At 33.6% G+C, this 48,100-nt stretch carries 55 protein-coding genes, 2 tRNA genes and 1 pseudogene; 16 read left to right on the plus strand and 42 right to left on the minus strand.

The features are described 5' to 3' along the window. Positions 1-124: 124 nt before the first annotated feature. The 11 genes from FYJ55_RS03170 to FYJ55_RS03220 form a co-directional block, all read right to left on the minus strand. Positions 125-1,414, minus strand: a complete 1,290-nt coding sequence (locus FYJ55_RS03170) for an EVE domain-containing protein (protein WP_154555602.1) — start codon at positions 1,412-1,414, stop codon at positions 125-127. A 69-nt stretch (positions 1,415-1,483) separates the two neighbouring features. Continuing rightward, on the minus strand, positions 1,484-2,233 hold the full coding sequence (locus FYJ55_RS03175) for a class B sortase (protein WP_154555603.1): 750 nt from the start codon (positions 2,231-2,233) through the stop codon (positions 1,484-1,486). A 5-nt stretch (positions 2,234-2,238) separates the two neighbouring features. Continuing rightward, positions 2,239-5,256, minus strand: coding sequence for a SpaA isopeptide-forming pilin-related protein (locus FYJ55_RS03180; protein ID WP_154555604.1), 3,018 nt, complete (start codon positions 5,254-5,256; stop codon positions 2,239-2,241). 89 nt (positions 5,257-5,345) lie between these two features. Then, positions 5,346-6,029, minus strand: a complete 684-nt coding sequence (locus tag FYJ55_RS03185; protein ID WP_154555605.1) for a hypothetical protein — start codon at positions 6,027-6,029, stop codon at positions 5,346-5,348. A gap of 260 nt (positions 6,030-6,289) precedes the next feature. Then, positions 6,290-7,279 (minus strand): ParB/RepB/Spo0J family partition protein, encoded by a 990-nt coding sequence (locus tag FYJ55_RS03190; RefSeq protein ID WP_326831834.1) that lies wholly within the window; start codon positions 7,277-7,279, stop codon positions 6,290-6,292. Between the two features lie 6 nt (positions 7,280-7,285). Next, positions 7,286-7,495, minus strand: a complete 210-nt coding sequence (locus tag FYJ55_RS03195) for a Lar family restriction alleviation protein (RefSeq protein WP_154555607.1) — start codon at positions 7,493-7,495, stop codon at positions 7,286-7,288. After that, positions 7,488-7,793 (minus strand): single-stranded DNA-binding protein, encoded by a 306-nt coding sequence (locus FYJ55_RS03200; protein WP_118325444.1) that lies wholly within the window; start codon positions 7,791-7,793, stop codon positions 7,488-7,490. Before FYJ55_RS03200 ends, FYJ55_RS03195 begins: the two co-directional genes overlap by 8 nt. 12 nt (positions 7,794-7,805) lie before the next feature. Then, positions 7,806-8,624 (minus strand): ParA family protein, encoded by an 819-nt coding sequence (locus FYJ55_RS03205; protein WP_154555608.1) that lies wholly within the window; start codon positions 8,622-8,624, stop codon positions 7,806-7,808. Positions 8,625-8,940: 316 nt separating this feature from the next. After that, a tRNA-Arg gene (locus FYJ55_RS03210) sits at positions 8,941-9,017 on the minus strand. 268 nt (positions 9,018-9,285) lie between these two features. Next, a complete protein-coding gene (locus FYJ55_RS03215; protein ID WP_154555609.1) occupies positions 9,286-9,912 on the minus strand; it encodes an HAD family hydrolase in 627 nt (208 codons plus the stop codon). A 12-nt stretch (positions 9,913-9,924) separates the two neighbouring features. Next, a tRNA-Arg gene (locus tag FYJ55_RS03220) sits at positions 9,925-10,001 on the minus strand. Between the two features lie 91 nt (positions 10,002-10,092). Here FYJ55_RS03220 and uraA point away from each other — a divergent pair. Beyond that, on the plus strand, positions 10,093-11,346 hold the full coding sequence (gene uraA / locus FYJ55_RS03225; RefSeq protein WP_154555610.1) for a uracil permease: 1,254 nt from the start codon (positions 10,093-10,095) through the stop codon (positions 11,344-11,346). A gap of 35 nt (positions 11,347-11,381) precedes the next feature. Here uraA and FYJ55_RS03230 read toward each other — a convergent pair whose 3' ends face one another. Beyond that, a complete protein-coding gene (locus FYJ55_RS03230) occupies positions 11,382-11,933 on the minus strand; it encodes a DJ-1/PfpI family protein (RefSeq protein WP_154555611.1) in 552 nt (183 codons plus the stop codon). 56 nt (positions 11,934-11,989) lie between these two features. Here FYJ55_RS03230 and FYJ55_RS03235 point away from each other — a divergent pair, with 56 nt between their 5' ends. Continuing rightward, on the plus strand, positions 11,990-12,511 hold the full coding sequence (locus FYJ55_RS03235) for an HdeD family acid-resistance protein (RefSeq protein WP_154555612.1): 522 nt from the start codon (positions 11,990-11,992) through the stop codon (positions 12,509-12,511). Here the strand turns inward: FYJ55_RS03235 and FYJ55_RS03240 are convergent. Further along, positions 12,489-13,277 (minus strand): HAD family hydrolase, encoded by a 789-nt coding sequence (locus FYJ55_RS03240; RefSeq protein WP_154555613.1) that lies wholly within the window; start codon positions 13,275-13,277, stop codon positions 12,489-12,491. The genes FYJ55_RS03235 and FYJ55_RS03240 overlap by 23 nt on opposite strands. Before the next feature lie 68 nt (positions 13,278-13,345). On the opposite strand from FYJ55_RS03240, the gene FYJ55_RS03245 reads away from it, so the two are divergent. The 3 genes from FYJ55_RS03245 (at position 13,346) to FYJ55_RS03255 (ending at position 16,177) form a co-directional block, all read left to right on the plus strand. Next, positions 13,346-13,774, plus strand: coding sequence for an RrF2 family transcriptional regulator (locus FYJ55_RS03245; RefSeq protein WP_118114638.1), 429 nt, complete (start codon positions 13,346-13,348; stop codon positions 13,772-13,774). Positions 13,775-13,839: 65 nt separating this feature from the next. After that, positions 13,840-15,117: an O-acetylhomoserine aminocarboxypropyltransferase/cysteine synthase family protein gene (locus tag FYJ55_RS03250; RefSeq protein ID WP_154555614.1), complete on the plus strand. Its 1,278-nt coding sequence runs from the start codon at positions 13,840-13,842 to the stop codon at positions 15,115-15,117. A 79-nt stretch (positions 15,118-15,196) separates the two neighbouring features. Beyond that, positions 15,197-16,177 (plus strand): homoserine O-succinyltransferase, encoded by a 981-nt coding sequence (locus FYJ55_RS03255; RefSeq protein ID WP_154555615.1) that lies wholly within the window; start codon positions 15,197-15,199, stop codon positions 16,175-16,177. A gap of 20 nt (positions 16,178-16,197) precedes the next feature. Here FYJ55_RS03255 and cysK read toward each other — a convergent pair whose 3' ends face one another. The 11 genes from cysK to ulaG form a co-directional block, all read right to left on the minus strand. Beyond that, positions 16,198-17,127 (minus strand): cysteine synthase A, encoded by a 930-nt coding sequence (gene cysK / locus FYJ55_RS03260; RefSeq protein ID WP_154555616.1) that lies wholly within the window; start codon positions 17,125-17,127, stop codon positions 16,198-16,200. Positions 17,128-17,287: 160 nt separating this feature from the next. Beyond that, positions 17,288-18,067, minus strand: coding sequence for an HAD family hydrolase (locus tag FYJ55_RS03265; RefSeq protein ID WP_154555617.1), 780 nt, complete (start codon positions 18,065-18,067; stop codon positions 17,288-17,290). Next, positions 18,058-18,984, minus strand: a complete 927-nt coding sequence (locus FYJ55_RS03270; protein ID WP_154555618.1) for a transketolase family protein — start codon at positions 18,982-18,984, stop codon at positions 18,058-18,060. Before FYJ55_RS03270 ends, FYJ55_RS03265 begins: the two co-directional genes overlap by 10 nt. Further along, on the minus strand, positions 18,984-19,802 hold the full coding sequence (locus tag FYJ55_RS03275) for a transketolase (RefSeq protein WP_154555619.1): 819 nt from the start codon (positions 19,800-19,802) through the stop codon (positions 18,984-18,986). Before FYJ55_RS03275 ends, FYJ55_RS03270 begins: the two co-directional genes overlap by 1 nt. 1 nt (position 19,803) lies before the next feature. Continuing rightward, positions 19,804-20,652: an L-ribulose-5-phosphate 3-epimerase gene (locus FYJ55_RS03280; RefSeq protein ID WP_154555620.1), complete on the minus strand. Its 849-nt coding sequence runs from the start codon at positions 20,650-20,652 to the stop codon at positions 19,804-19,806. Then, complete coding sequence (locus FYJ55_RS03285; RefSeq protein ID WP_154555621.1) at positions 20,636-21,337, minus strand: L-ribulose-5-phosphate 4-epimerase; 702 nt, start codon at positions 21,335-21,337, stop codon at positions 20,636-20,638. Before FYJ55_RS03285 ends, FYJ55_RS03280 begins: the two co-directional genes overlap by 17 nt. A 3-nt stretch (positions 21,338-21,340) precedes the next feature. Further along, on the minus strand, positions 21,341-22,375 hold the full coding sequence (locus FYJ55_RS03290; protein ID WP_154555622.1) for a hypothetical protein: 1,035 nt from the start codon (positions 22,373-22,375) through the stop codon (positions 21,341-21,343). Positions 22,376-22,443: 68 nt separating this feature from the next. Then, positions 22,444-22,740: a PTS sugar transporter subunit IIB gene (locus FYJ55_RS03295; protein ID WP_154555623.1), complete on the minus strand. Its 297-nt coding sequence runs from the start codon at positions 22,738-22,740 to the stop codon at positions 22,444-22,446. A gap of 14 nt (positions 22,741-22,754) precedes the next feature. Then, positions 22,755-24,221: a PTS ascorbate transporter subunit IIC gene (locus tag FYJ55_RS03300; protein ID WP_154555624.1), complete on the minus strand. Its 1,467-nt coding sequence runs from the start codon at positions 24,219-24,221 to the stop codon at positions 22,755-22,757. 17 nt (positions 24,222-24,238) lie between these two features. Then, a complete protein-coding gene (locus FYJ55_RS03305; protein WP_154555625.1) occupies positions 24,239-24,691 on the minus strand; it encodes a PTS sugar transporter subunit IIA in 453 nt (150 codons plus the stop codon). Positions 24,692-24,706: 15 nt separating this feature from the next. Continuing rightward, the gene (gene ulaG / locus FYJ55_RS03310) at positions 24,707-25,810 is read right to left on the minus strand and encodes an L-ascorbate 6-phosphate lactonase (protein WP_154555626.1); all 1,104 of its coding nucleotides are present in this window, start codon (positions 25,808-25,810) and stop codon (positions 24,707-24,709) included. Between the two features lie 213 nt (positions 25,811-26,023). Here ulaG and FYJ55_RS03315 point away from each other — a divergent pair, with 213 nt between their 5' ends. Both FYJ55_RS03315 and FYJ55_RS03320 read left to right on the plus strand, forming a co-directional pair. After that, positions 26,024-26,806 carry a hypothetical protein gene (locus FYJ55_RS03315; RefSeq protein WP_154555627.1) on the plus strand — a complete coding sequence of 261 codons (783 nt, stop codon included), beginning with the start codon at positions 26,024-26,026 and terminating at the stop codon, positions 26,804-26,806. Further along, positions 26,803-27,585, plus strand: a complete 783-nt coding sequence (locus FYJ55_RS03320; RefSeq protein ID WP_154555628.1) for a DeoR/GlpR family DNA-binding transcription regulator — start codon at positions 26,803-26,805, stop codon at positions 27,583-27,585. Before FYJ55_RS03315 ends, FYJ55_RS03320 begins: the two co-directional genes overlap by 4 nt. 16 nt (positions 27,586-27,601) lie before the next feature. On the opposite strand, the gene FYJ55_RS03325 is transcribed toward FYJ55_RS03320, so the two are convergent. Continuing rightward, entirely contained in the window at positions 27,602-28,015 is a 414-nt protein-coding gene (locus tag FYJ55_RS03325) for a hypothetical protein (RefSeq protein WP_154555629.1), read from the minus strand. 33 nt (positions 28,016-28,048) lie between these two features. Here FYJ55_RS03325 and FYJ55_RS03330 point away from each other — a divergent pair, with 33 nt between their 5' ends. The 3 genes from FYJ55_RS03330 to FYJ55_RS03340 all read left to right on the plus strand — a co-directional run bounded on the left by FYJ55_RS03330 (position 28,049) and on the right by FYJ55_RS03340 (position 30,225). Continuing rightward, complete coding sequence (locus FYJ55_RS03330) at positions 28,049-29,017, plus strand: serine/threonine-protein kinase (RefSeq protein ID WP_154555630.1); 969 nt, start codon at positions 28,049-28,051, stop codon at positions 29,015-29,017. A gap of 71 nt (positions 29,018-29,088) precedes the next feature. Continuing rightward, entirely contained in the window at positions 29,089-29,682 is a 594-nt protein-coding gene (locus FYJ55_RS03335; RefSeq protein WP_154555631.1) for an Ltp family lipoprotein, read from the plus strand. A gap of 15 nt (positions 29,683-29,697) precedes the next feature. Further along, positions 29,698-30,225: a hypothetical protein gene (locus tag FYJ55_RS03340; protein WP_154555632.1), complete on the plus strand. Its 528-nt coding sequence runs from the start codon at positions 29,698-29,700 to the stop codon at positions 30,223-30,225. 26 nt (positions 30,226-30,251) lie between these two features. On the opposite strand, the gene FYJ55_RS03345 is transcribed toward FYJ55_RS03340, so the two are convergent. Then, entirely contained in the window at positions 30,252-30,371 is a 120-nt protein-coding gene (locus FYJ55_RS03345; protein ID WP_154555633.1) for an HD domain-containing protein, read from the minus strand. Positions 30,372-30,513: 142 nt separating this feature from the next. On the opposite strand from FYJ55_RS03345, the gene aroB reads away from it, so the two are divergent. From aroB to FYJ55_RS03370, 5 genes are read left to right on the plus strand one after another with little or no spacing between them, the layout of a single operon-like run. Beyond that, on the plus strand, positions 30,514-31,527 hold the full coding sequence (gene aroB / locus FYJ55_RS03350; RefSeq protein ID WP_154555634.1) for a 3-dehydroquinate synthase: 1,014 nt from the start codon (positions 30,514-30,516) through the stop codon (positions 31,525-31,527). Beyond that, a complete protein-coding gene (gene aroC, locus FYJ55_RS03355; protein ID WP_154555635.1) occupies positions 31,517-32,626 on the plus strand; it encodes a chorismate synthase in 1,110 nt (369 codons plus the stop codon). The genes aroB and aroC overlap by 11 nt, the downstream gene beginning before the upstream one ends. After that, positions 32,623-33,885, plus strand: coding sequence for a 3-phosphoshikimate 1-carboxyvinyltransferase (aroA, locus tag FYJ55_RS03360; RefSeq protein WP_154555636.1), 1,263 nt, complete (start codon positions 32,623-32,625; stop codon positions 33,883-33,885). Before aroC ends, aroA begins: the two co-directional genes overlap by 4 nt. After that, positions 33,882-34,736, plus strand: a complete 855-nt coding sequence (locus FYJ55_RS03365; protein WP_154555637.1) for a prephenate dehydrogenase — start codon at positions 33,882-33,884, stop codon at positions 34,734-34,736. Before aroA ends, FYJ55_RS03365 begins: the two co-directional genes overlap by 4 nt. A 54-nt stretch (positions 34,737-34,790) precedes the next feature. Continuing rightward, complete coding sequence (locus tag FYJ55_RS03370; protein ID WP_195836647.1) at positions 34,791-35,645, plus strand: YitT family protein; 855 nt, start codon at positions 34,791-34,793, stop codon at positions 35,643-35,645. A gap of 123 nt (positions 35,646-35,768) precedes the next feature. On the opposite strand, the gene FYJ55_RS03375 is transcribed toward FYJ55_RS03370, so the two are convergent. The 4 genes from FYJ55_RS03375 to FYJ55_RS03390 form a co-directional block, all read right to left on the minus strand. After that, a complete protein-coding gene (locus FYJ55_RS03375) occupies positions 35,769-36,236 on the minus strand; it encodes a PTS sugar transporter subunit IIA (RefSeq protein WP_154555639.1) in 468 nt (155 codons plus the stop codon). Further along, positions 36,236-36,466 (minus strand): hypothetical protein, encoded by a 231-nt coding sequence (locus FYJ55_RS03380; protein ID WP_154555640.1) that lies wholly within the window; start codon positions 36,464-36,466, stop codon positions 36,236-36,238. Before FYJ55_RS03380 ends, FYJ55_RS03375 begins: the two co-directional genes overlap by 1 nt. After that, the gene (locus tag FYJ55_RS03385; RefSeq protein WP_279142996.1) at positions 36,456-37,850 is read right to left on the minus strand and encodes a 6-phospho-beta-glucosidase; all 1,395 of its coding nucleotides are present in this window, start codon (positions 37,848-37,850) and stop codon (positions 36,456-36,458) included. The genes FYJ55_RS03380 and FYJ55_RS03385 overlap by 11 nt, the downstream gene beginning before the upstream one ends. Positions 37,851-37,986: 136 nt before the next feature. Further along, entirely contained in the window at positions 37,987-38,844 is an 858-nt protein-coding gene (locus FYJ55_RS03390; RefSeq protein ID WP_154555642.1) for a MurR/RpiR family transcriptional regulator, read from the minus strand. 214 nt (positions 38,845-39,058) lie between these two features. On the opposite strand from FYJ55_RS03390, the gene FYJ55_RS03395 reads away from it, so the two are divergent. Further along, positions 39,059-40,267 carry an ATP-binding protein gene (locus FYJ55_RS03395; protein WP_154555643.1) on the plus strand — a complete coding sequence of 403 codons (1,209 nt, stop codon included), beginning with the start codon at positions 39,059-39,061 and terminating at the stop codon, positions 40,265-40,267. Between the two features lie 260 nt (positions 40,268-40,527). On the opposite strand, the gene rpsI is transcribed toward FYJ55_RS03395, so the two are convergent. The 12 genes and pseudogenes from rpsI to rpsK form a co-directional block, all read right to left on the minus strand. Beyond that, positions 40,528-40,929, minus strand: a complete 402-nt coding sequence (gene rpsI / locus FYJ55_RS03400) for a 30S ribosomal protein S9 (protein WP_117573786.1) — start codon at positions 40,927-40,929, stop codon at positions 40,528-40,530. Between the two features lie 13 nt (positions 40,930-40,942). Beyond that, positions 40,943-41,380 carry a 50S ribosomal protein L13 gene (rplM, locus tag FYJ55_RS03405; protein WP_003864733.1) on the minus strand — a complete coding sequence of 146 codons (438 nt, stop codon included), beginning with the start codon at positions 41,378-41,380 and terminating at the stop codon, positions 40,943-40,945. A gap of 126 nt (positions 41,381-41,506) precedes the next feature. Further along, the gene (locus FYJ55_RS03410; protein WP_154555644.1) at positions 41,507-42,322 is read right to left on the minus strand and encodes a histidinol-phosphatase; all 816 of its coding nucleotides are present in this window, start codon (positions 42,320-42,322) and stop codon (positions 41,507-41,509) included. Then, entirely contained in the window at positions 42,309-43,052 is a 744-nt protein-coding gene (gene truA / locus FYJ55_RS03415) for a tRNA pseudouridine(38-40) synthase TruA (RefSeq protein ID WP_154555645.1), read from the minus strand. Before truA ends, FYJ55_RS03410 begins: the two co-directional genes overlap by 14 nt. Further along, positions 43,049-43,846, minus strand: a complete 798-nt coding sequence (locus FYJ55_RS03420) for an energy-coupling factor transporter transmembrane component T family protein (RefSeq protein ID WP_154555646.1) — start codon at positions 43,844-43,846, stop codon at positions 43,049-43,051. Before FYJ55_RS03420 ends, truA begins: the two co-directional genes overlap by 4 nt. Continuing rightward, the gene (locus tag FYJ55_RS03425) at positions 43,839-44,699 is read right to left on the minus strand and encodes an energy-coupling factor transporter ATPase (protein WP_154555647.1); all 861 of its coding nucleotides are present in this window, start codon (positions 44,697-44,699) and stop codon (positions 43,839-43,841) included. Before FYJ55_RS03425 ends, FYJ55_RS03420 begins: the two co-directional genes overlap by 8 nt. Continuing rightward, positions 44,684-45,502: an energy-coupling factor transporter ATPase gene (locus FYJ55_RS03430; RefSeq protein WP_154555648.1), complete on the minus strand. Its 819-nt coding sequence runs from the start codon at positions 45,500-45,502 to the stop codon at positions 44,684-44,686. The genes FYJ55_RS03425 and FYJ55_RS03430 overlap by 16 nt, the downstream gene beginning before the upstream one ends. 66 nt (positions 45,503-45,568) lie before the next feature. Then, on the minus strand, positions 45,569-46,021 hold the full coding sequence (locus FYJ55_RS03435) for a hypothetical protein (protein WP_154555650.1): 453 nt from the start codon (positions 46,019-46,021) through the stop codon (positions 45,569-45,571). A gap of 2 nt (positions 46,022-46,023) precedes the next feature. Continuing rightward, positions 46,024-46,602: pseudogene (locus FYJ55_RS03440) on the minus strand (O-methyltransferase); the annotation flags it as partial. 28 nt (positions 46,603-46,630) lie between these two features. Then, complete coding sequence (gene rplQ / locus FYJ55_RS03445) at positions 46,631-46,993, minus strand: 50S ribosomal protein L17 (RefSeq protein WP_117571636.1); 363 nt, start codon at positions 46,991-46,993, stop codon at positions 46,631-46,633. A gap of 14 nt (positions 46,994-47,007) precedes the next feature. Beyond that, entirely contained in the window at positions 47,008-47,958 is a 951-nt protein-coding gene (locus FYJ55_RS03450; RefSeq protein WP_154555652.1) for a DNA-directed RNA polymerase subunit alpha, read from the minus strand. A 16-nt stretch (positions 47,959-47,974) separates the two neighbouring features. Continuing rightward, positions 47,975-48,100, minus strand: a 126-nt coding sequence (gene rpsK / locus FYJ55_RS03455) for a 30S ribosomal protein S11 (RefSeq protein WP_154555653.1), incomplete at its 5' end; no start/stop codon positions are given.

The following is a 48,100-nucleotide window of genomic DNA, read 5'->3' on the forward strand; positions in this document are numbered from 1 at the left end:
ATATGCACAAGAATCTACAATATCCAGGACAGTCATGTTCAATATCTCATTCTATTTTTAATGTGATTGGTTCCTTATCAAATCAAATTCGAGATGTTTTACCTGTCCTATAAATATACTAGCATCAAACTTTAATTTTTGTATCTTCTTCTTCGTTTCTTTGAACTATAAATCTATTTCTCTTTTTTAGCATCAAAACAATATTTTCTTTCAACTGCAATGCTTCTTGAATAATCCAAGTTATATATAGATCATCACTGTAGTTTTCTGAATCATATGACAAAACAAATTTTTTATGTTTAGTTTCGTTTTCTATTGTTTTAGTTGGAATAGTCCAAATTCCATTTGTACCCTTTTTTAATTTTTCAAAATTTTCATTGAAAAAATGGTACAATTCAACACTCTCTTGTATATATACTTCTAAGCATTTAGTTGAACTATTTCGGATTGCTAAATGCATTTCATTATCTTCCCATCTCAAATCATAATACGACCTATTAATCATATTAGACTTTTTAAAATTATTTGAAAAGATTTTATTTGAATATGCAATTGATATAAATCTATTCCAAAAATTGCTATACTTATTATTTTTAATCAAATCGTGTAAATATAAATATTTTGCTCCTTGAGGATTAGGTGATAACACAAAGGAAGAATCTAGTTTACTTAATAGTTTGATTAAATAAAATCGATATACTGTATTCTTCTTAGAAAATTTAAATGTATTCTTTCTTTCTTGAATATATTTATACACATTATCATTTCCGATATATTTATCCGGTATGACTTCTATGACGTCTTCTACTTGATAAACAGCATTAATTACACCGCCAGTTTCTCTAAAAGCAATATATTTAGGTGCTTTTTGAGGATAACCTTGTGTTAAAGGATGAGCATGAACATTGTATTTTTCTATTAATTCCAGGGTCCCATTAATAGGAACTGTTAAAACTTCATCATTTTCTTCTCTTGTATTTTGATAATAATTAAATGTATTTGTAGTTTCTAGAATATACTTTGCCCATGAAGTTAGAGAATTATCAGTACTAAGCATTTTCCGTGGCCCTTGAATATTGCCTGCCATTCCTCTTCTTTGTATATCAAAAACTGATAAGTTATCAAAATTGAATTGTTTAATCAATTTAAATCGAACATAATCTTTTCTTGTTATCTCATCATAATTATCAGGATTTCTCCAGTATTTCTTATCATTAATTAAACTGTTCTTATCAACATAGGTTTCTATCACTTCACAAAGATACTCAATTGTCTGTATAGGTCTACTTACGTAAATATAAACATAATCCCCCACAGAATAATTTGCATTTTTTCGCCAATCAATAAATTCTAAATCATTAAATGCAGATTCAATATCATAAATATTAGGATTAGCCGGTATAAGCCATAACATTGTTTCACACCCTTTACATGAAATTCTTATAGCTCCACCATATCACAAATACATAAACATTTCATGAATTTATAAAATATTTGGATTAATCAATTTAGCTAGAATCACAATTCTCTTATTGTTACCTCTTGTATCACAAGTAACCAAAGTCATTAATCGATCATCTTTATTTACTGAAACACCAGTTTTATACAATCCCCTATTAATAGAATCTGATATAAAGGCATTAAATGAATTTGTTGAATCCCATTCAGTTTGTGTAAATTCTAAAGAATCATTCAAGTTATTTAAATCAACATTCATTACTCCAAATATTTGATATGTTCTAGTTTCATCTTCAGTAATAAATTTAAATGTATCATGCTTTTTATAATAGTTCTTATCTGTATAACTCATTAAAGGAGTAAAAATAATGTTATCCCATTTACTAGAATGACCATAAATTACAACATTTTTTGAATCTATATTTCCATCTGCCGATACAAATGGTATCCCAGCATTGGCATATTCTTTGTTGATATTTTTACGAACATAATAATCATTATTTGGAGCTTGTACAATCGGCTCATAAATAATTCGATCATCAAATTCTAAAATACCCACAACATCTTTATTTGTTTGTTTCAACAAAGATAAAGAAAGCTCCTTTTCAGAAGCTTCCTCATTCTCTTTTTTTGATTCTTTTTTAGTCGTTTTTGTTTCTACATAATAATCCGAATAATCATAAGATTTCTTTGCAGTAACCTGATTGTAGATAACTCCACCAATCAATCCCACTACAACTAGCGCAGCCGCTATTTTTATTCTTTTATATTTCATACTATTTATACCCCTGTATTTGGAACAACGATACGTGCGTTTTCAAAATAATAAATAATTGTATCGGTTTCCTCATCTGCCTCTACTTTATAAGCTTTAGACTTATCAGCTAACTGATAAGAAGTAGGTGCTTTAATTTCTTTGAATTCATATTCATGTCCATAAATAGTATCCGCTAATACTGCTTTTCCATCTTTTACAATATGCTTTGTTGCCTTGTCATCTCCAACTTTTCTAGAATAATATGTTCCATCATCAATATCTAAAACAATCTGTTTGTTTTCATCTGTTTTTACTGTCTTGATAATTTTAGAGAAATCTTCTTTTTTAGAGATTTCATACTCTTCATCTTTTTCTTCTCCAGTAATCATCAATTGACCACTTGCTAAAGTAGTAACATAAGCATCTGCTGTCTTATCATATACTTCAAAAATCGCTCCATTCAAGAAATGATCATGATGATCCTTATCCACTTTATTGACATCCAATTCTAAACGGCGCTTTTCATTATAAAGATCCATTGAAACTGTTACAGTAGGCTTAGTGGTATCTTTATCATAATTGAAAGTAAAGTCATGCTTTTCTTCATCCAATTTGAAGCCTACATTTGTTTCCAATTCTTTAACATAGTATTCGCCTGTTGGAAGATCCAATTGTTCAATGTTCTTACCATCTTCATCAATTGTTAATGTTCCAACCAATCCATCTGCAGGAATAATTACTTTATCATTTAAAGTAATATCATTTTTAGAATATACACCAAAGACAACATCTTTATATGCATCTTTATCTTCATCTTCAAATGTTTTAGTAATCTGCAAATCTAATTTTTGTCTTTCATTTACATAAGACTGTTTGATTTCAACTACATCAATCATCTGACCAGCATATTCAATATCAAAATCATATGTGTTTCCATCTAACACAAAACCAGTTTGTGTTGCTGTTTCTTTAATAGAATATTTACCTAATTGAAGTAAAGCTGAAGTTGTTACACCATCCCCTGTTGTAAATGTATCAACTACATCTCCTTTGTGAAACCACACAGTTCCTTCTGGAGTTACAATATCTTCACGTGCTGTAATTTCATACGTAACACCTGATAAATATTTTTCTTTGTATTCTGGAGTATACAAAGTTCCATAATCTGTTTCAGATTCTTTTGCTCCTGACAACATCTCACCTGTCTTTTCCACATAGACCTGGCCTTTTTGTGTTTTATTGTCAAAATTCATAAAGATTTCTGTACTAGAACCATCCACATTGATTGGAATCTCTGTATCTTTTAATACATAGCCATGTGGTGCTTTGATCTCCACTAATTTATATTCACCATACTTTAATGAAGAAGGTAAATGTACAGAACCATCTTCATCCGTTTTAAATACATCTGTAGTTTCTTTTTTAGGATACGTTACTTCCTGTGTTACATAATTACCATCTGCATCTTTAATTTTAAATTCGACTCCGGCTGCCGGAATACGTTTTCCAGTTTCACTGTCCGTTTTATAGATTGTTAATTCGGCTTTGATTGTATCATTATAGATGTTATAGAAATATGTCTTTTCATTTTGATCAATCTTTACTTCAAAAGGATCCAAAGTATCATAACCTTTTGTTTCGTGTTCTTTAACAATATAAGTTCCATATGGAAGATAATCACTAATAGCTCGACCATCTTCATCCGTAGTCAATGTTGATACGACTTTACCTGTCGATTTTAAAATAATATCAAATTTAAATCCTTCACCAGGCTTTTGAACATTACTTTGGAATAATCCATACTTCTCCTTATCAATTGTTTTCGCAATCTCAATGCGACCCTTAATAACCTGATCTTTAACTGTTGTATAGAATGTACTAGGTGTGTTATCACCTGAATATTTAAGTTCTACTTTATTACAAGAACTGTTAGTTAAATATCCTTCAGGAGAAGTAACCTCACATACATTCAAAGTTGTTCCCACTGGATATTTTTTTGATTTTGCCTTTGATCCATTTGTTGTGATGGTTTCAAGTACATTTCCACTTGTATCTTTAATCGCAAATGTAGCTCCATTGAAAGTAGCATCTCCTTGAGTCTTAGTACCTGTTTGAGAATCCTGTTTTTCAACTTCAATATCTGCATACATCAAATCAAAATTTAATTTGAAGTTTGGAGAAGGATCTCGCCTTGAGGCTAAATAAATAACTCTTTGATATCCACCTGATCCATAGATAACATTTACATCTCGTGCTGTAAAATTACGTGAAAAAGTAATACTCTTATCATAATTTTCAGATGTGATAGCTACTGTAAGATTGTTTCCATTTACAGAAGCACGAATTCCATTTGAGCTTGTGATTGAATAGTTTGCTAAAGTACCCTTCGTATCCGTTAATGTCACCGGTGTATTTAATCCCATCTTGATTGTTTGGTTATTGAATGAAGGTCTACCTTGAGGCTGAGTACGTAAATTGTTGATGACTGCAACCTCATTTGAAATATCATACACTGTAGTTCCATCTGTATAGTAAGGCTGATACCAAGTTCCAGTCACTGCCTGCCAAATCATAACCTGAGTTGCGACATAGTATTTTTCTGTTTGATGACCAGAATAGCTGTATCCATAATAATTGATTTCCCAGATATTCTGACGCGTTTGTTCAGATAATTCATCCCATTTTGCAGTATCCTGATGATAATCCAAGCCTTCTGTAAAAAGCTGCATAGGCTCAATACAGAATACTGTCTTATCCCCAACATACAATTGCTGTACATAATCAAATCCATACTGATTGGCAATATGGATCATTGCATAAATACTGCCTGTTCCTGTTGTATCCGTTAATGAGATTCCATCAGACTGAGGCATCAAATCAGGAAATACATCTTCTGCATTTCCAAGTTCTACAATCGTATCTAAATCATTTTCATCTGTAGTCGTTTCTTCAGCATGTACCGGTAAAGTATTCATCAACGAATTGAGAATAACTAATGCTGTTAGAAAGAATTTACTACCTTTCTTCAATATGTTTTTCATATTCTTTTTCCTTTCCTTTAGGTTGTTGCAACAAAAAAGACGAGATTTCTCTCGCCAAAGTATTTATTCAATTGTCATTTATCACATCCTTACTGAATCAAACTTCCATTGCTCCAAAGGTTCAGTCCGTAATAGGCAATACCATGATCATTTCGATACACAGGCTGCACCGAATAATTTGTTATTTCAGCATTTCCAATATACATCACATCATTCATATAGTACTCACCTGCCGACTCTGCTTCAGACATAGAACCATACGTTGCATAATAGAAGTTACTATCTAGGATCACATCACAGGAAACATTTTGATTAACTCCTCCTTGACATGCATAACTTGGTTGCACTGTTTCTGGTGCAGGTGCTGGTTCAACAACAGTTTCCTCTTTTGAGGTGGTTTGTTGTACTGAATCATTCGTAGTAGAAGAATTGTTATTACCAGAATCATTTACTTTTGTATCAGATTTCACATTACTCTTTGAGGCATCATTACTTTGAGTATCTTGTTTTTTTGTGTCAGAAGAAACGCTCTCTTTTTTTGAATCACTTTTATTGGCTGTGTTTTCTTCCTTAACCTGAATTTCATTTGTTTTTGATTCCTCTTTGTCAACATCTTCATGTTTACTAACTTTTGATTTTTTCTTTTCAACACTCGTTGTTTCCTTAGAAGACTTTTCCACAGTAGGAGCAGAAACATCTTGATTTGATCTAAATGCTACTCCTGCTCCAATCATCATCACAGTACTAATCACTGAAATAATTAACTTCTTCATTTGGTTTACCTCCGTTTATACTTCTTAATAACATCTCTTTATTTAAAAATACCCAATATAAATTCTATTTACCAACATACAAATATTAATTCTATCTATATAACAAACATTTTTTCTTTTTCGGTAGGTAATAAGATTCTTTCGGTAGGTAGGAGGGGTTTTAGGGGAGGTAAAAGTCACACCTCACCACGCAAAGACAAACTGCCCCTCCAACAGTTTGGAACAATCACAAGTACGAACAAGGCAATTTCTACATCCAATTATCGCTCTTGTTCTCGTGATCTTTTCTTCGCCCAGTTTTCCAGCAAGTGGATCATCAAATCCTTCTTCTTGCCTGGTGTGTAGTCCTTGGGAAAATATTTATCAATTTCCTTCATTTGAAAAGATAGTTTCTCTCTTTGGTTTGGTTTTTCCTCAGAAAGCGTATCTTCTATAAAGTCTGCAGTTAACTCACCATCATGACTTAATCGCTTGAATTCCTGACATTGAGCTAACGATGGAGTCCTTTGATTTTCAATGATTGCATTTACCAAATCAAATTGTTCTGACTCTGTTAAATATGACAATTCAACAGCTGGGTTAAATGCAATTTTAATCTCATTTTCATTTCGTCCATCCACCATTTCCTGCAATGGTTCAATAAGATAGGTTAACCGAATAAATCGCCTAATCTGATTCCTATCAAGGCCTAGTTGTTCTCCTAACAGTTCAACCGAATATTTATTCTTAGACTTCTGCTCAACTTGAGTAGAAGTAGATTTTGAATATTCAACATGAACATCATCAACATTAATATCTACTTTTTTACCTTGATGTTTCATAGCTTCTAAGCGCATCTTATAGGCATAACCTCTTTCACTAGGATAAATGTTTTCACGCTGAATATTTGAATCTACCATCAGAATCGTTGCCTGATCATCGTCCAATTCTCGTATGATAACATTCATTTCGGTTCTTCCTAGCTGTGACATAGCGAATTTCCGCCTGTGACCAGAAATCATTTCATAAGTTCCATCTGGTTTTGGTCGTACAAGTGCAGGCATCAACATATCGTTTTCTTTTATAGAATCAATAAGCTTCGCCATATCTTCATCCATAGTTACATGGAATGGATGTCCTTCAAAATCTTTAATTTTATTAATTGGGATTGCCATTACCTTTTCGGTATTGGCCTCCTGTCTTTCTTCTTCTGTAGAAAATAAGGAGTCATAGCTAGGCAATCCTAAGTCTAATTTTGGCAAGCATGCCACCTCCTTTTAAAATAGAGTGAGTTGTATATTCTTTTTTAATACATGATGATTCCATTCTTCAATCGCTTGATCTGATGTTGGCTCAGTTTTCGTTCTTTTAAAGCATAACGTACAAATAACATACTGGCCATAATAGCCATTGATTTTTTTACTGTTCCAATCAATTACTAAATGAGCAGTTGAATGACAAAATGGACATCGTTTGATTCTAGGCATCTAGCAATCTAAAAGATTCTACAACCACATTCGTAGAATAATTCTTTTTACCATTTTTCTCATATGAGTTTGTTCGGATATTTCCCTCAATATGATAAGCTGTATCCTTTTCACCTTTTCTACAGATGGCATTCGCAATTTCTCCAAATGCGATGCAGTTAATATAATCCGAATACGAATTAATCCCATCTCTTGTACAGATTAAACAAAACTTCACAAAAGAATTTCCCTTATCATTCTTAGATACTTCAATATCTCTTGAGAGTTTTCCATTCAATAAAACATAATTGTTTGTCATTTTGTTTTTCTCCTATCTATTTAATTCTTCTTTGTGCTTTACTTTTTGATTGTTGATCAATTCTTTTGTAAGCTTTTCATAAGCTAAAGCTACTTTGGAATCTTTGGCATACGCATAGATACTCTTACCGGAAATACTTGCTTCACTCGCTTTCGTTGCTTTTGGAATGATTGTATCAAACACACGAATATTCTTTCCGAAACTTTCTCGAATCGTTTCGATTGTACTCTTTGTTAGATTTGTATTTAAATCCGCAAGCGTCATCACAATACCGGTGATTTTTAGATTACTATTAATCTTACGTTGAACTTTTCCTACCGTCTGTAATAACTTAGTCATTCCTTTTGCAGGAAGATACTGCGTCTGTACTGGTATCAGTACTTCATCAGCAGCAGATAAAGCATTAACGGTCAACATTCCTAAAGATGGTGGACAATCAATAAAGATGTAGTCATATTGATTTCTCAATGGCTCAATACAATTACTTAAAGTCTGTTCTCTGTTGATTACACTCACTAGACGCATTTCAAAATCAGCTAATTCAATATTTGCCGGAATTAAATCCACATGTTCTTCATGATGTAAGATTAACGATTCATAATTAATATCATTGTCATTGATATAATCATCAAGCATAGATGAAACAGAGTGTTCCAATGAATCATTGTTTTTCCATCCAAGACAGCTTGTAAGATCGCCCTGAGGATCAAAATCCACAATCAATACATTGCATCCATTACGAGCTAAACCAATTGCCACATTCTCTGTAGTTGTAGTTTTGCCTACACCACCTTTTTGATTTGTGACTGCGATTACTTTACATTTTGGCATAATAAAAACTCCTTTCTCATATGCCAGATTTACCTGGCTATGTAAAAGGAGTTTGCTCATATTGTCTTGTTTTATGCTTCTAATACTCTTATGTTTGACCACTCATCAAGTGTTCTTAAAAGATGAATATTAGCTGATAACCTATTTTTATTAGCTGGAAGTAGTCAAAATGTTCGAATCACGCCAATTTCTATTAGCTGGAAAATCAGTAAAATTCATCCAATTTCTGATAAGAAAAAAGCGATAAAATCAACAGATTCTATCGCAATTTTCATATGGTCATAAAGTGCTAAAAAGCCTTTATTTATGAGCTATATGGTGTCCCTGATAAGATTTGAACTTACGACCTTTCGCTTAGGAGGCGAATGCTCTATCCAACTGAGCTACAGAGACAATTCTCGATTCAATTTTTACTTTTTTTGGCCACTCACTCCTAACTCTTAGGAGGCGATTGCATTCTCCAGCTGTGCTACGAGGACATTTCTTATTTAATTTTATCACTTTTTGGCCACTCACTCATAACTCTTAGGAAACCGCCGCTCTATCCACTGAGCTACGGAGGCATATTTTCTATTCAATTTTTACATTTTTTGCCCATTCACTTTTAACTTTTAGGAGGCGAATGCTCTACCCAACTGAGCTACTGGGACATATTATGATTTTAACACAATTCTGTAAAATCAACGATTGTTTTTACATGGTTTTTTTCAAACACCTTCTGATTATTTGAATTTACTAAACCAATACACTCAATATTTAATGATCGAGCTGTATTAATCGCATACATCGAATCCTCAAATACAATCGCACTTTCTGCAGTTGTATTTAAATCCTTCAATACATACTCATAAATGTCCACTTCTCTTTTTGACATCTTTAATTCATCTGCTGAATATACATTCTCCATATATTTCAACATACCAAGTCGATCTAATACTTTTTCGGATAATACTCTTGTGTTTGATGTTAATACAACCATTTTTTTCTTTTCTGAAGCACACTTCTTTATATAGTCCAAAGCACCCTTCTTTGCCTCAATATGATACGCATATTGATTTAAAATATCTTCATGTACTTCATTGAACATCCAAGCCTCATCTTGTTTAGTATGAAATCTTTCTTTGATGTATGTTAAAACCTCTGAAAATTTCATCGTAAAAAAGATTTGACGAGCCTCTTCCATACTCATATCCAAATCCATCTTTTTAAATAAATGAATGACGGCATCTTCCCATACGTGCATCGATTCAATTAATGTATCATCTAAATCAAAAAGTATTGTTTCCATGTTTCACCTAAATGGCGCGCCTGACAGGGCTCGAACCTGCAACCGCCAGAATCGGAATCTGATACTCTATCCAGTTGAGCTACAGGCGCATTACTTGATAATTATAGCCTAAATTAGTTTCATAATCCATTAAAATGTGGTATAAAAGTGAATGTATATTTTAGGAGGAGAATATTTTTCATGGCAAAACGAATTATTCAAGTTGAAGAAAAAGTACCTGCAAATCTGCTGGTACCATTAAGTATTCAACACATGTTCGCAATGTTTGGAGCCAGTGTATTAGTACCATTCTTATTCGGTATTAACCCAGCTATCGTACTATTCATGAATGGTATTGGAACATTGTTGTTTATTTTTATCACAAAAGGAAAAGCACCAGCCTATTTAGGAAGTAGCTTCGCCTTCATTGCTCCCGCAAATATCATTATCGCAAAATTTGGATATCCATACGCATGTGGTGGATTTGTTGCGGTTGGTTTTTGCGGATGTTTATTGGCAATGATTATCAAGAAATTTGGAACAAAATGGATTGATATCGTACTACCATCTGCCGCAATGGGACCCGTTGTTGCATTAATTGGTCTAGAATTATCTTCGTCGGCTGCAAATACAGCTGGAATTCTAGGAGATAACATTGACCCTAAAAACGTGATTGTTTTTGCGGTTACACTTGGTATGGCCGTAATTGGAAGTGTATGCTTCAAAAAATTCTTAAGCGTCATTCCAATCTTAATTGCCGTAGTTACAGGATATTTAACTGCTGTTGCCGTAGGCATTGTAGACTTTACTCCAGTATTAGAAGCAAGCTTTATCTCAATTCCAAACTTCCAAGCACCAAAATTCAGTATAGATGCCATTCTAATGATGCTTCCCGTATTATTAGTTATCGCATCGGAACACATTGGTCACCAAATCGTTACAGGAGAAGTTGTAGGAAGAAACTTAATCGAAGATCCAGGACTACACCGCTCTTTATTTGCAGATAACTTCTCAACAATGATTTCAGGTTTAATTGGATCTGTTCCAACTACAACTTACGGAGAAAACATTGGAGTTATGGCGATTACTGGCGTATACAGCGTACAAGTTATTGCTGGAGCTGCCATCCTATCCATCATCTGTTCATTCATTGGTCCATTATCTGCATTGATTCAAACAATTCCAAATCCAGTTATCGGTGGAATCAGTTTCTTACTATACGGTATGATTGGTACAAGTGGATTAAGAATTCTAGTCGATCAAAAAGTTGATTATGGAAAAAGCGTAAACATGATTTTAACATCCGTTGTGTTCGTTGTTGGACTTAGCGGAGTAACAATTCACTTAGGAAATATTTCTTTATCAGGAATGGTACTTGCTTGTATCACAGGAATGATCATGTCCTTACTATTCTATATCTTTGAAAAATTCCATTTATTAAATGAAGAAGAATAAACTAAAAATTGTCATCATTCACGATGACAATTTTTTTAGTGCTTTGCATCATAATAAATCGATGCTTTTACTTTTTCTGTATGTTCTTTACCACAAAGCTTTTCTAGAATCGCAAACGCAAACTCAATACTTGCTGCCGCACTTACACCCGTAATGATGTTTCCGTCTGTAACGGCATAAGCATATTGATATTCTCCACCAAAATCTTCATCCATATCTTTAAAACAAGTATATTTCTTACCTTTTAAGATACCCTCATGACCTAAGATTGTTGGAGAAGCACAAATAGCTGCCAATACTTTATTTTCAGCAAACTCATGAGCTAATTTTAATACTTCTTCATTCTTTTCTAGCTTTTGATAATGTGGACCACCAGGTAAAACTAAACAATCCACATCGCTAAAGTCATATGTGTTCATTGGAAACACACTCGAATAGGTTACGCCAAAACGACCTGTAACCTGTTCCTCATTGTTGACACCAATCATATCCACATCAAGTCCACCACGTCTAAGTAGGGCAATTGGACCCATAGCTTCTAATTCTTCAAATCCATTTTCTAACAAAACTGCAACTTTCACGTTCATCACCTCTTAAAATAAGTATACAACAGAGTATAATAATTGTGAAAGGTTGTGATTATATGAAAGAAACAAAAACAGAAGCCATCTCATCGGCAATTCTATGCATTTTATCTGGCTTAGTCTTATGCATATTTAACGTCTCCATATTAACAACAATTACGCGAGTTATTGGATGTATCTTTTTAGTCATTGCGATTCTATTTCTATATACATATTTCAAGAAAAGAAATAGTACAACACTAACAACTCTTGTATTAGGCATATTCCTATTGTCTGTAGGCCTATATATGAGTTTTGATCCAAGAAAATTCATTAGTATTGTACCTATACTTGTAGGAATTCTATTGATTATTAATTCCCTATCCCATTTTCAAAAAGTATTACTCTTAAAAGACAATGGCTTTGAACAATGGAAAGTCAATCTTGCCGGAGCTATCTTTATCTTAGTTGTCGGAATTGTATTACTTATGAAACCCGTTCAATCCTTAAACTTTATTTTCTCTTTAACCGGATCCTTCCTTGTACTAAATGGAATTCTTATCTTTTTGAATCAATATTTCATCCAAAAAACGAATTTATAAATCGAAGCACACCCTGCTCATTATTTGTATAGTCGCTAATATATTTAGCGGCTTTTTTTGCCTGTGCACTCCCATTTTTCATCGCAACACCATATCCACAAGATGCAAGTAATTCCACATCATTTCCATTATCCCCAAATGCCATTACACTAGAGATTGATACACCCTTCTTCCTACATATATATCGAATGGCTGCAAGCTTACCCACATCATAAAATCGATATTGTGGATGGTGTCTTAAAACTGATGTTTTAAAGTTTGGGATTGTAATCCCCGCAAAACAAACTTTGTCATACAATGCTTCATTTAATACAATATCCCTTTCAAATTTCGCTTTTTGTAATGATTTTATATAATGTGAATCCAGAGGAATAATTGAAAATATTTTCTTAATAATATTCATAACAGAAACACCAAACATCGTATATCCACCATTTTGCCAAACATAACAAATTAAATGATGCTTCTTAGCTTCTTTTACTATACCTTTTACTTCATCCTTGGATAAACGAGTAAAACTCTTCATCTCTCCATCTGAAAAGTCATGTATTTCTAAACCATTTGAACTTGCCACAAAACCATTGTATTCTCGTAATTTCAATATTTTAATAACTTCACCCAACTCTTCATAAAATCTTCCAGTCACAATCCCAACTACAATACCCTTTTGTTCAAGTTCAATTATTTTATGAACTGTATCTTTATCAATATGTTTATGCTTATCATACAAAGTTCCATCTAAATCAAAAACGACAATTTTAACCATTTTTTACCTCTTTGCTAGAAAACCTACTAAATATATATTATTATAATAAAAAGAAAAGGGGAATAAAAATGAAAATATCTACAAAAGGTCGCTATGCCCTTCGCCTACTTATAGATTTAGCTCAACATAATGATTCAGGCTTTATAACACTAAAGGATATTGCCGCCAGACAAAACATCTCAAAAAAATATTTAGAACAAATCGTTCCAATTCTTACAAAAAGTGGAATGGTCCAATCCAACCGTGGTTTTCAAGGGGGATATAAGCTCGCAAAAAATCCAGACCAAATCCTTGTATATGACGTATTAGTCGCAACTGAAGGAAATTTATCCTGTGTTGCCTGCCTAGATTCGGATGTAAATACATGTCCAAGAAAAGAAGATTGTACTACACTTTATATTTATGAAGGATTAAATCAAGTGATTGAAACCTATTTAAAAGGAATTTCACTACAAGACATTTTAAATCGTGAACAAAGCTTTGATTATATAATCTAAGCTTTTCTTTTACTTTTTTTAAAGATAATATTACAATAATGGATAGGAAATGAGGTTAATTTATTATGAAAACTGAAACAAAATGTTTACATGCTGGCTATGAGCCAAAAAATGGTGAGCCAAGAGAAGTTCCAATTTATCAAAGTACTACTTTTAAATATGATTCAAGTCTTCAAATGGGAAGATTATTCGATTTAGAAGACAGTGGATATTTCTATTCACGCCTTCAAAACCCAACAAACGATATTGTCGCAAGTAAGATTGCTGCTTTAGAAGGTGGTATTGCTGCTATGTTGACATCAAGTGGACAAGCTGCAAACTTCTTTGCGGTATTCAATATTTGTGAAGCAGGAGATCACTTAATTGCTTCTAGTGCCATCTATGGTGGAACATACAACCTATTTGGTGTGACAATGAAGAAAATGGGTATCGATTGTACATTTGTAGATCCTGAAATCAGTGCAGAAGATCTTCAAAAAGAATTCAAGCCAAACACAAAATGTGTCTTTGGAGAAACAATCACAAATCCAACAGTACGTATTTTCGATATTGAAAAATTTGCGAAAGTCGCACACGCAAATGGAGTTCCATTAATTATTGACAACACATTCGCTACACCAATTATGTGTCAACCAATCCAATGGGGAGCTGATATTGTTACTCATTCTACCACAAAATACATGGATGGACATGCATCTTGTGTAGGTGGGGCCATTGTAGATAGCGGTAATTTCAACTGGTTAGAACACGCCGATAAATACCCAGGACTAACTACACCAGATGAATCCTACCATGGTATTGTATATGCTGAAAAATTCGGTAAGCTAGCTTATATCACAAAAGCTACAAGTCAATTGATGCGTGATTTAGGATCAATCCAAGCACCTCAAAATGCATATTATCTAAACTTAGGACTAGAATCATTAGCTGTTCGTATGAAGGCACATTGTGCAAATGCACTAGCCGTAGCTAAATACTTAGAAGCCAATGAAGATGTTGCATGGGTAAAATATGCAGATCTTGAAAGTGACCCTCATCATGAATTAGCTAAAAAATATTGTCCGAATGGAACTTGTGGTGTATTGTCATTTGGATTGAAAGCCGATCGTGATCAAACTGAAAAATTCATGGATAGCCTAAAATTAGCTTCTATTGTAACCCATGTTGCCGACGCAAAAACTTGTCTGTTACACCCAGCAAGTCACACGCACCGTCAAATGAGTGAAGAGCAATTAAAAGAAGCTGGTGTGGCTCCAGATTTAATTCGTTTCTCTGTCGGTCTTGAAGATGCACAAGACATCATCGACGATTTACAACAAGCACTAGATGCCATGAAAGCATAGTCTTTTACAGAATGGAAAATTTCCATTCTGTTTTTTTTCGCGTATAATAAAGTGTATACAAAAAAGGAGTTGTTTATTTATGCCAATCAACATACCTGATGCATTGCCCGCAAAAGACATATTAGAAAGTGAAAAAATCTTTGCGATTGAAGATAAAAGTGCACATAGACAAAGAATTCGACCATTAAAGATTGTGATTCTCAATCTAATGCCCAAAAAAATAGAAACAGAAACACAAATCTTACGATTAATTTCTAAAAGTGCACTACAAGTTGATATTGATTTTATGATGGTAAAAAACCATGTTTCTAAAAATACAAGTCAGGATCATTTAGTTAAATTCTATACATATTTTGAAAAATTAAAAAATAATTATTACGATGGAATGATCATTACAGGAGCTCCTGTTGAACATCTAGAATATGAAGATGTGGATTATTGGAGTGAACTTGAAGAAATCATGGAATGGTCTAAAACTCATGTATATTCCACACTACATATTTGTTGGGGAGCCCAAGCTGGACTGTATTATCATTATGGAATTCAAAAACATATCTTGCCAGAAAAAGTATTTGGCATCTTTCCAGAACAATTAGTCGATGAATATGACTTTTTAACGAATGGCTTCGATGAAATCCACTACACGCCGCATTCAAGACATACGGCAATTGATGAAGAAGCCGTCAAAAAAGTGAAATGCTTATCTATTCTATCTAAAAATGATGAAATTGGTTCAAACATCATTGTCACAAAGGACTATCGTCAAATATTTATTTTAGGTCATTTTGAATATGGAAAAGAAACATTAAAAGATGAGTATTTTAGGGATTTAAAAGCCAATAAACCCATCCATATTCCATTTAACTATTTTCCCGATGATGATCCAGAAAAAGAACCTATTTTAAAATGGAGAAGCCATGCCAATCTTCTATATCGAAACTGGCTAAACTATGTATATCAATTAACACCATTTGAAATTGAAGAAATTGGAAAAATAAAAGAACCCATTGGTACGGGTTCTAGAGAAGATCATGGCTATGCCAAGACTTTTACGAAGTAATTTTTACTTCGTATTTTTTATTATTCCGCAAACATTGGAGTAGATAAATAACGCTCACCTGTATCTGGTAATAATACGATGATTGTTTTCCCTTTGTTTTCGGGACGTTTTGCGATTTGAATAGCGGCATATGTAGCAGCACCACTTGAAATACCTACTAACATACCTTCATTATGTGCAATCAAACGACCTGTTTCATAAGCTTGTTCATTTGTGACTGTAAAGACTTCATCATATACACTTGTATCCAAAGTATTCGGTACAAAGCCAGCACCAATACCTTGAATACCATGAGGACCTGCATGACCTTCAGACAATACTGGACTTGTTGCAGGTTCAACCGCAACCACTTTCACATTTGGATTTTGATCCTTCAAATATTTACCTGTACCACTTACAGTACCACCTGTTCCAACACCGGCAACAAAAATATCAACTTTTCCTTCTGTATCTTTCCAAATTTCTGGACCTGTTGATTCATAATGGGCCTGAGGGTTTGATGGATTTTCAAATTGACTTGGAATAAAACTGTTTGGTGTGGCAGCTGCCAATTCCTGAGCTTTTGCGATAGCCCCCTTCATACCAGCCTTTCCATCTGTTAAAACAACTTTGGCACCATACGCCTTCAATAAGTTACGACGCTCCACACTCATTGTTTCAGGCATTGTCATAATAGCCTTATATCCCTTAGCCGCTGCAACAGACGCAATCCCAATACCTGTATTTCCACTTGTAGGTTCAATCAATGTAGCTCCTGGCTTGATCAATCCTTTTTTCTCAGCATCCTCAATCATTTTCTTTGCGATACGATCCTTTACACTACCTGCTGGATTAAAAAATTCTACTTTCGCAAAAACACTAGCGTCTAAACCTTCTTTTTCTTCAATATGTGTTAATTCTACTAATGGTGTATTTCCAATTAAATCTGAAATTGCTTTATATACTGTCATTTTCTTTTCCTCCTATTAAACAAATTCAATATTATTCATTTAAAGAGTTACAACATCGCTCCATAATCAGTACCTCCACTTACTATTCCTAGTAACTTTATAGGTATTATAGGAGTTTAACACCCTATTGTCAATAAAAAAAGTGATAGAAATTCATCTATCACAATTTATTCTGAATAAAATAAGAAACACCATCATCTTCATTTGATTTTGTTAAATACTTTGCGACTTTTTTTAAACTCTCCTGTGCATTTTCTACAGCAACACCATCTGCAACTTCAAACATAGAAATATCATTATAGTTATCCCCAAAAGCTAATACAGAACTTGGCTCCATATCAAGATATTTTAAAAGCTTTAACAAGGTTTTGCCCTTCGTCGAATCCTTATTTGTTAAAGTATAAATAATACCTTCCGATTGCATACATAATGTTTTGTCACAAACAGAATTTAATTGATTTTTTATCTTTTCCATATTTGGATGAATCATCACAACCTTAAATATTGATTCACTAACAATATCTTCTATGTTCGCATTTTCAACTATTTTGCACTTACCAATCAAACGATTCTTAAACATATCCAGCCCTTCTTGATATCCAACTGAATAAATGATTTGATTTGTATAAGCCAGGAACGCAACTTTGTGTGCGACTAATATTTTTAAACAAGTCTTTAATTCACTAGAATCAATTGGACATTCATAAATACATGTATCCCCCAAAAACATGTTTGCTCCATTATTCGTAATATAAGGTAAAGAAATATTTAATTCTTTTATATAATCCTGAATAATATGTACATTTCGACCCGATACAAAAGTAAGTGGAACATTCTTTTCAATCAGAACACTTTTAATATTTCGATCTAAACTTTTATCATCATGCAAAAGCGTACCATCTAAATCAGCAACAATCAATTTAATATTTTTTAAAGACATTCCTTTACCTTTTCAACAATATGATCCGCATTCAAACCATATTTAGCTAGTAGTTCATTCGGTGTTCCACTCTCTCCAAAAGTATCCTGCATGCCCATCATTTCCATACGCACTGGACTCTTCTTAGAAGTTACTTCACTCACTGCACTACCTAATCCTCCATATACATTATGTTCTTCACAAGTAATGATCAATTCATGAGATTTTGCGATTTTTTCAATCAACTCTTCATCGATTGGTTTGATACAAGGCATATCTACAACTGTAACTGAGATATCTTCTTTAGCTAAAATATCTGCAGCTTTTAATGCCTCTTGCACCATCATTCCTGTCGCAATCAATGCGATTTTCTGACCTTCTCTTAAAACTTTTCCTTTACCCAATTCAAACTTATAATTTTCATCATATACATCTTCCACTGCACCACGACCCAGTCTTACATAACAAGGTCCATCTATGTCGGCCACTGCCTTTACAATAGCCTTTGCCTGATATTGATCACATGGTACAAAAACTTTCATATTTGGAATACTTCTCATTAGTGCAATATCTTCAATACATTGATGACTCGCCCCATCTTCTCCAACTGTAATTCCAGCATGCGTTGCACATACTTTTACATTCAAATTAGGATAACAAATACTATTACGAATCTGTTCAAAAGCTCTTCCTGCCGCAAACATCGCAAAACTTGATGCGTACACTACTTTATTAGATGCAGCCATACCAGCAGCGACAGCCATCATATTTCCTTCGGCAATTCCCATGTTGAAATGATGTTCCGGTCTTGCCTTTTTGGCATCGATTGTCTTTGTCGATTTTGTAAGATCCGCATCTAAAACTAATACGTCATCTCTTTCTATAACTAATTCTGCCAAAGCCTTTCCATAGGCATTACGTGTTGCTTCTTTTGCCATTATTCAAGACCTCCTAATTCCTTCATTGCCGTTTCATATTGTTCATCATTTGGAGCCGTACCATGCCATGCATAGTTATTTTCCATGAAGGATACACCCTTACCTTTGATTGTATGGGCAATAATCATTGTTGGTTTATCCTTAACTTGTTTAGCTTGTTCAAACGCATTTCTTAATTCATAAAAATCATGTCCATTCACATTCAATACGTTCCATCCAAAAGATTCAAATTTACTTGCGAATGGCTCTGGCGAAATTACATCGTCAATATTTCCATCAATTTGTAAATGATTGTAGTCTAAGACGGCACATAAATTATCCAATTTATAGTGAGCTGCTGCCATGCAAGCTTCCCATACTTGACCTTCTTCACATTCACCATCACCCAATAAACAATAGATTCGATGATTATTCTTATCTACTAATTTATTCACAATAGCCATGCCCACAGCACAAGAAATACCTTGTCCTAAAGAGCCTGTAGACATATCAACACCAGCTACTTCATTCATATTTGGATGTCCTTGTAAATTTGAATTGATCTTTCTAAATGTCGTTAAATCATCCTCTAACAATCCCTTTTCTTTTAACGTTCCATATAATAATGGACTAGCATGTCCTTTACTTAATACAAAACGATCACGATCAATTGAATCAACATTGTCTTTATTGATATCCATCTGTTCAAAATAGATTTCTGTTAAAATATCTGCACCACTCAAGGATCCTCCTGGATGTCCCGAATTGGCACTATGTACTTCGGTTAATATATTTTTACGAATACGATTCGCATGAAGTTCTAATTCTTTTATTTCCATCTTACCCAAATCCCTTATCTAACTTATCTCTTAAGAACACACCTGCATTCTTTACAACATCTTGCCAGTCTTCATTGTTCACATACCAAAATTCTCCGACAAACATACGCACGCCTAGTCGTTTCAATGTTTTGATATTTTTCACAAACTCTGTATGCCCTGTTCCAAATGGAATTTCACGATATTTACCTGGAACAGTTTCTTTTAAATGACTCGCAAAAATATGTCCTTTTCCACACATCAAATCTTCATCCACGTCTACACCATATAATAAGGATGCATTTTTTAAGTTTCCAATATCTGGATATACACCTAGATATGGGCTGCTTACTAGATTTACATAGCGCATTGCCTTTTCTACTGTATCCATAAATGGTGTTTCCATTGTTTCAAAGCCTAATACAATTCCTTTTTTAGCAGCCATTTCCACACATTTCTTTAGATTTGTTTCAAAATCATGATTCGTGTATAGATCCCCGTCTTCATAATAGACGTCATATCCAGCTAACTGAATAATGCGAACTCCTAAATCTGCCGCAAAATCAATTGCTTTCTTCATGATTTCCAATGACTTCTTTTGAATCTCTTTATCATGTGATCCAAGTGGATATTTACGATGTCCACTTAAACACATTGAAGAAATAGGAACACCCGTTTTTTGAATGGCCTTCTTGATTTCATTCGTTGGCTGATCCAATCTTGCAAGCTTTGCATCACTTTCATCAATACTGATTTCCAAATAATCAAATCCACTCTTCTTGGCAATTGTTAATTTTTCTACCCAAGTAAGTGTACTTGGCATACTCTTTTCATATAGACCTAGTCTATACTCTTTATTTAGATTGTCCATAATAAGCTCCCGGTCCATGCTTACGATTAAAGTGTTTATCTAATAGAACCTGCTGCATGGAATCAATTTCATTGTTGTTTAATAAAGATGCGATCGCATTCATCTTTGCGCATTCTTCTAAAACAACCGCATTATGAACCGCATTAAATCCATCTGTTCCCCATGTGAAAGGTCCATGTGAATGTACCAATACGCCAGGAACTCTGTCTGGATCTATATTGCGTGTCTTAAATTCTTCTACGATAACTTTTCCTGTTTCCAATTCATAATCTCCATGAATTTCTTCTTCCGTCATCAAACGAGTACATGGAACTGCTCCATGGAAATAGTCAGCCTGTGTTGTTCCTAATGGAATGATATCTTTTCCTGCCTGTGCAAAACTTGTTGCCCAAGTAGAATGTGTATGAACTACACCTCCGATATTTGGAAAATTACGATAGAATTCCAAATGCGTATCTAAATCTGAGCTTGGACGTAGATTTCCTTCCACAATATTTCCATCTAGATTCACAAGGACAATATCATCGCGAGTCATTACATCATATTCAACACCACTTGGTTTAATAGCTACAATTCCTTTTTCTCGATCGATTTCAGATACATTTCCCCATGTGAATGTGATCAAACCATATTTTGGCAATAATAAATTAGCATCTAGTACACGTTGTTTCAATTCTTCTAACATATCTTAGTCCTCCGTTACAAAGTAGATTGCTGCTTGGGCTGCGGTATGATTAGCACTAACAATAATATCTCTATTATCTTCATGTACAACACATAGATTGGCTGGTCCTACACCTTTATCAACCATTGTGACTTTATATTCTCCATCTTCATATGTAACGACAAATAATTCGCAGTCTTTTCTTCTGACACCACACACAAATGCATTTTGTCCTGCAAGTTTAGTTCCAACTAAGGCATGTGCAAAATCAATTTCATTATCATATTGCCATACTTTCTTATATTCGCTTCCATCTTTCTTATAGATTTGAATTGTATTTCCATGGAATTCTTCAATTGTCATGATTTCATCCTGACCATCTCCATCAATATCAATTGTGGCAATCTCACCAATATGTCCAGATAGAATTGGTTCTACTTTCCATTGTCCACCACGTTTTTCTGGTGCACTTACACGTAAGATTCCTTGGTCACTTCCAAAGTATCCAACATCTTTACCATTTTCTTTTGTTTGCCAGAAACCATGGTTACGATATAATCCATCACATAATACTTCTAATTCAACTCCTGTACTTGGATCTTCTGGTAATTCAGCTACATAAATTCTTCCTGGAACACTCCAGTCATTCTTTTCTTTTTTAGAAGTAGCTACTGTAGCTAGGATCAAATAATTGATTCCATTCTGATTAAAAATTCCAAAACGATGAACATAAGGTACGGATACTACATCTTTGAATTGCCATGTTCCGTTGTCATATTTTCCCCATACGATTTTTGCCAAAGATGGCGTAACCTTCAAATAGAATTCTTGAACACAAAGGAATTCTTTTTCTTTTCCTGGAATCGGAACGATTGACATACATCCACCTGGATGTGTCCATACATTTTCTTTTGTCTCATAGTCTTTTCCATAGTACATATTACATGCGACATCTGGATCTTCACTAGCCAATAAAATATGGTTTTGACCATCAAAACAAATATTACTTGCGCAATAGCAACGGTACATATCATCTAATTTTTTTTTAACAATTTTCATGATTTTCTCCTCTTTTGGTCTATTTTTGGGTATAAGAAAAGCTGCATAAACGCAGCTTTCATTTTTTATTATTCACTAAGTGCTGCTTTTAAGCCTTCTTCAATTTCTTTTGCAGACATTACATTCTTTAATCCAACAACTTTAGTTCCACGTTTCTTTGAATCTTCAAACATAGGAACAAAGTTTTTTGAACACAATACGACATCATAATTTCCAGCAGCTGACTTTCCTTCACACACTGCACAGTGATGAATTTCTTGTACATCAAGTCCCATCTTTTTAGCCACTTTTTCAACATTTAATTTAATCATCATGCTTGTTCCAGCACCATTGCCACAACATACTAATAATTTTAATTTTGCCATTGTAATTTCTCCTTTTATTCAGCACTTGTTGCTTCTACTTTTTCTAAATATGCATCATAATCTTCTGTAATTAAGAAATATGTATCTGGGTGTTTACGATACTGCAATTGTGGAATTGCCACCAAAATCAATACTACGATTCCTACACCTACGTATCCAGCATATTTCATGATTACTGTAAAGATTGGCCATACTGTTGCCCAGTCAAACATTCCTAGATATCCTCCATATTGACTTAATCCAACCCAGCCAGCAATTAAAGCAGATCCGAATACTTGAATTAAACCAGAAATAAATGGAAGAAGCATAGCTGCTTTGATACCACCACGATTATCAGCATATACAGCAATAACTGCATTATCGAAGAATACAGGAACGAAACCTGCAATTACCAATGTTGGTGAATGCATCAACAATAAAGCACCAATCGCTAAGAATTGTCCTAAAGCACCCATTAAGAATCCTACTGTTACAGCGTTTGAACTACCAAATCCAAATACAGCGGCACAATCAATACCAGGAACAGCTCCAGGTAATAATGAATTAGAAATACCTTGGAATGAATTTGTAAGTTCTGTAACGAAGGTACGAACACCTAATTGTAAGATAGCTAGATATACCGCAAAGTTAAACGCTGTTGTCATAGTATAGAAGAAGAAGTTTTGTGTTTCTGCAATAAATCCAGCTTCAACTAAATAATCCTTTCCTAATACCATTAAAATAGCACCGAAGAATAAGAACATCAAGATAGATGTTGCAACCATATTTTCATTAAAGATAGATAAGAATCCTGGGAATTTTAAATCATCCAAACGTTTTGAATTTTCACCTTTCATCTTTTTAGCAATACTACCAAATAATGCGATACCAAACATTTGTTGGTGAGCAATCGCAAAACCTCCACCTTCAGTTAATTCCTGCGTAATTTCTACTGTTAAGTTTGAACCAACAGCCCAATACAATCCTAAAATCAATCCCATAACAATTAGAATTGGTGTACTTCCTAATTTAGGGAAGCAGAATAGAATCAACCAGAATGCTGTTGATGCTTGTTGCATCTGTACATGACCTGTTGTAAATACAGCACGCATTTTTGTCCATTTTTTTAATCGAACTAAAATTAAGTTCATAATAAATGCGATCAACAATAAAATCATAACTTGAGAGAACGTTCTACCAAATTGTTCCTGCAAACCTTCTGTAACAGCATTTTGTCCAAAATATGGATCAATAACCATTGCGTGTAAATTGAAACGATCTTTTAATCCAACTAAGATTGGTCTAAAGTTTCCTACCAAGCCTGAAGAACCAACACTTAAAATCATGTATCCTACTGTGGCTTTAATAAATCCTGCAAATGCATCGTAAATTGGTTTTTTCAATAATAAGTAACCGATAAATACAATCAAACCGATAAAATATGCGGGTTGCGTCAAAATATTTGTCGCAAAAAAGTCCCATACTGTCATTATTATATTCATTTTACTCTCCTCCTAAATTATTCATATTGATTAGCAATTTCTTCTAAATCACCTTTTGTTTTTGCATTCATCAATGCTTCAACGATATCCTCATTCATCAAAATATCCATTAATGATTGTATATTTTGAATATGCTGATCATGGTCAATTGCTGCTAAAGAGAAGAACAATTTTGCCTTTTTATCTGGATCTTCTGGATCAAAATCAACTTCTTCTTCCACCTTCATAAATGAAATAGCTGTTCCATTACATCCTACAGCTCCTTCTGTTGAGTGTGGCATCGCAATACCTGGAACAATCACAATGTATGGTCCATATTTATTGACGCATTCAATAACAGCTTCTACATAGTCACTTTCAACTGTATTATCCTTTAACAAAGGTGCATAACTTTGTCGAATGGCGTCTTGCCACGAATCAACTTTCTCAACAAAACAACAGTGTCCTTTTTCAACAATTTCTTTCAACATATTCATTACCTCTTCTTATAAAACTGATCGATATGGAACGTTAGGTTCCTCTTCGAAGCAATCCTCAAATCCTCTACGATAGTGATATTGACGTTTTGCTTTATCTGTTGGATATACATATTTACCACCTACATCCCAAATAAATGGATGGAATTTGTAATCTAACACATCTTTCTTATAATTATATAGCAATTCGATTTCTTTTGGGTCTGCTTTAAAGTTAGTCCAAACATCATAGTGAATAGGAATTACTACATCTGTTCTTAAAGCTTCAGCCATTCGTAAGATATCAACACTTGTCATTTTATCTTGCATTCCAACTGGATTTTCTCCATATGATCCAAATGCAACATCGATATCATAATCTTTTCCATGTTTTGCATAATAGATTGAATAGTGAGAATCACCTGAATGATAAATATTTCCTCCTGGTGTTTTTACTAAATAGTTTACAGCTTTATCATCCATATCTGTTGGACATTTTCCATGAAGATCTTCACGATCTGCTCCTTGTGAATCGGTTGTAGTAATACAAGTACGGTCGAATGAATCTAAGGCAACAATTTCGATATCTTTAATTTTAATTGTATCTCCAGGTTTTACTGTAATACAACGATCTGCAGGTACACCCCATTTTTGCCACAATTCAACAGATTTTTTAGGACCAATGAATGGTACTGGAATTTCATTTCCATTTTCATCCACTGTAGTCATTCCTGATTTTAGTACGTGACTAGCATATTCAGCTGACATGTGATCTTGATGATAGTGTGTTGCTAATACTGCATCTACTTGCTTAATTGCGAATGGATCAATCACAAATGGTACAGCTCTTAAATTTGGCTGCATATTTCTACATCCGCACATATTAGCCATTTGATGGCCAACTTTCATTTTTCCATCACCATGAGTACGTTTACCATTACCTGCCCATAAGTCAATTGTAATGTTTGCACCACCAGGTGTTTTAAACCAAATACCAGTACATCCTAACCACCACATTGCTACAGTGCCAGGTTTTACTTCTTCATTTTCAATTTCTTCATTCAACCAAGTACCCCATTCTGGGAAAGTTGACATGATCCAAGAATCTCTTGTAATTTCATCTACTTTTGACATTTTGTTTTCCTCTTTCTATCTTTTTACCATGGTTTTTTGACGTTCAAATCATAAAACATTAAAAGACTAAAAACAATCACATTATATGTTTGTTTTAACTTTTTTATGATTGTTTAATTCTTTATATCCATTTTTACATTCTTTTAATTCCATTATATGATTGACTTATATGTTCTTTTTAGATAAAATAAGCTTAAAGAAAGAAGGTACAACATGAAAACATTAGAAAAGATGTCTTTTTCACAAAATGCTCAACAAATTATATCTTATACATTCTATATTTTATTTGCAGCCTACAGTATTTATAAGATCATTCAAGCTGAATTTATATCTACTAAAATACTATTTATCATTCTATTAATTATTATCTTGGGCATTGCACTTTATTCTGAATATTTAAAACATTTATATAGAAAGGCAATCAAAACAATTGCCTATGATTTAAATCCTGAAAAAGCAAATAAACAATTTAATGCACTATTAAAAAAAGACGTATTTCACGCCTATAAAAATGATAAAAAAATATTCGATACTTTATATTATATAGATCAAATGGAATATAAGAAGTGCTTGGAACATATTGAAGAAAACTCAAAGTTTTTCCATAGTTCAATTGATCAGTTATTGATCTATCATTACACAAAGTTCTATTGTTCATTTATGTTGAATGATTTAGATTGTGCAAAACAAGAATATAATAAATTAGAAAGAATGCGTAACACAAAAGTAAAAGGTGCAAAGGTTTCACCATTATTTAACTGGGAATTTATGGATGCCGTATACTTAGTATGCAGAAAGGATTATAAACAAAGTCTGAATGTATTTAAATCTGTTAACACAGAAAATATGAATCCTAGAGAAAAAGTACAATACTATTATCAATTCGGATTATTATGTAATAAAATAAAAGAAAAGCATTTTTGTGAAAATTATAAAAATAAAATAATAACATTAAAAGGGTTAAGTAACACATGTAAAAAGGGAGAGATTTTATGAAAATGGCGAAAGAAGTCGTAGATAAGCGACGAAAAAAAATCATGCAAAAAATACAGGTCAAGGGTACTGTAAACGTGGAAGAACTGGCTTCAGAATTGAATGTAACACCATTAACAATTCGTAGAGATTTACAATATTGGGAAGACATGGGAGCTGTTGAACGTTTCTATGGTGGTGCCAAACTTGTTCAAAATTTTGTTGAACATGACATAGATCCAAACGAAGCTTATAAACATGCGATTGCCAAGTTTGCTGCAACATTTGTAGATGATGGAGATACAATTTTCATCAATACAAGCTCAACTGCACTATTAATCATAAAATATATCATAGGAAAAAGGGTCACAATCATCACAAATAACGGAAAAGCTATTTTCTGTGATCATGACCCAAATGTACAAATTGTAATGACTGGCGGCGAGCTTCGTTTCCCTAAAGAAACAATGACCGGTGATTTTGCCTTAAACAATCTTCAAAGAGTCAAAGCCAACAAGGCATTCCTAGGATGCAACGGATTTGACAGCGAAGTCGGCATGAGTACGGCAATTCTTCCGGAAGTAATCATCAATGAAACTATGATTTCTAGGTGCAGTGGTGCTGCCTTTATTTTAGCAGATGCGACAAAAATTAATTATGTGCATCAATTTGTAGTCGCAAAGCCAGACTCATTCGCATATCTAATCACAGATACTCGAGTGCCTGCTGAACAAATAGAAGAATTTGAAGAAAAGGATATTTTTGTCAAACAATTAGATCCACTACTTAATTATAAGAAATGAGAAATCATTTCTTTTTTTAGTCCAACAACTCTAACCTATACTCCATCAAACACTCATTGGTTTCATATACACTCTTCTTGTTCTCAATACAATAGATCAATAATGCATCTCTTTTTACTTTTGGATACAACATCCCATTATTCGATAACGACAATAAGTTGTTTGTGATGTGTAAATCCAATCCTAAAGCTAAACTTAACTGAATCACCTTATCTTTATTAGGAGCCTTGGATCCATCAAAGATTTGATACCCATAATTTCTCTGTATAGTTGTCATTGATAAAACTTGCGCCTTAGTTACATGTTTAATTTCTAATATGTGATTTAAATACTGTGAAAAAGTTAAATTGTCTAGACTTTCCATCAAAGTACTTAATCCATCACTCTTTGTTTCTTGAATTGTTTTTAATAATTGATTTGTCTCTGCCATAATACTTATAATATACACAAGAAAGAGCAATTTATGAAGACTTTACAAATAATTAAACAAGATCAAGATAAAACTATTTCATTAGTAGAACATGAAACATCACACACTAAATATATCCAGAAAGAATTAAATTATTATGATAAGACTCTTTATCAAACGATTCAAAAGATAAAGAATCCTTACTTACCTAAAATTTTTGTGATCCAAGAAAATGACAATCATTTAACTTTAATTGAGGAATTTATTGAAGGTAAAACGTTAGATCAACAATCCTTTTCAAAAGAACAAGTTAAAGACATCATGCATCAATTAAGTGAATGTTTAGATGCATTACATAAGTTAAATCCACCTATTATCCATCGTGATATCAAGCCAGAAAATATTATTTATCATGATAATAAGGTTACACTCCTTGATTTTGGCATTGCTCGTTTTCTAGATTCCAAGAAAAGTAAAGATACCCTTATCTTAGGCAGTGTTGGCTATGCAGCACCCGAACAATTTGGCTTTCAACAATCCAATCCGCAAACAGACATATATGCTTTGGGTAAATTAATGAACTACCTATTAAATGGTTCACTAGAACATCAAAACAATATTCCCTTTGATTTAAAACAAGTTATTTTAAAGGCAACACAATTGGATTATAAGAATCGCTATAATTCGGTTAAAGAAATGGATCTAGCCATTCAACAAAAACTAATTATTATTCCCCCTCTTAATAATGACACGTTCAAATCTAAAATGATCAGTTTAGCTTGGATCGTATTTACACTTATGATTGTGGTCGATTTGGAACCAGGGGAAACCATTAAAAACAGCTTTATTAATAAGCTGAGTTGTTTTGTGTTTATATATTTTAGTTTATTCCTTTACTATAATAAGAATTTATTCCATAAACACATGTCCAAAGTTCCTTGGCCAGTACTCTATTCCTCCATTCTATTTTTGTTTGTATGTTTAGATGTATGGTTTTTCATGTGGATTGATTCCCTGATTTAAATGTATGCTCATGGCATACCAAACTTATTTATATTTTTCTTATACTAAAGAAAAAGGAATAAGGAGTATATATGAAAAAGGGTTTAAAAGTATTTTTAACAGCCGCTATTGTCTTATCGGCTGTCGCTTGTTCAACAACGAGTGATGAAGAAACAAAGGATAAAGACACAAAAGAAAAGGTCGTAGAAACAAAGGAAGATACAACTGTGCCAAAAGAGTATCGTAATGCACTGCATAAGGCTGAAAATTACAGTAAAATGATGCACATGTCCAAACAAAGAATCTATGATCAATTAACTTCGGAATATGGAGAAAAGTTTGATGCAGAAGCTGCACAATATGCGATTGATAATCTAAATGCGAATTATAATGAAAATGCATTAAAATGCGGAGAAAACTACAAAAAGACGATGCATATGTCAAAAGCTAGAATTTATGATCAACTAACTTCAGAAAATGGAGAAAAGTTTACACCAGAAGAAGCGCAATATGCCATTGATAACATCAAGGGAGATTATTTAGAAGCCGCTTTGAAGTCCGCAAAGAACTATCAAGAAACTATGAGCATGTCAAAAGATGCCATCTATGATCAATTAACTTCGGAATATGGAGAAAAATTTACAGCTGAAGAAGCACAATATGCCATTGATAATTTAGATGACTAATCTTATACTAAAGGCATGAAACTTGCTATATTATTTCCTGGAATTGGATATCACACTGATAAACCATTACTATACTATTCAAAGAAGATATTAAAGAATATGAATTATGAAGTCAAAGAAATTCATTTTAAAAACCTAGACTTTGATTTAAACAAATCTAAAGATGAAGCGTATAGACAAGCCAAAGATCAAATTGAAAAAATGGATTTAGGCACATTTGATTCCATTCTATGCATATCTAAAAGTATTGGAACCTATTGCGCAGCTAAGCTTGCCCATGAATATAAGTTAACTGCTAATATCTATTTCACGCCATTAGATTTTACTTTGGAATATCTCCAACAAAAAGATTTAGTGTATTCGGGAACTCAAGATCAGTGGGCTAACTTCGATAAGATTGAGCGCTATTGTATTTATCATCTTATTGAATTTCACAGTATTCTAAATGGAAATCATTCCTTAGAAACAGGAAATATTCAAACAGACATTGAGAATCTGAAACAAATCATGTATCGTGTAGAAACATTTATCCACAGCTTATAGGGCTGTGGATATTTTTAATTGCACTTTTAACACTCAAAATCACTCACATCATGCAACAAACACGCAATCATTAAATCTTCTACATTCAGCCCTTCTTTTTCAGCAAATTCCTTTCCAATATTCACGACGCGATACGAATGAGCCAAACGATATGGATCCTTTATTCTCTATTTCAAATAGTCTTGAGCTTTTATTGGGGTTTCCATATCTTCATTATACTATTTCTTTCAGAAATTTTCTGAAAAAAGCTTATGTTCATGGTATGATATATGAAAGGAGTTTTTTATTATGAAGTTAAATGTCGATTTACAAAACCATTCATATCCAATATATATTGAAAGAAACACAATTCAAAAAGTACATGAATATATTCCAGTCACACGAAAAATTGCGATTATCACAGATACAGGTGTGCCTGAAAAATGGGTCAACATCGTAAAAGAACAGTGCCCTGATTCTTTTATATGCACCATTCCGCAAGGTGAACCATCCAAATGTTTTGATCAATATAAAAATCTTTTAGAAGAAATGATTTCACACAACATGTCCAGAAAAGATGCCATTATTGCGGTAGGCGGTGGTGTTGTCGGAGATCTTGCAGGTTTTGTCGCCGCTAGCTATATGCGCGGCATTGATTTCTACAACATCCCAACAACTGTATTAAGCCAGGTTGATTCAAGTGTAGGCGGAAAAGTAGCTATTGATATGGGTTCCTACAAAAACATTGTAGGGGCATTTTGGCAACCTAAAACCGTTATTATCGATCCAAACGTATTATCTACGCTTTCTCTTCGTCAACAACACAATGGATTATGTGAAGCTTTAAAAATGGGACTCATTTTGGATGATCATTTAGTCTCTCTATTTGAACAAGAAACAATAGATATCGATGCGATTATTACGCGTTCCATTGAATTAAAGCGAGATGTAGTTCAACAAGATGAAAGAGAAAGTAATCTTAGAAAAATTTTAAACTTTGGACACACCATTGGACACGCCATTGAATCTGCATATGGATTAAATACATATCTTCATGGAGAATGTGTGGCAATGGGTATGTTATTCTTTATTGAAGATAAAACATTAAAACAACGCGTATTAAACATCTATAAAAAACTAGGTTTGCCTCAAGTACCAAACTATGATACTTCCACATTATTAGAATATGTAACACATGATAAGAAAAGCAGTCATAATACTGTATCTACCATTTTAGTTGAACAATCTGGTTCTTATATCATCAAAGAACTTTCTTTTAAAGAAATACAAGAAGTATTAGAAAGAGGACCTTATGAAGAATAATTTTGGTACAAATATATCTTGGACATTATTTGGTGAAAGCCATGGTCCTGCCATTGGTATTACGTTAGATGGTCTTCCTGCAGGATTTAAGGTGGATATGGAACAAATCAAATCGGATATGGATAAGCGTAAGGCAACAGGTAAAATTTCAACACAAAGACACGAAGCGGATGAAGTGCATATTCTTTCTGGAATGTATAATGGCTATACAACAGGTACAGCTCTTACCATTCTAATTGAAAACCAAAACACAAAGTCAAAAGACTATTCTGCTTTTCATGGAAGATTGCGTCCTGGACATGCGGATTTTACAGCCTTTGAAAAATACAACGGATATCAAGACTATCGTGGTGGCGGACACTTTTCCGGAAGACTTACCGCATGCATTGTAGCTGCCGGAAGTATTTGTCGACAAATTCTGAAATCACATGGCATTGTAATTGGATCACACATTGAAAGCTTATATACGCTATCGGATATACCTTTTAGTCAAGACTCTCGTGTTTTAGAAAAACAAATTCAAGAAGTTAATGATAAAACCTTTGCGGTTATAGATGATCAAGTCAAAGATCAAATGATTCAAGAAATTGAAAAAGCAGCTGCTGAAGGTGATTCATTAGGTGGTATTTTAGAAACTGCCATTATAGGTCTTCCTACAGGACTAGGAGAACCTTTCTTTGATTCAGTAGAAAGCATTTTATCGCACTTGATTTTCTCTGTACCAGCCGTTAAAGGCGTTTCCTTTGGCGAAGGATTTGGCTTTGCGAAATTAAAAGGATCTCAAGCCAATGATGCCTTCCGTTTTAATGATAAAATTGAAACCAAGACAAATCACAATGCTGGAATCAATGGCGGCATCACAAATGGAATGCCAATTATCATTCATACTTGTATTAAGCCAACACCATCGATTTTTAAAACACAAGAATCTGTGGATTATCTTTCAAAAGAAAACGTGGATCTTAAAATTCAAGGAAGACACGACCCATGCATCTTGCACCGGGCAAGAATTGTTGTGGATAGTGTAGTTGCGTTTGGCTTATTAGATTTATATATGTCTAGGCTTGCCATTAAGCCACTTCAGGGGGATTTTGAATGAAAGTAAAAGTAACACCAAGTAAAGTACATGGAAACGTAAAGATACCCGCATCCAAATCTATGGCACATAGAGCATTGATTTGCGCCTCATTAAGTGATGGTACAAGTCTTGTTTCTAATGTCACAAACTCAAAGGATATTGAAGCAACCGTTGGCTGCATGAAAGCTTTGGGGGCTATAATTAAACAAATCGATGGAACTACATATGAAGTAACAGGTACTAATCTTTTTAAACAAGAAGGAAATATTACGTGTAATGCGAATGAATCCGGTTCTACTTTACGCTTCTTGATTCCACTTGCTGCATGTACAAATGCCAAAGTTAAATTTTTAGGTCAAGGAAGATTGCTTCAAAGACCTATGGATGTATACGCGAATGAATTTAAAAAGCAAAACATTGAATTTAATCAATCCGATAAAGAAATCATTGTGAGTGGAAATCTACAAGCAAAAGACTATGTTGTACAAGGAGATATTTCAAGTCAGTTTATTACAGGCTTCATGTTTGTCCTTCCATTATTAAATCAAGATAGTACACTAACAATTACTGAGCCTTATGAATCAAAGAGCTATGTAAATCTTACGATTCAAATGTTAGCGAAATTTGGCATTGAAATTTTGGAAACAAGTTCAAATTCATATTTAATAAAAGGAAACCAACACTATAAAGCACAAGATGTTTCTGTAGAAGGAGACTTTTCTCAACTAGCCTTCTTTGCGGTGTTAGGCACTTTAAACAATACTCTTTCATGCTCCAACATGGACATGTCAAGTAAACAAGGAGATAAAGCCATTTTAGATTGTATTCCTAGTTTTACAAGTGACAAGGATACGATCACATTCACAAAAAAACAACCTGTACCACAAACTATCGACTTATCTAATTGTCCAGATTTAGGTCCAATCTTATGTGTCTTGGCCAGCTTCACAAATGGTGAAACCAATATTGTGAATGCAGCTCGTTTACGCATGAAAGAAAGTGATCGTATTCTAGCTATGGAAACCGAATTAAAAAAATGGGGTGTAGATATTACTTCTACATTTGATTCCATTCAAATTCACGGTAAAGAACACTATAAATCAAATAATACAGTAGAAATCTTTGGACATAATGATCACCGTATTGTTATGGCAATGACGGTATTTGGATTATGTGCAGGTTCCGAATGTATTATTGATGATGCTCAAGCCATCACAAAGAGTTACCCTACTTTCTTCGAAGACATTCAAAGCTTAGGTGGAAAGGTTGAGATTCTATGACAAATATTGCCATTATAGGACTTGGATTAATGGGAGCGAGTTTTGCGAAGAAACTAACGCGCTTAAACTACAACGTCTATGGTATTGATGTATCTCAACAAACCATTGGTAAAGCTAAAGAATTAAAAATCATCGTAGATGGTAGCACAAATCCTTTAGATGTCATTTCAAAGTGTGATACATTTATCTTCTGTTTATATCCAACTAAAATTCTTCCTTGGATTGAAGTCTATCAGAATGATATTCCTAAACATTCATTATTAATGGATATTAGTGGTGTAAAGACAAATATTGTCAAACCCATTCAAGATGTATTACGAGAAGATCTTGAATTATTAAGCATTCACCCCATGTGTGGTAGAGAATCTCGTGGTATTGAATTTAGTGATGAAACGATTTTTAAAGGTTCAAACTTTATTCTTGTTCCTACTCAAAAGAATAAAAATGAAACAGTTGAAGCTGTAAAAGAATTAGCTAATAAGATGGAATTTGGTAGAATCTGTACTCTATCCATTGAAGAGCATGATAAAATGATTGGCTTTTTATCTCAATTAACCCATGTCATTGCGGTATCTTTAATGAATACACATGACAATGCACATCTTGTAGAATATACGGGAGATAGCTTTCGGGATTTAACGCGTATTGCGAAAATCAATGAAGATTTATGGACTGAACTCTTCATTATGAATAAAGATATCTTATTAGATGAAATCAACCAGTTTATCGATTCAATCTCTCACTTTAGAGATTCTTTAGAACAAGAAGATACACAAGAAATGAAACGTCTATTCATTCAATCCACAAAGCGTAGAGATAAATTTAATAAAACCGATGCGAAGAAGAGATAATGCTCTTCTTTTTTTGTACTTTTTTTGGCATAATAAAGGTTGGAGGTTTTGAAAATGAAAACGAATACATTAAAAAGCTTTTTAACTATCACACTCGCCATGTTTATCATCAGTGTCGCCATATATTTCTTCTTAATTCCTAGTGAAGTTATTACTGGTAGTGTTACTGGTTTAGCTATGGTTTTAGCCAAAATCACAAGCCTATCTATTTCTACACTTACCTTTGTGATCAACTCCTTATTGTTGATTCTAGGTATCGTTCTAATTGGTAAAGAGTTTGGTGCAAAAACGATTTATGCCTCTTTATTATTACCTTTATTTCTAGCCGTATTTGAAAGAATCTATCCAAACAATATTTCTTTAACACAAAATGCTGTTTTTGACATGGCTACCTATACATTGATTTTAGCATTTGGACAAACCATTCTATTTCGTGTAAACGCATCGAGTGGTGGAACGGATATTATTGCGAAAATTGTCAATAAATATACACATATGGATCTAGGCAAAGCTTGTACGTTAGTCGGACTACTCATTTGTACAACAAGTCTAATTGTATATGATGTTGGCTCTTTAGTGGTTGGTGCATTGGCAACACTAGCCAATGGTCAGGCTGTAGATTATTTTATTGATGGTTTTAATAAGAAAAAGAAGATTTGTATATTATCCAAAGAATATGAAGTCATTCAAGATTATATAATGAACACATTAAAGCGTGGTGTTACTTTATATTCGGCAAAAGGTGGTTATGATAAGACCGAGCATACAGAGCTTGTCACAATTATGGCTTCAAATGAATATAAAAAATTACTATATTATCTTCAAGAAAGTGATATTGAAGCATTTGTAACGGTATCAACTGTTAATGAAGTCATCGGTACTTGGAATAATAAGAAAAATCACGTATAAAATGACTTAGCCTCATAGTTTAATTGCACTTTCGATAATCCTTTTTGTATTCGAAATGGATTGTGATGTTTTACTTTTAATATACAAAAAGACTGTAGCGACTCACATATCGCTACAGTTTTATTATTTATATTGAACTTTTATTAGAGGTTTGTCTAATTGATCGCCTTTTTCCAATTTAGAAATACGCTCATCATTAACAACTATCATCATTGTAATCGTATTATAGCCTTTTTCTTCAATCATTTCTTTATCGAAATATACAACAGGCTGACCTTTATTCACTCTATCATTTATATTCACTTTCTTAACGAATCCTTCGCCTTTTAATTCGACTGTATCCAATCCAACATGAATCAATATTTCAATACCATCCTCTGATTGAATTCCAATCGCATGAAGGCTATCTTGGATCATAACAACTTGTCCGTCAATAGGTGAAATAATTTCTCCATCACTAGGGTTGATTGCGATTCCATCACCTAGTAATTTGTCTGCAAAAACTGAATCAGGAACATTTTCAATAGGCACAATGTCTCCTTGCGCGCATTTAAAGATTTCTAATTCATTAACTTTCTTTCTAAAAAACATTATTGACTCACTTTCTCTACATATTCTTCAAAATCACTTTTTATAACTGTCACTTGTGGTCCATAAATGATTTGAATTCCTTTACCCTTTTTATCTTTAACAAACAAGGATATTAGAATAGCACCAAAATTAGTGATTACTGCTTTCATTCCTTGTTTATTCACGATTTCAAACTTGTAAACTTCTTTACCCGATGGATGTATTCCAAATACTTCTTTTTTAACGCTCATGAGCAATAATCTCGTTCACTACTGAATCTTTGATTGTTACATTTTCTTTTTCTAATTTTTCAATTGTAGATTTAAATTGTGGTAAATAATTCTTATGTGCAATCAACAATTCATCTAAAACACGCTTTGCATTTTCTCCTGATGGAATCAATTCATTTAATGTAAATGCTTCAAGTGCCAATCCATAATTACCTGTAACTGCAGCTTCGATTGTACATTCTTCCATTGCTTTCATACATTGAAGCCATCCTCTTTGTGCACTTGGTAATTTTCCCCAAGCAACAGGCATTGCTCCTTTTGCCCCAATATAGCAGCTTACTTCAACAATTGAATCTTCCGGCAATTCTGGAATTGCTCCTCTATTTTTTGTGCTGACAACCATATGAGTCTGCTTATTGTTATAAATCGCATTGATACATTCACACGCTGCATCGCTGTAATAAGCTCCACCACGTTTTGATAACTCTTCTGGTTTATGATCTAAATTCGGATTTTTATATAATTCAAACAATTTATTTTCTGTTTCTTTTACTTGTTGACCACGAGTACCAATTGTTTCATATTCCATCAAACTATGCTCTAACATTTCTTGTTGACGATAATAATATCTATGGTATCCACAAGGAATCATATTCATTTCTCTGATTTGTTCTCCAAAGAAAGGAACGTTATTGATGTTTGCTGGAAGACCAACATCTTTTCCATCCAACATAGCATCAATTACTTTACTTGTTAATTCATTTCCATCTTTATCATATACTTTGTGCCAATGAAAGTGATTTAACCCTACGAATTGATAAATCAACTCATTTGGATCTACATTTAATGCAATAGGCTCTTTCATCATAGCAATCGTTGGAACATTACATAAACCAATACAACGATCCCACTTTCCGTATTTAATAACTGCTTCAGTTATCATTCCACTTGGATTTGTAAAATTAATTAACCATGCATTTGGACATAATTCTTTCATATCCTCTACAATATCAAGAATGACAGGAATTGTTCTAAATGCCTTAAAAATTCCACCAGCTCCATTTGTTTCTTGTCCTAACATTCCATAAGACAAAGGAATTCTCTCATCTTTAATTCTAGCTTCCAATAAGCCCACTCTAAATTGTGTTGTCACAAAATCCGCATCTTTTAATGCCTCTCTACGATCAAAGGTTACATGCACTTTTACATCATAACCTGCTGCATCCCACATACGTTGTGACATTTTGGCATCAATATTTACTTTTTCTTTTCCTTGTTCAATATCAACAAGCCAAATTTCCTTAATAGGAAGTTCATTATAACGTTTAATAAAGCCTTCCATCAATTCAGGTGTATAACTGCTTCCGCCACCAATCGTAACAATTTTTAATCCTTTTTCCATCATGTTTTCTCCTTTTCTATTTGATAGCTTTAATTTACTTTTTACCCAGTTATTCTTCAATATGTCCAAGAATTGAAGATAGTTTTTTCTAAGCAAAATAAAAAAGATTCAAAAAAATCTGAAACTTTTTGAATCTTTTTTAATCCTTTGGTCGATCATCCATATAATCAATCGAATCATAAATATATTTTGTATTCTTTTTTCTTCTCACATTATAAATACAACCATACAAAACATCCATAATATATTGCATAGCTATATGACTTGAAAATTGAGACATTCTATCTCGATTATTTTCAGAATCACTAATCGATAAATGATATGTCACATATTGAGAATAATAATTACTTCCTGCTTTTCCAATTTGTATAACTTTCACACCTTTTTCATATAATTTTTTTACAATTGGCAATATAAATGTAGCCTTTCCCGAATAAGATAGAATAATCGCCACGTGTTTTTGGTCCGAAGCCAATACAGTTAATCTTTGATTATAAAAGCTGCTTGGACAGTTTACACTTCTTCCAATCGTCAACATTTTATCTTGAAAATTTTCTGCTATATTTGAATTATGGGCATGAGTATAAACATCAATTACATCTGCCGAATCTATTAATTGTGAAACTGCTTTGATTTGGTCTAAATCAACATATTCAAATGTATCTTTAATAGCCTTCTCATAAAGTTCTAAAAGCTTAAAAGCTATCTGTCTTGGATTATCCTTTGCCTGAAATGGATAATTCACATTGATATAGGAATTGTTTTCTAATAAATCAGCATTTTCTTTTGCGATACTCACTTTTAAATCATTGAATCCATTAAACCCAATCTTTTTCACAAAACGATGAATCGCAGATTTTGATATAAATAGTATATCAGCCAATTCTTGAATCTTTAGTTTCGTAACCGCATCTTTATTATTTAAAATATAAGATGCAATTTCTGACTCTAGCGGTGTCATAGAATCACATAGTTCTATCCTTTTTTCCAATTTCATGTTATACACCTCCAACTATTCCAATAATATCTAAGAATTCTTAAAATATAAAGAAAAAAATTAACAAAAGCATACTATTCACTTTCAAAAATTTAAAAATTTTTATTTTTTGAAAGTGGCATATTGCATACAAAGATTATAATCGGATATAATACAAGTAAGGATGACTTTCAAAAGTTTAAAAAAATTCATTTTTTGAAAGTGAGGTAACACTATGAAAACCATTGAAAGAACTGAATACCTAAATCGAATAAAGAATCTGAAGGATACGCCTGATATAAAAGTTATTACCGGTATCAGAAGATCGGGTAAGTCAATACTGATGCAGGAGTATATCCAGTATCTGAAAGACAACTTTAATGATATCAACGTTATCTTTATTGACTTTATGGATCTTTCATTTGAACACCTGAAAGAGTATCATGCGCTTCATGCCTATGTTGAAAAACGATATGTGGAAGGAAAGTCGAATTATCTTTTCATTGATGAAGTGCAGATGTGTCCAAATTTTGAACTGGCTGTAAATAGCTTATATTCAAAAAGAAAATATGATATCTATATCACCGGTTCCAACGCTTTTTTGTTAAGTGCAGATTTAGCCACTCTATTTACCGGGCGTTATATTGAAATTCATATCTATCCATTCAGTTTCAAAGAATATTGTAATTACTACGACAACAACCACGACATAGAAAAGCTATTTGAAGATTATACCATCAAAGGTGGATTAGCTGGGTCCTATGCCTACAACACCGAAAAAGACAGGAAGGATTATATCAAGGAAGTCTATGAAACAATTGTTACAAGAGATCTTGTACAGAAGTATTCCCTGCCAGATACTCAGGTATTACAGCGCTTAAGTGAATTTCTTATGGACAATATATCAAACCTGACCTCACCAAGCAGAATCAGCAATATGCTATCCGAAAAGAACGTATCAACTAATCATGTCACCATTGGAAAATATATCAAATACCTGTGCAACGCCTTTGTTTTCTATGATATCAAGCGCTACGATATCCGTGGCAAAAAATATCTTGAAAGCACAGAAAAGTTCTATTTAAGTGATATTGGCATACGTTATGCTGTTCTTGGTACAAGAAACATGGATTATGGCAGAGTATATGAAAACATGGTCTGTCTTGAATTATTACGTAGTGGCTATGATGTCTATGTTGGAAAGCTTTATCAAAAAGAAATCGATTTTGTTGCCCAAAGAGGTAGTGAAAAAATCTATATTCAGGTAAGTGATAATATCACTGAAGAGGAAACATTCAAAAGAGAATATGCGCCTCTTTTACAAATCAAGGATGCATATCCAAAGATTATCATCGCCAAAACCGGTCATCCAAAGTATTCATATGAAGGAATTGAAATCTTTGATATCAGGGATTGGTTGCTAAATAAAAAACAAGCTATATAATCAAAAAATTAGTAAGATTAAAATATTAAACGCATCAGCATCTGCTGGTGCTTTTCTTGTAAAATTACATTTTGTGCGTGCTTTTCGATAACTGAGGAGTTAATTTTGCTACTTATAAGCGTGCTGTATGCGTGCTTAAAGAGACTTTTCAGCACTATTCACAACAATTCACAGAAATAGAAAAAGCCACCCAAATCCCATATATAAAGGGTTTGAGTGGTTTTGAATCTCTTTGCAGAGTAGTCAAAAGTATGTTCTGACTAACGTTTAGAGAATTGTGGAGCACGACGAGCTGCTTTAAGACCGTATTTTTTACGTTCTTTAGCACGAGGGTCACGAGTAACGAATCCTGCAGCTTTTAATACTGGACGGTAGTCTTCACTAGCTTCCATTAAAGCACGAGTAATTCCGTGACGCATAGCACCAGATTGACCAGTGTATCCTCCACCTTGTACGTTGATAATCACATCAAATTGATCAACTGTGTTAGTGATTTCTAATGGTGATTTAACAACCATACGTAAAGTTTCCAATGGAAGGTATTCTTCCAAAGTTTTTCCGTTGACTACGATATTACCTGTACCTGGACGTAAAAAGACACGAGCAACAGATTTTTTACGACGTCCAACGCCATGATATTGAACAGTGTTAGATTTTTTCATATTCTATTCCTCCTTATCCTCTTACCTTCAATTCAACAGGTTTTTGAGCAGCATGTGGGTGTTCGCTACCAGCGTATACGAATACGTGTCCACGTTGTACATCACCTAATTTAGTGTGAGGTAACATACCTTTGATTGCTCTTTCAACCCATTCAACAGGGTATTTCTCTTTCATTTCTTTAGCTGTACGCACACGCATACCTCCAAAGTATCCAGAGTGGTTGTAATACTTTTCAGTATTCAACTTGTTTCCAGTCATTTCGACCTTGTCGGCATTGATCACAATTACATAATCACCACAGTCAACATTTGGTGTGTATGTAGGTTTGTGTTTTCCTTTTAATACATGAGCACAAGTTGAAGCCAAACGTCCTAAAGTTTGTCCGTTTCCATCAACTACATACCATGTACGTGTTACATCGGCAGGTTTTGCCATAGTAGTTTGACGCATATCTAATTTCCTCCTTGATTTGAGCGTTTACCGGGGCTCAAAAGGCCAGAGTTTAGCCATCTAATATGATATGCAATATCCCTATAAAAGTCAATGAAAAAAGCAAAAAGTTTAGCTTTATTTTTGCTAAACTTTAATCTTGTTTTCTTTTATTTTTTTATAATTAATCGAAGGAATATCATCTATGATTTCTACATCAAATTCAGATAGTTTTTCTAAAGCAGAATCATACCATTTTTTATTTAAATCGCCTACCTCATGTGCATCCATACCAATGATAGCCTTGACATCATATTGACCGGCAATTTGCCAGAATCTAGAATGTGGATACTCTTCATAGCCCATACGTAAATTATGCTGCATACCCAACACATTAAATTCTAATGGAACATTATAATCTTGACTTGTCTTACAAATTCTGTGGAATCCCTCTTCGATTTCTGGTGTTATTACACCACCCGTACTTCTTAAAATCAATTCTGGATGTGCCAAGTATGCATACATACCCGTTTTCATACCTTCCACACAAGTATCAAAATAGCCTTTAATATATTTTCCTTTCGCTCCACCTAAATAAAAATGATCCTCATCTGTACCATAATAATGATTGCCAAAAATCAAATAATCAATTTCATTTTCAATACAGAAATCCAATAACCAATCCATATATTTAGGAAAGTATTCTGCTTCTAAACCAAAACGAATCTCAATCTGCTTCTTATATCTATCTTTCAGATATAAAACGCTATCTTTATAATCATCAAATTCATCAAGCTTCATACGCATATGCGCCACAAAATCGGAGTCATATTTCCAACACGCATGATCTGAAAAGCCCAATACTTCAAAACCGTTTTGTATGGCAGTACGAACAAATTCTTCATCATTACCAAAGGCATGATGACAACGTGAAGTATGTGTATGAAAATTAGTTTGTTTCATTGTATTTTACCTCCACTAAATATAATCCGCAACTCGGTGCATTATAACGACATGCCGACTTATCTTTCGCATCTAACATTCCTTGCACATCATCAATATCTATCTTATGTTGACCTACCGCAATTAAAGTACCCGTCATCATTCGAACTTGATACCTTAAAAAACCTGTACCCTCAAAGATAAACTGCACATCTATACCTTCTTCATTAATTTCAATATTTGAAATCGTTTTAACTCTAGGCTTTCTAGGATCGATTTTACTTGAGGCAAAACTCGTAAAATCATGAGATCCCAAGAATACTTTTGATGCATTTTTCATCGCCTCAATATCCAATTTTTTGGTTAATAAATTACGATATTTATAATTAAAAGGATTCTTTATATCGTACGAACAATAATAATCATAACGTTTGCCTACAGCACTAAAACGTGCATGAAAATCATCGGGCATTTCTTCCGTTTTTAAAATACGAATATCTTTAGGAAGCAATGCATTTAATGCTCTTTCATATTGAATAGCCGGAATATTTTTATTTGTTTCAAAATGAAAGACCTGACCAAACGCATGAACACCAGCATCCGTTCTTCCACTCGCAACAACATCCACATTCTCTTTAGTAATTTTGTACAAAGCTTCTTCAATCACTTGTTGAATACCTAACGCATTCTCTTGTTTTTGCCAGCCTGCATAATTAAAACCATCATAGCTGACAAGTGCTTTTACAATCATAATACCCAAATACCAATACAAGCACAAAGAACGACAACACTTAAAATCATTGAAGCATAATCGATAGTCTGCATCTTTAACACTTTGTAACGTGTTCTTTTTATAGAAGGATCATACCCTCTAGCTTCCATCGCATTCGCAAGTTGATCTGCACGATCAAAGGCAGAAACAAATAGCGGAACAATTAAAGACAAAATAGCCATGATTTTTTCTTTAATACTCCCATTTTCTAAATCCACACCACGACTTGCCTGCGCATTCATAATACGCTGTGTTTCTTCAATCAATGTTGGAATAAAACGCAACGCAATACTGATCATCATCGCAATAATATGAGCTGGTACACCAACCTTTTCAAAAGGCTTCAACAATTTTTCAATTCCCAAAGTCAAATCCAAAGGCTTTGTTGTTGCTGTTAATACAGTTGTGATAATGACCATCAACATTAAACGAACCACAATATACAACGTTTGATTTACGGCATCACTATAGATTGTAAACCCTTTGATTGAAAACAAAGGTGTTCCTGTTTTAATAACCAATAGGTTAATAACCAACAAGAAAGCCATCATCCATAACATTGGTTTCATTGTTCTTAAGGCATATTGAATATTTAGTTTTGATAAATATAAACTAAATAAAATAAATGCACCAATGATCGCATATCCAAGGACTCCTGCAGGAATAAATATCGCAACCATTAAAAACAACATGATCATGATCTTAGATCGAGGATCCATCTTATGAACCACAGAATCTAATGGCATATATTGTCCTAACGCAACATTATTCATGTTTCTTCACCTGCTTTTCTATTGAATCCACAAGTGAATTCATATCCATAATATCTGGATCCAACTCAAATCCATTTTCTTCTAATTGCATCTTTAAACGCACAATACTGGGCGGATTAATACCAATCTCTTGTAGATATTCAGGATGCTTAAAAAATTCCTTCACATCCGCTTCCTGCGTTACTTCACCATGACTTAACACAATTACATGATCACAATAATTCATGACATGCTCCATATCGTGAGTTACTAAAAGAACGGTTTTGCCTTCCTTTTTATTTAAGTTCATAAACAAAGTCATCATTTCTTGAGCACCTTGAGGATCAAGACCAGCAGTTGGCTCATCTAAAACTAAAACTTTTGGATTCAATACTAAAATACCGGCAATCGCAACACGACGTTTTTGTCCTCCACTCAAATCAAAAGGAGAACGATCCAAATAACTTTCATCCAAACCTACAACAGGCAAGACTTTCTTTACTAGTTGGGAAGCATCTTCTTCACTTGTTCCAAAGTTTTTTGGCCCAAACGCAATATCCTTAGCAATCGTTTCTTCAAACAATTGATATTCAGGAAACTGGAATACAAGTCCAACTTCTTTTCTCAATTGCTTCACATCTTTGATTTTCAACAAAGGCTGAATATGGAAACCACAAATATCCAAAGTACCCGCTGTTGGAATCAACAAACCATTTAAATGTTGAACCAAAGTTGATTTACCAGAACCCGTCTGCCCAATAATAGCTGTAACTTTCCCTTCTGGAATTGAAAGATCAATACCTTTTAATGCAGCACGCGAAAAAGGGGTGTTTTCATTATATGTGTGCTCTAACTTCTTTATTTCAATCGACATAATTTTTCTACCACCTCATCTAAACGACATACATTTTCCTTAAAAATCCCACGCTTCTTTAATTCTTTAGAAATCTTTAACGCAAAAGGAATATCCAACTGCATTTTAGCTAGCTTATCTTCCTGTTTAAAAATATCCATTGGTGTTCCCTGCATCGCAATCTCACCATTTTCTAATACAATGACATTTTCAGATTGAGCAACCTCTTCCATATCATGTGTAATTGATAAAATAGTGATATTTTTTTCCTCATGTAACTTGCGAATCTGTGCATTAATACTTGCCTTACCTTGAGGATCTAACATGCTTGTCGATTCATCAAAAATTATAATATCAGGTTCAATTGCTAAGATGCCCGCAATCGCTACACGCTGTTTTTGTCCACCAGATAATTTAGTCGGCTCTGCACTTAAAAAATCCGTCATTCCAACACGACTTGCGACATCTTCAATAATCCCCTGCATCTTTTCTTGTTCTACACAATGATTTTCTAAACCAAAGGCAATATCATCTGCCACTGTAGAACCAATAAATTGATTATCTGGATTTTGGAATACTATTCCAACATGACTTCTCAATTCATATACACTTTCTTCATTTAGTTCTTGACCTAAAATTTGAATTTTTCCCTTTTTCGCTTCCAATAAACCAATGATTAGTTTTGCCATTGTACTCTTACCAGAACCATTATGTCCAATAATCGTTGTATAGCTTCCTTTTGGGATTGAAAAAGAAACATCTTTTAATATATCATTTTCCCCATCATAGGAAAAAGTTAAATGTGAAACTTCAATTGCTTCCATCACATATCCTCCACCATAAACGGAACTATTATACCATATTAAAATGGCTTGAGCACCCTCAAGCCACTATTTGTTAAAATGAAATCCTTTATATTCAGCACTCGTGTTTGTACATGCATTTACAAGTGTGTCTGACAAAATTTTTAAATCACTTTCATTTACACCCTCATGATAAACTACATCCACAAGTTTGTCTTCATCATCATACGAAGAAGTTAATCCATTTTCAGCAATTTCTGTTTGAAATTGTTTAGCCGCCTCCTTAGAATCAAAACTATATGTAAGTGTGACCGGAAGAATTTCTTCTACAGCATCTTTAAATCCCATAATATCCGATTCCATATTTTTTAATGGACTTACACTTGGTTGAATCTCTTTTTCAATAGGTTCATCAATATCTGGACATAAGAATTCATCTAGCTCTTCCAGTCTTTGTTTATCACGACGTACTTTACCAGCAACTGCACATGCACCAACTGTAATGGTTGCAGCACCTACTAAAAATTTAAAAAGATTCATAATTATTTCCTCCTTGTAATGGCAACTCCGTCTCCATAATCATAAAATGCTGTTTCATAATTGGAAAGTTCTGCCAAATACGTATGATAATCATGGATCTTACGAACCAATTGGCGGGTATTGCGATTGCGCGACAATTCAGGATGTTCTACAAGTCCATGAAAATTCATGTTATCTGATACAATTATACCATTCTCATTCAAATGGATACAGTATTTATCAAAAAAACGTCGATATTGTGCTTTAGCTGCATCAATAAAAATACAGTCAAACATACCATCTACATCTACTTCAAGAGCATCCCCTTCAATCAATGTGATTTGGTCAGATAATCCACTTTCCTCAATATTCTTTTTTGCCTGAACGATCATGTCAGGATTTCTTTCAATTGTGACAACTTTCATTCTAGAATCTAACTTAGCTACTTCAATAGATGTACGCGCAATTGCAGTTCCTAACTCCAAAAATGACAGGCATTGATTTTCTTTAAGTTTTTCTAACAAGAACTTTAACCCACCATCCATCATAATAGGCACTTGATGTTCTTTTGCGTATTGTTCTAAATCACTCATTTTAATTCTCCTTAAAAGAAAAGTGAAGTAGTAACTACTACTTCACGAATTGTACAATTGCCATTGGAGCTGCATCTCCACGACGGATACGTGTTTTTACAACACGAGTGTATCCACCATTACGATCTGCATATGCTGGTCCAATTTCATTGAATAATTTTTGAAGAGCTGTTGTTCCCTCTTCATCAACTTCTACATTACGAACGTAAGCTGCTGCTTGTCTACGTGCATGTAAATCTCCACGTTTTGCTAATGTTACTAATGAGTCCATTACAGCGCTTAATTCTTTTGCTTTCATTTCTGTTGTTTCAATTTGTCCGTTTTCAATCAAAGATGTTGCCATGTTACGCAACAATGCTTTACGATGATCGGCTTTACGTCCCAATTTACGATTCCACATGATTCTTACTCCTCTTATTCATACGATTTGAAGAACAATCCCAATTGGTACATTTTGTCCTTCACTTCTTTGAGTGATTTCTTACCCAAATTCTTAACATGCATCATTTCATCTTCTGTTTTTTGTGTAAGTTCATCAACAGTTTGAATTCCTGCACGTTTTAAACAATTGTAAGAACGAACAGATAAATCCAAATCTTCAATCATCATTGTATTTACTTTCTTAACATCCTCAACTTGAGTTTTTTGAACCATGAAACTTTCTTCTAATTCTAAATCTGAAACAGTTAAAACTTCATCTAAGTTTTCCATACAAATCTTTGCAGCCATCGTGATAGCTTGTAAAGGTGTAATTGTACCATCTGTTTCTACATTGATATGTACTTTATCATATTTTTTATCCAACCCAACACGAGCAGGTTCTGCTAAATAATCTGCTTTACGGATTGGAGTGAAAGTTGCATCTAATACTACGACATCTTCACCAAAGTCGTATGACACTTTGTTTTCAATTGAACTCTTATATCCAGTTCCAGTTACAGCATAAATCTCCATTTCCAAGCTTGCACCTTTTTCTAAAGTACAAATCACTTGTTCAGGATCTACAACTTCAACAGCTTCTGGACAAATAATGTCAGCCGCCTGAATTGTTGCAGGACCCTTCTTTGAAATATGCAATATTTGGAATCCTTCTCCATCATTGTATAATTGTACAGCTTTTAAATTTAATGAAATACGATAAATATCTTCTAAAATACCTTCGATCATTGTTGCTTTTCCATCAAATCCAGATACTTTAAATCCAACAATGCGTGTGCCAGGTACACTTGTTAATAATGTACGGCAAATGGTATTTCCAATCGTAATTCCAAAGCCTCTTTCAAGAGGTTCAAAGATATAAGATCCAGTATTGTTTTCTTCATTCACAAAATCTTTATGAAGTGAAGCTCTTTCAAATTCCTGCATCGTTATCCTCCTTTAACTATCCACGAGGTCGTTTTGGTGGACGACATCCGTTGTGTGGAATTGGTGTTACATCATTGATCATTGTAATTTCTAAACCAGCTACCTGTAATGCTCTGACAGCTGCTTCACGTCCAGGTCCAGG

Origin of the sequence: Holdemanella porci (assembly GCF_009696075.1) — a bacterium.
Taxonomy (GTDB): domain Bacteria; phylum Bacillota_I; class Bacilli_A; order Erysipelotrichales; family Erysipelotrichaceae; genus Holdemanella; species Holdemanella porci.

Bases quoted from the DNA above. Each gene is read 5' to 3' on its own strand.
- FYJ55_RS03170 (WP_154555602.1), bottom strand. From the start codon at position 1,414: ATGTTATGGCTTATACCGGCTAATCCTAATATTTATGATATTGAATCT.
- FYJ55_RS03175 (WP_154555603.1), bottom strand. From the start codon at position 2,233: ATGAAATATAAAAGAATAAAAATAGCGGCTGCGCTAGTTGTAGTGGGA.
- FYJ55_RS03180 (WP_154555604.1), bottom strand. From the start codon at position 5,256: ATGAAAAACATATTGAAGAAAGGTAGTAAATTCTTTCTAACAGCATTA.
- FYJ55_RS03185 (WP_154555605.1), bottom strand. From the start codon at position 6,029: ATGAAGAAGTTAATTATTTCAGTGATTAGTACTGTGATGATGATTGGA.
- FYJ55_RS03195 (WP_154555607.1), bottom strand. From the start codon at position 7,495: ATGCCTAGAATCAAACGATGTCCATTTTGTCATTCAACTGCTCATTTA.
- FYJ55_RS03200 (WP_118325444.1), bottom strand. From the start codon at position 7,793: ATGACAAACAATTATGTTTTATTGAATGGAAAACTCTCAAGAGATATT.
- FYJ55_RS03205 (WP_154555608.1), bottom strand. From the start codon at position 8,624: ATGCCAAAATGTAAAGTAATCGCAGTCACAAATCAAAAAGGTGGTGTA.
- FYJ55_RS03215 (WP_154555609.1), bottom strand. From the start codon at position 9,912: ATGGAAACAATACTTTTTGATTTAGATGATACATTAATTGAATCGATG.
- uraA (WP_154555610.1), top strand. From the start codon at position 10,093: ATGGCAAAACGAATTATTCAAGTTGAAGAAAAAGTACCTGCAAATCTG.
- FYJ55_RS03230 (WP_154555611.1), bottom strand. From the start codon at position 11,933: ATGAACGTGAAAGTTGCAGTTTTGTTAGAAAATGGATTTGAAGAATTA.
- FYJ55_RS03235 (WP_154555612.1), top strand. From the start codon at position 11,990: ATGAAAGAAACAAAAACAGAAGCCATCTCATCGGCAATTCTATGCATT.
- FYJ55_RS03240 (WP_154555613.1), bottom strand. From the start codon at position 13,277: ATGGTTAAAATTGTCGTTTTTGATTTAGATGGAACTTTGTATGATAAG.
- FYJ55_RS03245 (WP_118114638.1), top strand. From the start codon at position 13,346: ATGAAAATATCTACAAAAGGTCGCTATGCCCTTCGCCTACTTATAGAT.
- FYJ55_RS03250 (WP_154555614.1), top strand. From the start codon at position 13,840: ATGAAAACTGAAACAAAATGTTTACATGCTGGCTATGAGCCAAAAAAT.
- FYJ55_RS03255 (WP_154555615.1), top strand. From the start codon at position 15,197: ATGCCAATCAACATACCTGATGCATTGCCCGCAAAAGACATATTAGAA.
- cysK (WP_154555616.1), bottom strand. From the start codon at position 17,127: ATGACAGTATATAAAGCAATTTCAGATTTAATTGGAAATACACCATTA.
- FYJ55_RS03265 (WP_154555617.1), bottom strand. From the start codon at position 18,067: ATGTCTTTAAAAAATATTAAATTGATTGTTGCTGATTTAGATGGTACG.
- FYJ55_RS03270 (WP_154555618.1), bottom strand. From the start codon at position 18,984: ATGGCAAAAGAAGCAACACGTAATGCCTATGGAAAGGCTTTGGCAGAA.
- FYJ55_RS03275 (WP_154555619.1), bottom strand. From the start codon at position 19,802: ATGGAAATAAAAGAATTAGAACTTCATGCGAATCGTATTCGTAAAAAT.
- FYJ55_RS03280 (WP_154555620.1), bottom strand. From the start codon at position 20,652: ATGGACAATCTAAATAAAGAGTATAGACTAGGTCTATATGAAAAGAGT.
- FYJ55_RS03285 (WP_154555621.1), bottom strand. From the start codon at position 21,337: ATGTTAGAAGAATTGAAACAACGTGTACTAGATGCTAATTTATTATTG.
- FYJ55_RS03290 (WP_154555622.1), bottom strand. From the start codon at position 22,375: ATGAAAATTGTTAAAAAAAAATTAGATGATATGTACCGTTGCTATTGC.
- FYJ55_RS03295 (WP_154555623.1), bottom strand. From the start codon at position 22,740: ATGGCAAAATTAAAATTATTAGTATGTTGTGGCAATGGTGCTGGAACA.
- FYJ55_RS03300 (WP_154555624.1), bottom strand. From the start codon at position 24,221: ATGAATATAATAATGACAGTATGGGACTTTTTTGCGACAAATATTTTG.
- FYJ55_RS03305 (WP_154555625.1), bottom strand. From the start codon at position 24,691: ATGTTGAAAGAAATTGTTGAAAAAGGACACTGTTGTTTTGTTGAGAAA.
- ulaG (WP_154555626.1), bottom strand. From the start codon at position 25,810: ATGTCAAAAGTAGATGAAATTACAAGAGATTCTTGGATCATGTCAACT.
- FYJ55_RS03315 (WP_154555627.1), top strand. From the start codon at position 26,024: ATGAAAACATTAGAAAAGATGTCTTTTTCACAAAATGCTCAACAAATT.
- FYJ55_RS03320 (WP_154555628.1), top strand. From the start codon at position 26,803: ATGAAAATGGCGAAAGAAGTCGTAGATAAGCGACGAAAAAAAATCATG.
- FYJ55_RS03325 (WP_154555629.1), bottom strand. From the start codon at position 28,015: ATGGCAGAGACAAATCAATTATTAAAAACAATTCAAGAAACAAAGAGT.
- FYJ55_RS03330 (WP_154555630.1), top strand. From the start codon at position 28,049: ATGAAGACTTTACAAATAATTAAACAAGATCAAGATAAAACTATTTCA.
- FYJ55_RS03335 (WP_154555631.1), top strand. From the start codon at position 29,089: ATGAAAAAGGGTTTAAAAGTATTTTTAACAGCCGCTATTGTCTTATCG.
- FYJ55_RS03340 (WP_154555632.1), top strand. From the start codon at position 29,698: ATGAAACTTGCTATATTATTTCCTGGAATTGGATATCACACTGATAAA.
- aroB (WP_154555634.1), top strand. From the start codon at position 30,514: ATGAAGTTAAATGTCGATTTACAAAACCATTCATATCCAATATATATT.
- aroC (WP_154555635.1), top strand. From the start codon at position 31,517: ATGAAGAATAATTTTGGTACAAATATATCTTGGACATTATTTGGTGAA.
- aroA (WP_154555636.1), top strand. From the start codon at position 32,623: ATGAAAGTAAAAGTAACACCAAGTAAAGTACATGGAAACGTAAAGATA.
- FYJ55_RS03365 (WP_154555637.1), top strand. From the start codon at position 33,882: ATGACAAATATTGCCATTATAGGACTTGGATTAATGGGAGCGAGTTTT.
- FYJ55_RS03370 (WP_195836647.1), top strand. From the start codon at position 34,791: ATGAAAACGAATACATTAAAAAGCTTTTTAACTATCACACTCGCCATG.
- FYJ55_RS03375 (WP_154555639.1), bottom strand. From the start codon at position 36,236: ATGTTTTTTAGAAAGAAAGTTAATGAATTAGAAATCTTTAAATGCGCG.
- FYJ55_RS03380 (WP_154555640.1), bottom strand. From the start codon at position 36,466: ATGAGCGTTAAAAAAGAAGTATTTGGAATACATCCATCGGGTAAAGAA.
- FYJ55_RS03385 (WP_279142996.1), bottom strand. From the start codon at position 37,850: ATGATGGAAAAAGGATTAAAAATTGTTACGATTGGTGGCGGAAGCAGT.
- FYJ55_RS03390 (WP_154555642.1), bottom strand. From the start codon at position 38,844: ATGAAATTGGAAAAAAGGATAGAACTATGTGATTCTATGACACCGCTA.
- FYJ55_RS03395 (WP_154555643.1), top strand. From the start codon at position 39,059: ATGAAAACCATTGAAAGAACTGAATACCTAAATCGAATAAAGAATCTG.
- rpsI (WP_117573786.1), bottom strand. From the start codon at position 40,929: ATGAAAAAATCTAACACTGTTCAATATCATGGCGTTGGACGTCGTAAA.
- rplM (WP_003864733.1), bottom strand. From the start codon at position 41,380: ATGCGTCAAACTACTATGGCAAAACCTGCCGATGTAACACGTACATGG.
- FYJ55_RS03410 (WP_154555644.1), bottom strand. From the start codon at position 42,322: ATGAAACAAACTAATTTTCATACACATACTTCACGTTGTCATCATGCC.
- truA (WP_154555645.1), bottom strand. From the start codon at position 43,052: ATGATTGTAAAAGCACTTGTCAGCTATGATGGTTTTAATTATGCAGGC.
- FYJ55_RS03420 (WP_154555646.1), bottom strand. From the start codon at position 43,846: ATGAATAATGTTGCGTTAGGACAATATATGCCATTAGATTCTGTGGTT.
- FYJ55_RS03425 (WP_154555647.1), bottom strand. From the start codon at position 44,699: ATGTCGATTGAAATAAAGAAGTTAGAGCACACATATAATGAAAACACC.
- FYJ55_RS03430 (WP_154555648.1), bottom strand. From the start codon at position 45,502: ATGGAAGCAATTGAAGTTTCACATTTAACTTTTTCCTATGATGGGGAA.
- FYJ55_RS03435 (WP_154555650.1), bottom strand. From the start codon at position 46,021: ATGAATCTTTTTAAATTTTTAGTAGGTGCTGCAACCATTACAGTTGGT.
- rplQ (WP_117571636.1), bottom strand. From the start codon at position 46,993: ATGTGGAATCGTAAATTGGGACGTAAAGCCGATCATCGTAAAGCATTG.
- FYJ55_RS03450 (WP_154555652.1), bottom strand. From the start codon at position 47,958: ATGCAGGAATTTGAAAGAGCTTCACTTCATAAAGATTTTGTGAATGAA.